Genomic DNA, 54,658 nt, shown 5'->3' on the forward strand with positions numbered 1-54,658 from the left:
CTGCTCACGCGCCTGAACGTAACGCTCACCAGCGGCGAGCGACCGCGTTTGTACGCATTTTCGCGGCGTGTCGATGTACAGACACGGTCGCTCGCGGTGAAGGGCGGAAGGTCAGGTCATACCCTTGGCGCGGCGACCCAGCTCGCGGGTGATCTCACGCTGCGCGTCGCGGCGCGCCAGGTCCTGGCGCTTGTCGCGGGCCTCTTTACCGCGGGCCAACGCCAATTCCACCTTGACCTTGCCCTCGGAGAAATACAGCGACAGCGGCACCAGGGTGAGGTTGCCGTCCCTGATACGACCGATGAGCTGATCGATCTGTTTGCGGTGCAACAACAGCTTCCGGTTGCGCCGCGGCGCGTGGTTCGTCCAGGTGCCGTGGTGATATTCGGGAATGTGCACGTTGCGGAGCCACACCTCGCCGTCGTCGACGGTGGCGAACGCGTCGGCCAGCGAGGCCTGCCCGTCGCGCAGGCTCTTCACCTCGGTGCCGACCAATTGGATGCCCGCCTCGAAGGTCTCCAGGATCGAATAGTTGTGTCGAGCCTTGCGATTCGACGCGACGATCTTGTTGTTGCCGGACTTGGTGGGGTCCGCTTTCTTGCCGCCCTGTTTTGGCATGGCTACCTTCGGATGTAGAGCCGAAGTGTGACGTAGGCGGTGATTCCGGACATCGCCAGACCCAGGAACAGCATCAGCGGGGCGCTGAAGTACAGCACGTCGGCGTAGTCGACCTTGGCGATCAGGTTCGCCTGATAGAACTGGTTCAGCGCGTTCTCCAGGAACAGCGCCCGCACCAAAATCAGCCCGACGATCGCGATGACCACGCCGATCAACGCGGCCAGCATCGCCTCGACCAGGAACGGCAACTGGGTGTACCAGCGGCTGGCGCCGACCAGTCGCATGATGCCGATCTCGGTGCGCCTGGTGTACGCCGCGACTTGAACCATGTTGGCTATCAACAGGACCGCGCCGATGGCCTGCACCAACGCCACCGCGAACGCGGCACTGCTGATCCCGTCGAGCACCGCGAACAACCGGTCGATCAGGTCCTTCTGGTTGAGCACGTTGAGCACGCCGGGTTGGCCCACCATCGCCTCGTCGAATTCCTTGTGCTGCTCGGGATTCTCGAGCTTGACGATGAACGACGCCGGAAACGCCTCGCGCCCCGCCACGTCCTTGTACTGCGGGAACTTCTTGATCGCATCTTCGTAGGCCTCGTCGCGGTTCAGAAAACGGACCGAGCGCACATCGTCGCGGTCCTCGATCTGCTGACGCAGCGCCTTGCACGGGTCGGCGTCGCATGACGGATCGTTGGCCGAGACATCGTCGGTGAGGAAGACCTGGCTTTCCACGCGGTCCAGGTAGATGTTGCGGGACTGGTCGGCGAGCCGGACGACGAGCAGGCCGCCGCCGAACAGGCCGATCGAGATCGCGGTCGTCAGGATCATCGCCACGGTCATGGTGACGTTGCGACGAAAACCCGTGAGGACCTCGTTGATGAGGAAGCCGAAGCGCACTAGCGATCCATTCCGTAGACGCCGCGCTGCTCGTCGCGAATCAGCCGGCCGAGTTCGAGTTCGACGACCCGCTGGCGCATTGAGTCGACGATGTGGTGGTCATGGGTGGCCATCAACACCGTGGTTCCGGTGCGGTTGATCCGCTCGAGCAGATCCATGATGTCCTTGCTGGTTTCAGGGTCCAGGTTGCCGGTGGGCTCGTCGGCGAGCAGCACCAGGGGCCGGTTGACGAAGGCCCGGGCGATCGCGACGCGCTGCTGTTCGCCGCCGGACAGCTCCGCGGGCAGCCGGTTCGCCTTGCCCGACAGGCCGACCATCTCCAGCACATCGGGGACCACGCGATTGATGACGTCGCCGCGCTTGCCGATGACCTCGAGCGCGAACGCAACGTTCTCGAAGACGGACTTCTGCTGCAGCAGCCGGAAGTCCTGGAATACGCAGCCGATCACCTGGCGCAGGCTGGGGATGTGGCGGCCCGGCAGCTTGTTGACATGGAACTTCGACACCTGGATGTCCCCGTGTGTGGGGCTCTCCTCGGCCAGCAGTAGGCGCATGAACGTCGACTTGCCCGAACCCGACGGGCCGATGAGGAAGACGAACTCACCCTTGTCGATTTTGACCGAGACGTTGTCGAGCGCCGGGCGCGCGGACGACTTGTACTGCTTCGTCACGTTGTTGAGGGTGATCATCACGGGTCGCCAGTGTAGCCGGGCGACGGCAATGCCCTAGCTGGGCGGAGTTGTGGTCGCGCCCTGCGGCAGCAGTTGCGGTTGCGGTGGCATCAGTGGTGGCGCCTCGGTCGTCGTTTCCGGTGTGACCGTCTCGGTGGTCGGGGCGCGCGGGCCGATGCCGTCCGGGTCCTGCACCGTCGTCGTCGGCGTCGGACTGGTCGTCGTGGACTCGGTCGGGCTCGTCGTGGTCGTGGTGGTCGTAGTCGGGGCCGTCGTGGTCGTGTACGACGGTTCCGTGGTCCGTCGCACGTTGGTGCGCGGCACCCACGTGTAGTTCGGGTCCGGCACGAAGCCCGGCGGGACCACCGCGGGAGCTTGGGTGGGCGCTTGGGATGGTGGCGGCTCGAACGACTGGTTGACCCAGAACAGCCCGGCGAACGCGACGATGAGCACGATCGTCGACACGCGCATCCGGCCGAAACGGGCCTTAAACCAACTCGTCATTGCTTCTGCTCCGGCGCTCCCCTGGTCTCTTCGCCTGATCCGCCCGCGACCGCCGCGGGGTGCGGAATAGCGGCGACCATCGGGGTCTGTCCGTCGCCGGGTGAGACGATTCCGCCGCGGCGCAACGCGCGGATCACGAGCACCCGAAGCCGCCGGCCGACCTCGAACTGCTTACCGGGCAGGGTCCGGGCCACCATCCGCAGGTTGACGGTGTCGAGTTCGATGCTCTCCACGCCCATCAACTGCGGGGCGTCGAGCAGCAGATCGCGCAGCCCCGGATCCTCGTACGCGTTCTCGGCGACCCCGTGCAACAGATCGTTGACCTCGTTGAGGTCGGCCGACGTCGGCACAGGGATGTCGATGACGGCGCGCGCCCAGTCCTTCGACAGGTTCACCGACTTGACGATCTGACCGTTGGGGATCGTCATCATCTCGCCCTCGCTCGACCGCAGCTTGGTGACGCGCAGCGTGACGTCCTCGACGGTGCCCTCGGCCGGAACGGTCACACCGGTGACGGTCAGCGCGACGAGATCGCCGAAACCGTACTGCTTTTCGGTGATGATGAAGAACCCGGCGAGCAGATCCTGCACCAGGCGCTGCGCACCGAAGCCCAGCGCGGCGCCCAAGACGGCGGCCGGGGCGACGAGCGAACCAACCGGGACGGCGAGTATGTCGGTGATCTCGATGAGCACGATGACGAACAGCAGCGCCACCGACACCCATGAGATCACCGAGGCGACGGCCTGGCGATGCTTGGTGCTCTCCGAACGCACCAGTTGATCGCTGCCCATGTACTCGGCGTCGAGTCGGCGCACGATCCTGACCGCGGCCCAGTTGATGAACCGGGCGGCCAGCACGCCGCCGATCAGAAGCAGCGCGATCCGCACGCCCCGGTCGAGGATCCACACACCGATGTTGCCGGTCCAGAAACCGTGCCAGCCGTCGGCGAAGTTGACTGCGAGTACGACGCTGTTCATCTCGGGCTAAACGTCATTTTGGCTCTTGCGCCAACGGATCCCGGCTTCGAGGAATCCGTCGATGTCGCCATCCAGGACCCCTGCCGGGTTGCCGACCTCGAACTCGGTCCGCAGATCCTTGACCATCTGGTAGGGGTGCAACACGTAGGAGCGCATCTGGTTGCCCCACGAGCTGCCGCCGTCGCCCTTGAGCGCATCCATCTCGGCGCGTTCCTCTGAACGCTTGCGCTCCAACAGCTTTGCCTGCAAAACCCGCATGGCCGACACCTTGTTCTGCAACTGCGACTTCTCGTTCTGGCAGGTCACCACGATACCGGTCGGGATATGGGTGAGGCGGACCGCCGAGTCGGTGGTGTTGACCGACTGGCCGCCTGGACCGCTGGATCGGTACACATCAACGCGCACATCGCTTTCCGGTATTTCGATGTGGTCGGTGGTGTCCACCACTGGCAGCACCTCGACGTCTGCAAACGACGTCTGCCTGCGGCTCTGGTTGTCGAACGGGCTGATGCGCACCAGCCGGTGGGTGCCCTGCTCGACCGACAGCGTGCCGTAGGCGAACGGCGCGTGCACCGCGAACGTCGCGCTCTTGATGCCGGCTTCCTCGGCGTAGGAGGTGTCGAACACCTCGACGGGATAGTCGTGCTTCTCGGCCCATCGGATGTACATGCGCATCAGCATTTCGGCCCAGTCCGCGGCGTCCACTCCGCCGGCGCCGGACCGGATGGTGACGACGGCCTCCCGCTCGTCGTACTCGCCGGAGAGCAGGGTGCGGACCTCCATCGCCTGGATGTCCTCGCGCAGCTTCTTGAGCTCGGCATCGGCTTCCGCGAGTTCATCGGCGCTGCCGTCCTCGGCGGCCAGCTCGTACATCACCGGCAGATCGTCGAGGCGCTGGCGCAGATCTTCGACACGCCGCAACTCACCCTGGGTGTGCGACAGCTCGCTGGTGACCTTCTGCGCGCGCGTCTGGTCGTCCCACAGGTTCGGATCGGAGGCTTCGTGCTCGAGCTTTTCGATGCGACCGCGAAGGCCCTCGACATCGAGCACCCGCTCCACCGTGGTCAGGGTGGAGTCGAGGGCGGCGAGGTCGGCTTGGCGGTCAGGATCCACGGGAGTTCAGGTTACCCGTCAGCAGTTTGGCGCCGGTTCTCACGACTGGCGGCACGGAACCGATCGAGCGTTCTAGCATCGGGTGGGTAACCAGCCCGGTCCAGCGCGACAGCCCCTCTGCGCGAGGCCGGGCAGCGACAGAAAGCTCGGACAAAGGTATTCATGCGCCCATATCACGTGGCGATCGTCGGCTCAGGACCCTCGGGTTACTTTGCCGCGGCGTCGTTGTTGAAGTTCGCCGACTCTACCGACGACACCGACCGGAAAAGAGACGTACGCGTCGACATGCTGGAGATGTTGCCCACCCCGTGGGGGCTGGTGCGCTCCGGCGTTGCCCCCGACCACCCCAAGATCAAGTCGATCAGCGCCCAGTTCGACAAGACCGCGATGGACCCGCGGTTCAGGTTCTTCGGCAACATCGCGGTCGGTGAGCACGTGCAGGCCGCGGAACTGGCCGAGCGCTACGACGCGGTGGTCTACGCCGTCGGCGCGCAGTCCGACCGGTCACTGGGCATCCCCGGCGAGGACCTGCCGGGCAGCGTCGCCGCCGTGGACTTCGTCGGCTGGTACAACGCCCATCCCCACTTCGAGGAGATCACGCCGGACATCTCGAGCGGTCGGGCCGTCGTGATCGGCAACGGCAACGTGGCGCTCGACGTCGCGCGAATTCTGGTCACCGACCCCGATGTGCTGGCTGCGACGGACATCGCCGACCACGCGCTGCGATCACTGCACGACCGAGGCGTGGAGGAAGTGCTCGTCATCGGCAGGCGCGGCCCGCTGCAGGCGCCGTTCACCACGCTTGAACTGCGGGAGCTCGGCCAGCTCGAAGGCCTCGGCGACGTAGACGTGATCGTCGATCCGGCGGACTTCGCCGACATCACCGACGAGGACCTCGAAGCGGCAGGCAAGACCGTGCGCAACAACATCAAGGTGTTGCGGGGTTACGCCGAACAGACGCCGAAGAACGCGAAGCGTCGCATCGTGTTCCGGTTCCGCACGTCCCCGATCGAGATCAAGGGCGACGGCCGCGTGGAATCCATCGTGTTGGGCCGCAACGAGCTGGTCGACGACAACGGCCGCATCGTCGCCAAGGACACCGGTGAGCGCGAGGAGGTGCCCGCCCAGCTCGTGGTTCGCGCCGTCGGGTATCGAGGCGTACCGACGCCGGGGCTTCCGTTCAACGAGCGCAACGGCACGATCCCGCACACCAGAGGCCGTATCGACGGCAGCCGCAACGAGTACGTCGTCGGCTGGATCAAGCGTGGTCCGACCGGTGTCATCGGCAGCAACAAGAGCGACTCGCAGGAGACCGTCGACACGCTGATCGAGGATCTGTCCGGGGCGCAGTTGTCCGACTTCGACGCCGAGCATTCCCAGCGGCTGGCGGAGTGGCTGGTCGAGCGGCAACCGAAGGTCGTCACCGATGACCATTGGAAGCTGATCGACGAGTACGAGCGGTCAGCAGGAGAACCGCACGGCAGGCCACGGGTGAAGTTGACGAGCGTGGCGGAGATGCTGCGGATCGGGCACGGCTGACGACGAAGGCGGCGTAGGTCAACACCCCTCGACGGTCAACGACCCTCGACGCAATCTCAGGAATAGGGCGTGGGCGGCGGGGCCGGTGGCGGGGTTTCGGGCGACGCGAATCGCCAGTTGTCCGGGTTCTTCGGCGAGTAGACCACGGGGAACAGCTGGCCCATCGTCGGCCAGTCGTCGACGTCGACCTCGAGCCGCTGGTACACCACATGTTCGTTGACCGTCGGACCGTTGATGACGCCGGTGATCGTCGCGTACTGCGGTCCGGTGACGTCCGTGGGCCGCGGGCTGACCCCGGTCACCAGCAGTTGCCCCGACGGCCAGTCGGGTGGAGCGCCGCGGCGCCGCATCAGCAGCGGTCGGGCCAGCAGCACCAGTGCACCGACCAGCAGCAGTATCACCGCGAATTCCCACACACCGACATGGTAGGACGGCAGGCATGAGTCCCGAGGATCTGACGCTGGCACTGGCGTTGGCAGACGAAGCGGATGCGCAGACCATCGCCCGCTTCGGCGCGGTGGACCTCGTCGTCGAAACCAAACCGGATCTGACGCCTGCCACCGACGCCGACCTCGAAGTCGAATCGATGATCCGCCGGCGGCTGAGCCAGGCCCGCCCGGACGATTCCGTGTTCGGCGAGGAGTTCGGCGGCGCCGCTCAGTTCGTCGGCAGGCAGTGGGTCGTCGACCCCATCGACGGGACCAAGAACTTCGTCCGCGGAGTGCCGGTATGGGCCACGCTGATCGCGCTGCTGCAGGACGGCGTGCCGATGCTGGGCGTCGTGAGCGCGCCCGCGCTGCAGCGACGTTGGTGGGCGCTGGCAGGGCAGGGCGCGTTTTCCCGAGTGACCGGGCAGCCGGAGCGACGGCTGAGCGTTTCGAAGGTCGACGATCTGGGGTCCGCGAGCCTGACGTTCTCCAGCCTCTCCGGTTGGGCCGAGCGCGGCATCCGGGACCGGTTCATCGCATTGACCGACGACGTGTGGCGGGTGCGCGGTTACGGCGACTTCTACAACTACTGCCTCGTCGCCGAGGGCGCCGTCGACATCGCGGTGGAACCCGAGGTGTCGACGTGGGACCTGGCACCGCTCGACGTCCTGGTGCGCGAGGCCGGCGGCCGGTTCACCAACCTCGCGGGCGAGCCCGGCCCGCACGGCGGCAGCGCGGTGGCGACCAACGGTCTGTTGCACGACACTGTGCTGGATCGCCTGTAGATCCGCAGCACCGTGTGAATTGCACAACAACTTACTCGCCGGTCAGTTCGCATACCTTACTCTGGAGTCAGTTCGACGAGTTCGGACGTCCCAACCCAAAGCGAGGCAGTCGAAATGACCAACACCCTGCCGTCGAAAAACGGATCGAAACCGAAGCGAAGCGGTAAAGAAAGCGCAGTCGGGCTGAAGCGGCACAAGCGCAGCGCGACCGACCTGGGGCTGGCTCTGGTCACGCCGCTGGTCGGCCAGGAGTTTTTGGATCGCTACAACCTGCGCGATCCCCTCAACCGCGGGCTGAAGTATGGCGTCAAGCAGGTGTTCTCGGTCGCCGGCGCCGCCAGCCGCCAATTCAAGCGCGTCTCGGGCAGCCAGGCGGGTCCGACGCGGCTGAAAAAGAGCGGCTCGGACTACTTCGACCTGACCCCCGACGACGAGCAGAAGATGATCGTCGACACGGTCAGCGAGTTCGCCGAGGAGGCCATCCGTCCGGCCGCGCATCAAGCCGACGAAACCGCCGACTACCCCGAGGATCTGGTCGCCAAGGCTTCCGAACTCGGTATCACCGCGATCAACGTGCCCGAGGACTTCGAAGGTATCGCGGCGCACCGGGCGGCGGTGACCAACGTGCTGGTCGCCGAGGCGCTGGCCTACGGCGACATGGGACTGGCGCTGCCGATCCTGGCCCCCGCGGGGGTCGCGTCGGCGCTGACACATTGGGGCAGCGCCGATCAGCAAGCCACATATCTGAAGGAGTTCGCGGGCGAGAACGTGCCGCAGTCCTGTGTGGCGATCGCCGAACCGCGCCCGCTGTTCGATCCGACGGCGTTGAAGACGACGGCCGTGCGCACTCCCAGCGGCTACCGCATCGACGGGGTCAAGTCCCTGGTACCGGCCGCCGCGAACGCTGAATTGTTCATCGTCGCAGCGCAACTCAACGGTAAGCCGGCGCTCTTCATCGTCGAGTCGTCGTCAAAAGGGTTGAGCGTCACACCCGATCCCGGCATGGGCATCCGCGCGGCGGCGATCGGTCAGGTCACGCTCGACGGTGTGACCGTGCCGCTGTCGGCGCGACTGGGCGAAGCGGGCGCCACCGATGAGGATTACTCGGAGGCGGTCGCGCTCTCGCGGCTGGGCTGGGCGGCACTGGCCGTCGGCACCTCGCACGCGGTGCTCGACTATGTCGTGCCATACGTGAAGGAACGGCGCGCTTTCGGCGAGCCGATCGCGCACCGTCAGGCGGTGGCGTTCATGTGCGCCAACATGGCGATCGAATTCGACGGCCTGCGGTTGATTACCTGGCGCGGGGCTTCGCGCGCGGACCAGGGGCTGCCGTTCACCCGCGAAGCGGCGCTGGCCAAACGGCTCGGCACCGACAAAGGCATGCAGATCGGCCTCGACGGTGTGCAACTGCTCGGCGGCCACGGCTACACCAAGGAACACCCCGTCGAACGCTGGTACCGCGATCTGCGCGCGATCGGTATCGCCGAGGGCGTCGTCGTTATCTAGGCCTTACAAGCGAAAGACGAATCATGGCAATCAATTTGGAACTACCGCGCAAACTCGAGGCGGTCATCGAGAAGGCGCATCAGGGCGCCGCGGAGATGCTGCGACCGATATCCCGCAAGTGGGACCTGCGCGAGCACGAGTACCCGGTGGAGCTCGAGACCCTGGCCACGCTGTTCGAAGGGATCTCGGAGGCAAAGGCTTTCGCGTTTGCCGGCGCCGAGGCCTTCGCGGGCGGCGACGAACCCAAAGACGTCAACCACAACGGCGCCAACATGTCCGCGGTGCTCAACGTGATGGAGATCAGCTGGGGCGACGTCGCGTTGATGTTGTCGGTGCCTCGGCAGGGGTTGGGCAACGCCGCGATCTCCAGCGTCGCCACCAAAGAGCAACTGGAGCGGCTCGGCAAAGACGTCTGGGCCGCGATGGCGATCACCGAACCCGACTTCGGGTCCGACTCGGCGGCCGTGTCGACCACGGCCAAGCTCGACGGCGACGAGTACGTCATCAACGGCGAGAAGATCTTCGTCACCGCCGGCTCCCGGGCCACTCACATCGTGGTCTGGGCGACACTCGACAAGTCCCTGGGGCGAGCAGCGATCAAGTCGTTCATCGTGCCGCGCGAACACCCGGGCGTCACCGTCGAGCGTCTCGAGGACAAGCTGGGCATCAAGGCTTCCGACACCGCGGTGATCCGGTTCGACCATGTGCGGATTCCCAAGGAGAACCTGCTCGGCAGTCCGGAGATCCACGTGGACAAGGGTTTTGCCGGGGTCATGGAGACCTTCGACAACACTCGTCCCGTGGTCGCCGCGATGGCCGTCGGTATCGCCCGCGCCGCGCTCGAGGAACTCCGCAAGATCCTCACCGAGGCGGGCATCGAGATCTCCTACGACAAGCCGTCGCACGCGCAGAGCGCACCGGCCGCGGAGTTCCTGCGGATGGAATCCGATTGGGAGGCAGCGTATCTGCTGATGGTGCGCTCGGCGTGGCAGGCCGACAACGACATCCCGAACTCCAAGGAAGCGTCGATGGGCAAGGCGAAGGCCGGCCGGGTGGCCAGCGACATCACGCTCAAGGCGGTCGAATTGGCGGGCACCGTCGGCTATTCCGAAGTCACCCTGCTCGAGAAGTGGGCCCGCGACAGCAAGATCCTCGACATCTTCGAGGGCACCCAGCAGATCCAGCTGCTGGTGGTGGCGCGCCGCCTGCTCGGATTGTCGTCGGCGGAGTTGAAGTAGGACTGGGCGCCGCCGCCGCCGCCACCGCCGCACCGCCGCCACCGCCGCAGCGCCGCCACCGCACTCCCGCCACCGCCGCACCATCGTTTGTGAATCTGACGACGTAAATCGCCGAAAAACGTCGCCAGATTCACAAACGATGGCGGAGCTAGGACGTATGGCGGCGCTACGACGTATGGCGGCGCTAGGACGTAGCGCGTCAGAACCCGTCGTGCACCACCACACGGGTGCGGCCGATGACGCCGCCGCCGATGATGGCGCGCAAAGTGTGCGGCGTCTCGAGCACCGAGATGTCGGTCGTGATATCGGCGAGGTGCTTGGGTTTGAGCTCGCCTTCGAGCTGCTTCCAAATCTCGCGGCGGAGCTCGATCGCGAGCTGCACCGAGTCGATGCCCGCCAGCGTTATGCCGCGCAGGATGAACGGCATGACCGTCGTCGGCAGATCGGCAGATCGGGCCAGCCCCGAAATCGCCGCGATCCCACCGTAATTCAGTGTGCTCAATGCGTACGCGAGGGTGTCGCCGCCGACGCTGTCCAAGACCGCCGCCCACTTGGACTTGCCGAGCGGACGGACCTTCTCCCCCGCCTCGGGTAAGCGTCCGATCACCTCGGTGGCGCCGAGGCCCATGAGATAGTCGTGCGCCTCCTCCTTGCCGGTCGAGGCGACCACCTCGTAGCCGAGGCCGGCCAACAGGTCGACGCTGGTGCTGCCGACGCCGCCGGTACCCCCGGTGACCAGTACCGGCCCGTCCTGTGGGCGTACGCCGTGAGCGCGGATGGCGTTGACGCTCATAGCCGCCGTGAAGCCGGCAGTTCCGATCGCGGCGGCGTCGGCCGTCGTCAGCCCGTCGATCTTGACCAGGTAATCGGCCGGGTACCGGGCGGTGTCGGCGTAGCCGCCGTGCCTGCCGGTCCCGATGTCGTAGCCGTGCGCGAACACCCGGTCCCCGACCGCGAATTCCGGCGACGAGGACGCCGCGACGGTGCCGGCCACGTCGATACCCGGGATCAACGGATACGACCGGGCGACACCGCCTTTCGGTGTGACAGCCAGCGCGTCCTTGTAGTTGACGCCCGAGTACTCGACCGAGATCGTCACGTCTCCCTCGGGTAGGTACCTATCGTCGACGATTTCGTGGCCGAGAGTGATCTCGCCCTCGGCGTCCTGGTGTGCGACCAAGGCGTTGACTGCGCTCATCTGCCTCATTGTTCACCTGGGCCCACGCGCGAGCCGGGGAATGCAAAAGTCCCCGGCCACCCCTGGCGTTCGGGGTGTCCGGGGACCTTGCGACGTGCCTACGAGCCCAGGTGCGAGATCAGGTCGGGCTTCATCTCCTGCAACTGCGCACCCCAGTACTCCCAGCTGTGCGTGCCGTACGGCGGGAAGTTGAACACTCCGTTGTTGCCGCCCGCGGCGATGTAGTTGTCCCGGAACGTGATGTTCGTGCGGATCGTCAGGCCCTCGAGGAACTCGGCGGGCAGGTTCGCGCCGCCGAGTTCGTTCGGCGTGCCGTTACCGCAGTACACCCAGAGCCGGGTGCCGTTCGCCACGATCTGCGGGATCTGGACCATCGGATCGTTGCGCTTCCACGCGCTGTTCGGGTCTTCGGTCCTGCCCCACATGTCGTTGGCCTTGAAACCGCCGGCGTCGCCCATCGCCATGTTGATGAGGAACGGCCACTGGCCCTCAGAGGGGTTGAGGAAGGCCGACAGCGCCCCGGCGTAGATGAACTGGTCGGGGTGGTAAACCGACAGGATGATTGCGGAGTTGCCGGACATCGACAGGCCCACCGCGGCGTTGCCGGTGGTGGACACGCCCCTGTTGGCGGAGAGCCACTGCGGCAGCTCGCTGGTCAGGAACGTTTCCCACTTGTAGGTCTGGCATCCGGCCTTGCCGCAGGCGGGCGCATACCAGTCGGAGTAGAAGCTGGACTGCCCGCCCACGGGCAGAACCAGCGACAGCGGCGTCTCGTAGAACCACTCGAACGCCTGGGTTTCGAGGTCCCAGCCGTTGAAGTCCTCACGGGCGCGCAGGCCGTCGAGCAGGTACACGGCCTTGGAGCCGGTGCCCTTCTGGAACTGCACCTTGATGTCGCGGCCCATCGACGGCGACGGCACCATCAGGTACTCGACCGGCAGGCCGGGCCGGGAGAACGCCCCAGCGGTGGCTGACTGGCCGGTCAGGCTCACCACGCCGGGCAGCAGGGCCGCCGCGATGGCAGCCACCGCGAAGCGCCGCGCCCACGGGCCACGAATCTTGTCAATCAAGCTCATTCTGCAATTCCATCCATCTTCCGGTTGCCGCTTACGAGGCTCTTCCGTCCGCGATCGAGCGATCGCCATCGACACGCAGCAACTGTTTCACTGCGCTGTCATGCCCGCTCGGCTGAGCCCGGGGCCGCCGAACGGACCGAGAAAATTTCAGTTGTCGCGTGTGCAGTAAAACATGATGATCAGCACTGAAGAAAGCCAAGGGGGTGCCGCGCGCCGCTTTGTGGGCGCGATCCGCTATTGACGGAGCCGTCCGCCAGGCGTCCGTTTCGAGGTTCGGCGGCCCGCAGGATGCCCGTAGGCTGCCGGTCATGGCAACGGCCCGCACGCCGCGACTGTCGGCCGAGGATTGGATCCAGGCCGGCTATGCGATCCTCGCCGAGGAAGGGATCAAGGCGCTCAAGCTGGAGTCGCTGTGCTCGCGCGTCGGGGCCACCAAAGGCAGCTTTTACTGGCACTTCACCGATATGGCCGGCTACCGGGCCGCGCTGATCCGGGCGTGGGGCGAGTTGCGCGACGACGATCGCCGACATTTCGCCACGCTGACCGACCTGCCGCCGCGACAGCGGTTGTCGCAAATGATGTCGGCCTTGGTCGACGCCAGGCATTGGACGCTGGAACGCGCGATGCGGGAGTGGGCCCGAACCGACGCCGACGTGGCCGCGGGCGTGCGCGCGTCGGATACGCGAGTGCTCGAGGCCGTGCGACAGGCGTTCATCGATCACGGGTTCGACGTCGAGGAGGCCGACTTGCGCGCCAACGCGACGTTCGCGGCGGGCATCGGCTTCCTGCACCTGTCCGTTTCGATGGTCAGCGCGAAGGTCGCGGCGCGTCGGGAACGCTTCCTGGACATCATGCTCACCGGCTGACCCCGATCCATACAAAAAAGTATGGTAACGTCCGCCGTATGACAGCCGCCTCGGCCACCGCTCTGATCGACGCCGAGTTCGTCGGCCGCCTCGCCGACCGGGCCCCGGAGGCCGAACGACTGCGCATGCTGCCGTCGGCGACGGTCGACGAGCTCGTCGCGTCGGGCCTCACCGATCTGCTGGTGCCGGCGCGCTACGGCGGCCGGCAGGCGCCGCTTCCGGCGATCCTCGATCCGGTCCGTCGGATGGCGCACGGCTGTGCGTCCAGCGCGTGGACCATCGGCTTCTACATCCTGCACAACTGGATGCTGGCGCTGTTCGACGAGCGGGCCCAGGAGGAGGCCTTCGCAAGCCGACCTTTTCTCGCGCCCGCTCCCCTGGCCCCGACGGGCCGAGGGGTGCCCGTCGACGGCGGGATCAGGCTCACGGGCCGGTGGTCGTGGGCCACCGGCGTCATGCACGGGAACTGGATCATCGTCGGCGCGCTGTGCGGCCCCGAGGACGACCTTGCCGCGATCTACCCCGCGCTTGCGCTGCTGCCGATCGAGGACGCCGTCATCGACGACGTCTGGCACACCGACGGCATGCGGGCCACCGGTTCGAACGACGTGGTGATCACCGACGCCTTCGTCCCCGAGCACCGCCTTATGCGGGTCGCCGACATCTACACCGGCACCGCACCCGGTGCCGCCCTGCACGACGACGACACGTATCGCTGGCCGATGGTGCCCGCGCTGGCGCTGCTGGCGGCCATGCCGGCGCTGGGCAGCGCCGAACGCGTCACGCAGGTTTACGCCGAACGCCTCTCGGAGCGCGTCCTGGCGTACGAGGGCATCCCCCAGAAGGACAAGCCGATCGCCCAGGCCCGCCTCGGCGAGGCCGAGGTGCGGCTGCGGGCATTGCGCGGCTTGCTGGCCGACACGGTCGGTGAGCTCGAAACCATTGTCGCGGCGGGCGATTCGGTACCGCGACCGGTGCGGGGCGCGGCGCGTCTGGCGGCGGCACACATCGTGCACGAGTCACGCGAGGTCATCGGGCTGTTGCTCGAGGCGTCGGGGGCCAGCGTCCACTTCGTCGACAACCCGCTTCAGCGGATCAAGCGCGACGTCGACGTGTTGGCCGGCCATGTCGTCTTCGACTACGACACCAGCCGGGAACTCGCCGGAGCACTGAAGTTGGGTATCAAGGTGTCGCGGACCGCGATGGTGTGACCAAGGGGGAATCATGGCCGAAGAGCTACGCGACCGGATCACGAAACTGTTCCAGAAGAACGTCGCGAACCGGTTCACGAAAATGATGCCGTTCCAGACGCTGCTCGAAACGACGGGACGCAAATCGGGCGAACCGCGTCGCACACCGCTGGGCGGGAGCCGGGTGGGCAACGAGTTCTGGTTCGTCTCCGAGTTCGGCGACAGTTCTCAGTACATCCGCAACATCAAGGCGAACCCGAACGTGCGGGTGCGGCTGAACGGGCGCTGGCACAGCGGCGTTGCGCACCTGCTGCCCGACGACGACCCGCACGAGCGCCTGCGCCTGCTGCCGCAGTTCAACAGCTTCGGCGTGCGCACCTTCGGGACGAATCTGCTCACTGTGCGCGTCGACCTGACGGACTGAAGCAATCAAGCGCGCCACCGCCCCCGGCGGGCACGTCATGAACGACAACCTCTGCACGCAGGACGCGATCCGCGACATCTACGACCGGCTGTTCCGCGCGGCAGGGATGGCTATTGCGGACGGCTGGAGATAAAAGTAACGTTAGTTTTACTTCGGCCTCGACCGCACCGGGAGACATCATGGAATCGTTTGTTCACCTGCGCAAAGGCCGCACGCCCAAACGGCTGCACGCCGACCTGGACGGCCTGAAAGACGACGAACTGGGCCGCGGCGGGTTCGTCGGTCGCACCGCGAACATCTACCGCCGCCACGACCCCACGGCGTACCGCGCGTCGGGTCCGCTTCGCCCGGTCGACGTGATGACCAGCGAGCTGAAACCGAGCGACGCCACCGACGCCTGCGGCACGCCGCTGCTGCTCTTCAGCAATCAGGACTGCCGGATCTCGCTGAGTCGGCGCAGCGAGCAGATGCCGTTCTTCGTCCGGCACGTCGACGGTGACCTGCTGTCGTTCGTCCACCGGGGCGCGGGCCTGCTCGAGACGGAGTTCGGACCGTTGCGCTACCGCGAGGGCGACTGGGTGTACGTGCCGAAGGCGACGACGTGGCGGCAGATCCCCGACAGCGAGACGACCCTGGTGATGATCGAGGCCGGCGACGAATTCCGCGTCCCGCCGCCCGGGCCGCTCGGCAGGCATTTTCCGTTCGATCCCGCGCAGGTCACCGTTCCCGAACCGGCGCCGATCGACACCGGCGACGGCCCGCAGCACGATGGCGAGTACGAGGTCCGCCTCGTGCATGAGGGCGGACCGACATCGCTGTTCTACCAACACAATCCGATGGACGTCGAGGGGTGGCGCGGCGACAACTTCCCGTTCACCTTCAACATCGACGACTACAACGTCATCGCCAGCGAGAGCGTGCACCTGCCGCCTACCGTGCACCTGTTCATGCAGGCGACCGGCGTGGCGGTGATGAACTTCCTGCCCCGGCCCGCCGAAACCGTGCCGGGCACCGAGCGTCCGCCGTGGTATCACCGCAACGTCGACTATGACGAGGTCTCGTTCTTCCACGGCGGCGACCTGTTCGGTATTCCCATGCCGCCGGGACTGGTCAGCCACGCCCCGCAGGGGGTGCACCACGGTGCGCCGGAGAAAGCCCGCGAGCGAGCGCGGCGCAAATTCGACGAACAGGACCGCGTCGGTTGGTACGTCATCTCGATCGACACCACCCGGCGACTGACGCCGTCGGCCGAGGTATTGGCAAACGATCTCGGAGCGACATCGAACCGAGGGCAGCACTGAGATGACGCAGACGACCGAGGCGCCGGTGCGCTACGAATACGACCGTATCCCGTATCTCGTTGCCTATCAGAACACTTCGAGTGTGCGCGACGTGTACGGCGGGGTGGCCGAGTTGGTGGTGCTGGAAAGCCACCTGCTTCGACCGAAGGACCCAGAGCCGTCCGCCGCCGGAGCCGCCCCCGCGGCGACATCAGACACCGTGCTGGTGTTCATGCACCCCATCGGTGGCGGCGCGTACCTGCCGATGATGAACGGCCTAGCGCGGGCAGGCCATCACGTCATCTACTGCAACAGCCGCTTCCGCGGGACCGATTCCGCGTTGCTGATGGAGAAGGTGGTCGAGGATCTCGGCGAATGCATCAAGGACGCCAAGAACCGGCTGGGCTACTCGAAGGTGGTGCTGGCCGGGTGGAGCGGCGGCGGTTCGCTGTCGGTGTTCTATCAGCAACAGGCGCAACACCCGACGATCACGGCCAGCCCGTCGGGCGACGGCCCCGACCTGACCAAGTTGGGCCTGATCCCCGCCGACGGCCTGATGCTGCTGGCCGCCCACGTCAGCCGCCACGGCACGATGACCGAGTGGCTGGACGCGTCGATCCTCGACGAGTCCGACCCGTCGAAGCGGGATCCCGAACTCGACCTCTACAACCCGGACAACCCCAACCAACCGCCGTACTCCCCGGAGTTCCTCGACCGCTACCGGCAGGCACAGATCGACCGCAACCGCCGAATCACCAAGTGGGTCAAGGAGAAATTGGCCGAACTGAAGGCGGCGGGCCGACCCGATGACGAGTTCGCGTTCGTCGTGCACGGCACGATGGCCGACCCGCGTTGGCTGGATCCGACCGTCGACCCCAACGAACGCGCCCCGGGAACTTGCTATCTGGGCGATCCTCGAGTGGTGAACAACAGTCCCGTCGGGCTGGCCCGGTTCTGCACGCTGCGCAGTTGGCTGTCGCAATGGAGCTACGACGACGCCAACGGCGACGCGGTGCAATGCGGCCCGGACATCGCGGTGCCGACGCTGGTGATCGGCAACCTCGCCGATGACGCCTGCACGCCGAGCCATACCCGCCGGCTGTTCGAAGCGATCGGGCATCATGACAAGGAGATGCACGAGATTCCGGGCGCGAACCATTACTACGCCGGCGCCAACCAGCGCGACAAGCTGCGCCACGCGGTCGGCGTGGTCACCGACTGGCTGCACAGGCACGGCTTCTCGCTATGACGGTCTCCGGTCCGCTGGACGGCATCCGCGTGATCGAGGTCGGCACGCTGATCTCCGGGCCGTTCGCCGGGCGCCTGCTCGGCGACATGGGCGCCGAGGTGATCAAGGTGGAGCCGCCCGGCGCACCGGACCCGCTGCGCACCTGGGGTCAGGCCGAACTCGACGGGCACCACTTCTTCTGGACGGTGCACGCCCGCAACAAGAAGGCGGTGACGCTGAACCTGCGGACGGATGCCGGCCGGGCGCTGTTCCTCGACCTGGTCGAGCGATCCGACATCATCGTGGAGAACTTCCGGCCCGGCACGCTGGAGAAGTGGAACCTCGGCTATGACGTGCTGCGCGAACACAACCGCGGCATCATCCTGGTGCGCGTCTCCGGCTACGGGCAGACCGGCCCCGAGGCCCACAAGGCGGGCTACGCCTCGGTCGCCGAGGCGGCCAGCGGCCTGCGCCACATGAACGGCTTCCCCGGCGGCCCTCCGCCGCGGCTGGCGCTGTCGCTGGGCGACAGCCTGGCGGGCATGTTCGCCGCCCAGGGCGCGTTGGCTGCGCTCTACCGACGGTCGGTAACCGGCGAGGGCCAGGTCGTCGACGCGGCACTGACCGAATCCTGTTTGGCCGTGCAGGAGTCCACGATCCCGGACTACGACGTCGGCGGTGTGGTGCGCGGCCCGTCGGGCACCCGGCTGGAGGGCATCGCGCCGTCGAACATCTACCGCAGCGCCGACGGCAGTTGGGTGGTGATCGCGGCCAACCAGGACACCGTCTTCCGGCGGTTGTGCGAGGCGATGGGTCGACCGGAGCTGGCCACCGACGACAGGTTCGCCAACCATGTCGCCCGCGGCCGTAACCAGGACGAGCTGGACAAGATCATCGGCGACTGGGCCGCCGACCGCCAGCCCGCCGAGATCATCGAAACGCTCAGCGCCGCAGGCGTGATCGCCGGACCGATCAACACTGTCGCCGAAGTCGTCTCCGACCCGCAGTTCACCTCGCGCGGGATGATCGCCGACCACTTCGACGAGCGGATCGGCCGCAATGTCAAGGGCCCCGGCGTCGTACCGGTACTGTCGGAAACGCCGGGCACCATCCGGTTCGCCGGATCGTCGCGGCCCGGGCAGCACAACGACGAGATCTACCGCGGCCTGCTGGGCAAAAGCGACGCCGAATTCGACGCGCTACGGGCGAAGGGAGTGCTGTGATTCCCGATCATGTCGATATCCGCGACGTCTCGCTGCGCGACGGGCTGCAGATCGAGGAGCCGATTCCGTTGTCGGCCAAGCTCGAACTGCTCGCCGCCGTGGCCGCGACCGGAGTGCGCGAGATGGAGGCGACGGCGTTCGTCTCGCCCTCGAAGGTGCCGGCGCTGGCCGACGCCGCCGAATTGGCGTCGCACCTGCAGCAGTTCCGCGATTCCCACGGCATCGACTTCTCCGCGCTGGTGGCCAGCCCGAACGGCGCCAAACGTGCGATCGCGGCGGGATTGTCGTCGATCGAGTACGTGGTGTCGGCCGCCGACGGCCACAGCCGCGCCAACGTGGGCCGCTCCTCGGCCGAGTCCACCGCGCTGATCGGTGAGATCACCGCGATCGCACACGACAGCGGCGCCACCGTCGAGGTGATCGTCGCGACCGCGTGGGACTGCCCGTTCGACGGGCCGACGCCACATCAGCGGGTGGTCGACGTGATCACCACCGCGCTGGCGAGCGACGTCGACCGGTTGGCGATCGCCGACACGATCGGCACCACCACCCCGCGGCGGGTCACAGAGACTGTCGAGGCTCTGCGCCCGCTCATCGGTGACGTCCCGTTGGGCGCGCACTTCCACAACACCCGCGGCGCCGGGTTGGCCAGCGCATACGCCGCGGTCAACGCCGGCATCACCCGGCTGGACGCCTCGGTGGGCGGCCTCGGCGGATGCCCGTTTGCGCCGGGGGCGAGCGGCAACATCGCCACCGAAGACCTCGTATACCTGTTGCGCGACAGCGGTGTTCACGTTGATGTCGACCTGGCCGCGGCGATCGACGCGGCCGCTGTGGCGCAGCGCCTCGTCGGCCATGACCTACCCAGCTCACTGCTACGCGCGGGCGACCGGATTCTGGGCGATTGAGTTGCCCGCCGAGACGCTCAGCGCCAAGGGCCGCCAGACTCGGGAAGCGATCGAGCAAGCGGCGCGGAAGCTGTTCGCCGAACGCGGATTCCACGGCACGACGCTCAGCGACATCACCTCGGCGGCCGGTAAGTCTCCGGCGGCGTTCTACCGCTACTTCGCCGACAAGGAGGATCTGCTGGCGGCGCTGGCGGAGTCGTTCCTGCACGATATGGTGGCGCCGTCCGGAGCCAGCCTCGAGCTGCCGGGGTCGCCGGACGACGACGCGTTCTTCCGCACGGTGGTCACCGGCTACTGGAACATGTTCAAACAGAACATCGGCATCATGATCGCCGTCGCGCAGCTCGCGGCTACCCAACCTCGATTCGCCGCCGTGCAGAACGAGTTCCGCCGCTTCGGGATGGACATCGTCGCCGCCTCCGTGCGCCGAGCGCAGGAGCAGGGCTACGCGGCCGAACTCAATCCCGAACACACCGCGGCGGCGATCGCTCTGCTGTTCGAGAATTTCACCACGGTCTTCGTCGGGACCTCCGGGCTCGGGCTCGAGATCACCGACGAGGACGCCGTCGTGACGCTGTCGACGATCTGGAAGAAGACGTTGTATGGCTGGTAGTCCGCCCCCGAGCGCACGGTTGGTGTACGCAAAACGCGAGTAGACACGCCGTGCGCTCGGCGAAAGTCTGAAAGGAATCACTGTGGATTTCGCTCTGCCCGACCATCTGCCCGAACTGCTCGCCGAGATGGACGCGTTCATCGAGGCCGAGATCAAGCCGCTCGAACGCGACCACATTCAGTATTTCGACAAGCGCCGCGAACACGCCCGCACCGACTGGGACAACGGCGGCATCCCGCGGCGGGAGTGGGAGGACCTGCTCGGCGAGATGCGTCGACGCGCAGACAAGGCTGGGTGGCTGCGCTACGGTCTGCCGTCACAATTCGGAGGCCGCGACGGCAGCAACATCGACATGGCGGTCATTCGGGAACATTTGGCGCACAAGGGTCTCGGACTGCACAACGATCTGCAGGACGAGTCGTCGATCGTCGGCAACTTCCCGCAGGTCATCATGATGGACCGGTTCGGCACCGACACGCAGAAGGCCGAATGGACCGAGGCGCTGATCACCGGTGACCGGTCGATGGCCTTCGGTCTCACAGAACCCAACCACGGTTCCGACGCCACCTGGCTGGAGACCGTCGCCGTGCGCGACGGTGACGACTGGGTCATCAACGGCGCCAAGCGGTTCAACACCGGCGTGCACCGCGCCACCCACGACTTGGTCTTCGCCCGCACCTCAGGCGAACCCGGGCAGGCCCGCGGCATCACCGCGTTCCTCGTGCCCACCGACGCCCCGGGCTTCACCGTGCCGTACTACTGGTGGACGTTCAACATGCCGACCGACCACGGCGAGGTGGAGCTGAAGGATGTCCGGGTGCCCGCAGACGCGGTGCTCGGCGAGATCGACCGCGGGCTCGAGGTCGGCCAGACCTTCCTGCACGAGAACAGGATCCGCCAGGCCGCCAGCAGCCTCGGCGCGGCACAGTACTGCATCGACCGCGCGGTCGCGTACGCGCGAGAGCGCAGCGTCTTCGGCAAGCCGCTGTCGGTGAACCAGGCCGTTCAGTGGCCGCTGGTCGAACTGCAGACCGAGGCGCAGATGGTCCGGCTGCTGGTGTACTACGCGGCCACCGAGCTGGACCGCAACCACCACATGGAGGTCTCGGACAAGGTGTCGATGGCCAACTACCGCGCCAACCGGTTGGTGTGCGAGGCCGCCGACCGGGCGATGCAGGTGTTCGGCGGGGTGGGCTACAGCCGCCACGAGCCGTTCGAGCACATCTACCGCCACCACCGCCGTTACCGGATCACCGAAGGCGCGGAGGAGATTCAGATCCGGCGGGTCGCGCAGCGGCTGTTCGGGTTCGGGCGCAAGTGAAGGATCGGCTCGAGGCCGTCCTGCGCCCGGTGGTGAGCGACGACGTCGCGATCGAGAACCTGCGGGCACTCACCGGCGGGGCGAGCCGGACGACGTGGGCGTTCGACGCGGTGACGTCGAATGCGGCGCGGGCGTTGATCCTCCGCACCGGCCCGCCCGACGATGTGCACGCGTCGATGGAGCTCGAGGCGCTCGTGCAGCAGCGCGCCGCGGCGGCCGGGGCGCCGGTGCCACACATCCTCGCCGCGGACAACTCCCCTGCCGCGCTGGGCAATCCGTACCTGATCTGCGAGGCCATCGGCGGCGAGACGATCGTCCGCCGAATCCACCGCGCGCTCGACGACACCGGCCGGGAGCGGCTGCTGCACCAGTGCGCGCGGGCGCTGGCCGCCATCCACCGCGCCGACCACGAGGGCGCCGGGCTGTCGGACTCGGATCAGCTCGCCGAGTGGCAAGACCGGCTCGACGAAATGGGCGATACCACCGCCACTTTCGAGTGGGCGTTTCGCTGGCTGGCCGCCCACCGGCCGCCGCCGTCGCGTCAGGTGCTGGTGCACGGCGACTTCCGGATGGGCAACCTGATCGTCGACGATTCCGGCCTCGCGGCCGTCCTCGACTGGGAACTGGTCCATCTCGGCGAGCGGTACGAGGATCTGGCGTGGTTCTGTATCCGGGCATGGCGTTTCGGCGCACCCGAGGAACTCGGCGCCGGCGGGCTCGGCAGCGTCGAAACCTTCCTGTGCGCCTACGAATCCGCGTCGGGTGAGACGCTCGACCGGGACGCGTTCCGATGGTGGCTCACCGTCGCCACGCTGCGCTGGGGCGTGATCTGCCGGTTCCAGGCCGAACGCCACCTGTCCGGGCAGAACGAATCCGTCGAACTCGCCGCGATCGGCCGGCGGGTGAGCGAAACCGAATGGGACGTGCTGGATCTGCTCGAAGGAGGTGGTCCGAGGTGACCTGGTTGTACGGCCGGCCGACCGCGGCGGAGCTCGTCGCCGCCGTAGCCGGCTTCCTCGACAACGATGTGCGCAACGCCACCAGGCCCGACGGCGGGTCCGCCGACGCGGGGCAGGTGAACTTCCACGCCCGGGTGGCCGCCAATGTGCTGCGCATCGTCGAACGCGAGCTACTGGACACCTCGGCCGGTGAAGTCACCGACGCGTTGGCCGGAATCGGTTATCGCGACGAGCCGCAGCTGGCTGCCGCGATTCGCGCCGGCGAACTCGACGGCCGAGCGGCCGACGTGCTGCCCGTCCTGCGCACGATCGTGCGCCACCGGCTCGACGTCAACCACCCCGGCTACTAGCGATTTGTGGAGCCGCAGCGGCGGTGAGCGCCGGTGCGACTCCACAAATCGCGGGTTAGACGCGCCGGACGCGGGCGAGCCAGGCCGGTTCGTCGACCAGCGAGCCGACGGGCATGCCGAACGTCTCGACGTGCGGCTCACCGATGACGCCGCGGTAGGTCGTGCTGTCCACGGCCTCCAGCACCCAGCCGTCGCCGAAGGCGCCGCGGATGTCGGATTCGCTGACCTCCGGGCCGAAACCGTGGCCGCGGTCCGAGAGCGCCAGCACGTGCACCAGTGCATCCGGCCGGCATGCTGCGTGCAGGCTGCGGACGTACCGCGCCCGGTCCGCCTCGTCGAAGATGTGGAACAGCGCGCTGTCGACAATGGTGTCGTAACCCGGGTTTCCGAGGTTCATTGCGTCAGCGACCTCGAAGCGCGCATCGACGCCCTTGGCCGCGGCGTTCCGACGCGCGAAGTCGATCGCCGAGGGCGCGAAGTCCACGCCGACCACGTCGTATCCGAGGCGGGTGAGCATGATCGTGTGCTCGCCGGCGCCGCAGCCGACGTCCAGCACCTTGCCGCGGATCAAGCCCGCCCGTTCCAGTTCGACGACCGCCGGCTGAGGTTCGCCGATCACCCACGGTGCGGTGCCGCTCTTGTAGGCGTCGTCGAATAGCGAGAGAGTAGGTGTCACATCCATGACCGCCAGTGTTCAACCTCAACCAGTCTTGAGGTCAAGGAGGGCCTGTGACCGTTGCCGACGACACCGTCGCCGAGGTGGCGGACCGCCTGTTCGGGGCGATCGAGTCCGGCGACCACGACGCGATCCGCGCGCTGTGGAACGACGACATCGTGGTCTGGAAGGTCGCCGACGGCGACCGCGACAAGGACCGGGCGCTGCGGGTCCTCGACTGGTTCATCGACACCACGACACAGCGCCGCTACGAGATCCTGGACCGTCAACTGTTCGACGGCGGGTTCGTCCAGCAGCACGTCCTGCACGCCACCGGACACAACGGCGGGGTGATCGCGATGCGCGTCGGCATCGTGATCAAGCTGGGCGCCAACGGGCTGATCAGCCGAATCGACGAGTACTTCGACCCGGCGGAGATCGCCCCACTGCTCGAGTCGACCACACAGTGAGGAGATGACATGGCAAGCCTGAGCGAGTTTTTCAGCGATCCGGGCTCGACCGGCACGTGGACCCTCGACCCCGGCCGGTCCACCATCGCGGTCAAGGCCAAGTCGATGTGGGGTCTTGTGCCCGTCAAAGGCAAATTCACCGAATTCAGCGGCGAGGGCCAACTGACCGCTCCGCAAACGGTTTCCGGTCGTATCGACGTCAAGGCCGCGTCGCTGCGCACCGGGATCCGTAGACGCGACACGCACCTGCACTCCGCGGATTTCTTTGAGGCCGAGAAGTTTCCGGTGATCACCGCCGTCATCTCCGGCGCCGACGCGGTCGATGGCGACACCGTCGATCTGCGCGCCGAACTGACCATCAAGGACACGACCAAACCGGTGACGCTGCGAACCAAGGTGACCCCGGTCGGTGACGGCGGGATGCGACTCATCACCAAGGCCGACGTGAACCGGCAGGACTTCGGCGTCGACGGCAATCTGGTGGGCATGATCGGCGACAAGGCGACGATCTCCGGCGACTTGGTGTTCCGCCACGGCGGCTAGCCGTACCATCACCGCATGGTCGAGTCATCGCGTCCGTTGCGGGTCCTCGTCTACAGCGACAACCCCAGGACTCGAGAAGAGGTCCGGCTCGCGCTCGGCAAGCGGGTCCATCCGGATTTGCCCGAGCTGAGCTACTTCGAGGTGGCGACCGGCCCCATGGTCATCCGCCAGATGGACCAGGGTGGGTTCGATCTGGTGATCCTCGACGGCGAAGCCACCCCGACCGGCGGCATGGGAATCGCCAAGCAGCTCAAGGACGAGATCGCGGACTGTCCACCGATCCTGGTGCTGACCGGCCGACCGGATGATGCGTGGCTGGCCCGTTGGTCGCGCGCCGAAGCCGCGGTGCCACACCCGATCGACCCGATCCGACTCGGGGATGCCGTGGCGTCACTTCTGCGCACACCGGTGCAATAGCTAGAAAACACGTAATCGCCTGTCGCACTTGCCTATCGATGGCACGGCGGCATAGCCAGGTGTTGCCTATAGCGATACTAACCAAAAGGTGTGGCACGCATCCCAAAGCCCGCTAGGGTGTGGGTAAGCTCACATCGAACAGCCCACGAGGGAGCGTTTGCTCGGTATGGATTTGTACACGCCAATCCTGGTGCTTGGCGCTATCGCCGCTGCGTTCGCGGTCGGCTCGGTCGCCATTGCTCTGCTGGTCGGCCCGCGACGCTACAACCGGGCCAAGCTCGAGGCCTACGAATGCGGCATCGAGCCGGTGCCGCACGGCGGCCCGGCCGGCCAGCCGACCGGCCAGCGGTTTCCCATCAAGTACTACCTGACCGCGATGTTGTTCATCATCTTCGACATCGAGATCGTGTTCCTCTACCCGTGGGCCGTGGCCTTCGACAATCTGGGGCTGTTTGCGCTGATAGAGATGCTGCTGTTCATGGCAACGGTGTTCGTGGCCTACGCCTATGTGTGGCGGCGGGGAGGTCTGGCATGGGACTAGAGGAGAAACTGCCCGGCGGGATCCTGCTGTCCACCGTGGAGAAGGTGGCGGGCTACATCCGCAAGGGCTCGCTGTGGCCAGCGACATTCGGGCTGGCCTGCTGCGCGATCGAGATGATGGCGACGGCCAGTCCCCGGTTCGACATCTCCCGCTTCGGCATGGAGCGGTTCTCGGCGACACCCCGGCAGGCCGACCTGATGATCGTGGCCGGCCGGGTCAGCCAGAAGATGGCGCCGGTGCTGCGGCAGATCTACGACCAGATGGCCGAGCCGAAATGGGTGCTGGCGATGGGGGTCTGCGCGTCATCGGGCGGCATGTTCAACAACTACGCGATCGTGCAGGGCGTCGATCACGTCGTACCGGTGGACATCTACCTGCCGGGTTGCCCGCCTCGTCCGGAGATGCTGTTGCACGCGATCCTGAAGCTGCACGACAAGATTCAGGAGATGCCGCTCGGCGTGCACCGCGAGGAGGCGATCCGCGAGGCCGAGCAGGCCGCGCTGGCCGTCACCCCGACCATCGAGCTCAAAGGCCTGCTGCGGTGAGCGCGACCAACGGCAACGGCGCTGGTGGCGGTGGAACACCCGAGATCATCGGCGTGCGCCGCGGCATGTTCGGCGCCAAGGGGTCGGGCGACACCTCGGGATACGGCCGGCTGGTGCGGGCGGTGGCGCTGCCAGGCAGTTCGCCGCGGCCCTACGGCGGCTACTTCGACGAGGTCGTCGACCGGCTGGCCGAAGTGCTCGGCGAGGACGGCCCCCACTCCTGGGCGGAGTCGATCGAGCGGGTGGTGGTCTACCGCGACGAACTCACCCTCGAGGTTCAGCGCGAGCAGCTGCCGACGGTGGCTGCGGCGCTGCGCGACGACCCGCAGTTGCGTTTCGAGCTGTGCCTCGGCGTGAGCGGCGTGCACTATCCCGACGACGCCGGACGTGAACTGCACGCGGTCTACCCGCTGATGTCGATCACCCACAACCGGCGGATTCGGGTGGAGGTCGCCGCGCCGGACGCCGACCCGCACATTCCGTCGCTGTTCGCCGTGTATCCCACCACCGACTGGCACGAACGCGAGACCTACGACTTCTTCGGCATCATCTTCGACGGCCATCCCGCGCTGACCCGAATCGAGATGCCGGACGACTGGGTGGGTCACCCCCAGCGCAAGGACTACCCGCTGGGCGGCATCCCGGTGGAGTACCACGGCGCCGAGATTCCTCCGCCCGATCAACGGAGGGCCTACAACTGATGAGCATTTCCCACGTTCCGCCCGCGCAGGGCGGCGCATCGTCGGCGGGTGCGCCCGATGGCGAGACGGTTGTCGTTGTCGGCGGCCAGGATTGGGACCAGGTGGTGCAGGCCGCCAAGGACGCCGCGGCGTCGCACGCCGGCGAACGGATCGTCGTGAACATGGGGCCGCAGCACCCCTCCACTCACGGCGTGCTTCGGCTCATCCTCGAGATCGAGGGCGAGACCATCATTTCGGCCCGCTGTGGAATCGGCTACCTGCACACCGGAATCGAGAAGAACCTCGAGTTCCGCAACTGGACGCAGGGCGTGACGTTCGTTACGCGGATGGACTACCTGTCGCCGTTCTTCAACGAGACGGCCTACTGCCTGGCAGTCGAGAAACTGCTGGGCGTCACCGACGCGATCCCGGAGCGGGCCAGCGTCATCCGCGTGATGATGATGGAACTCAACCGGATCTCCTCGCATCTGGTCGCACTCGCGACCGGCGGCATGGAACTCGGCGCGATGAGCGCGATGTTCTACGGCTTCCGCGAGCGTGAGCTGATCCTGTCGGTGTTCGAAACCGTCACCGGCCTACGGATGAACAGCGCGTACGTCCGGCCGGGCGGCGTCGCCGTCGACCTGCCCGACGAGGCCATCCCGCAGATTCGCGATCTGCTCGAGCTGATGCCGAAGCGGCTCAAGGATCTCGAGGACCTGCTCAACGAGAACTACATCTGGAAGGGCCGCACGGTAGGCATCGGCTACCTCGACCTGACCGGCTGCATGGCGCTGGGGATCACCGGTCCGTGCCTGCGCTCCACCGGGCTGCCGCACGACCTGCGCCGGGCCCAACCTTATTGCGGCTACGAAACATACGACTTCGACGTGATCACCGACGACGGCTGCGACTCCTACGGCCGGTACCTGATCCGGGTGAAGGAGATGCACGAGTCGTTGAAGATCGTCGAGCAGTGCCTGGACCGTCTCAAGCCCGGGCCGGTGATGATCCAGGACAAGAAGCTGGGGTGGCCGGCCGACCTGAAGGTCGGCCCCGATGGGCTGGGCAACTCGAATGAACACATCGCGAAAATCATGGGCCATTCGATGGAGGGGCTGATTCACCACTTCAAACTCGTCACCGAGGGAATCCGCGTGCCTGCCGGTCAGGTGTACGTCGGGATCGAGTCTCCGCGAGGCGAACTCGGCGTGCACATGGTCTCCGACGGCGGCACTCGCCCCTACCGGGTGCACTACCGGGACCCGTCGTTCAACAACCTGCAGGCCGTCGCCGCGATGTGCGAGGGAGGCATGGTCGCCGATGCGATTACCGCAGTGGCCTCGATCGACCCGGTGATGGGGGGCGTGGACCGCTAGTGAGCATTTTTCTCGAGCTCGGCCAGCGACCCGACGAACCCGGCCCGCCCATCCACGGGCCGGCGACGTATCCCGACGACGTCATGGCGCGACTCGCCGCCGACGCGGAGAAGATCATCGCGCGCTACCCGCAGTCCCGTTCGGCGCTGTTGCCGCTGCTGCACCTCGTGCAGTCCGAGGACGGTTGCCTGACCCCGGCCGGAATCGCGTTCTGCGCCAAGCAGTTGGACCTCACCGACGCCGAAGTCACCGCGGTGGCCACCTTTTACTCGATGTACCGGCGCACGCCGACCGGCGACTACCTGGTCGGCGTCTGCACCAACACGCTGTGCGCGATCATGGGCGGCGACGCGATCCTCGAAGCGCTGCAGGACCATCTGGGAGTGCACGCGGGGCAGACGACGCCGTCCGTTGATGGCGGCCCCAGCGTCACGCTCGAGCACGTCGAATGCAACGCGGCATGCGACTACGCGCCGGTGGTGATGGTCAACTGGGAGTTCTTCGACAACCAGACTCCGTCGTCTGCACGCGAACTCGTCGACGGGCTGCGTGCCGGTGACCCTCCGGAACCGACCCGGGGCGCGCCGCTGTGCACCTTCCGCGAAACCGCGCGCACGCTGGCGGGCCTGCCGGATCCGCGCGCGGGCAACGGCAAGCTCGGCGACGCCACCCTCGTGGGTTTGCGGGTGGCCCGCGAACGCGGCATGCAGGCTCCGGAAGCCGCTGCCACGGCGGCGGCGTCGGGCGCACCCGACGACCAGAAGGCAGCGGCGGAAGCCACTCAGAACGCGCCCGCACCCGGCCCGGCAGCTACGGTGCCGCCGAAACCGAATACCACCGAAACCAACCCGGACGCAACGGATTCGCGCGCATGACAGATCTGACCCCTGTGCTCAGCCGGTTCTGGGACGAACCGGAGCCCTGGTCGCTGGACACCTACCGGCGCCACGGCGGATACGGCGCACTCGAGCGGGCACTGAAGATGGATCCCGACGACGTCATCACGCTGGTGAAGGAGTCCGGCCTGCGCGGCCGCGGCGGCGCGGGGTTCCCCACCGGCACGAAGTGGTCGTTCATCCCGCAGGACGACACCGGCGCCGGCGCCAAACCGCACTATTTGGTGATCAACGCCGACGAGTCGGAACCCGGTACGTGCAAAGACATCCCGTTGATGTTGACGACGCCGCACTTCCTCGTGGAGGGCGCGATCATCGCGGCCTACGCGATCCGGGCGCATCACGCCTTCATCTACCTTCGCGGTGAGGTGGTGCCCGTGCTGCGCCGGCTGCACGCCGCGGTCGCCGAGGCCCACGAAGCCGGCTTCCTCGGAAACGACATCCTCGGTTCGGGTTTCGACCTGGAACTGATCGTGCATGCGGGCGCGGGCGCATACATCTGCGGTGAGGAGACTGCGCTGCTGGACTCGTTGGAGGGCCGCCGCGGTCAGCCGCGGCTGCGCCCACCGTTCCCCGCGGTCGCCGGGCTCTACGCCTGCCCCACCGTGGTCAACAATGTCGAGTCGATCGCCAGTGTGCCGCCCATCGTCAGCAACGGCATCGACTGGTTCCGGTCGATGGGCTCGGAGAAGTCGCCGGGCTTCACGCTCTACTCGCTCTCGGGTCACGTCACCAACCCTGGCCAGTATGAGGCGCCGCTCGGCATCACGCTGCGCGAACTGCTGGAGTACGCCGGCGGGGTCCGCGCCGGCCACAAGCTGAAGTTCTGGACGCCGGGCGGTTCGTCCACGCCGCTGCTCACCGACGAACACCTCGACGTGCCATTGGATTACGAGGGTATGGCCGGGGCGGGCACCATGCTGGGCACCAAGGCGCTGCAGATCTTCGACGAGACCACCTGCGTGGTGCGGGCGGTGCGCCGGTGGACGGAGTTCTACGCCCACGAATCGTGCGGGAAGTGCACGCCGTGCCGAGAGGGCACCTACTGGCTGGCGCAGATCTATGAGCGCCTCGAGACCGGGGCCGGCACGGAGGCCGACATCGACAAGTTGCTCGACATCTCCGACAACATCTTCGGAAAGTCGTTCTGCGCGTTGGGCGACGGTGCGGCGTCGCCGATCATTTCGTCGATCAAGTTCTTCCGCGATGAGTACATCGACCATCTTCAAGGCGGGTGCCCGTTCGATCCGCACGCCTCCACGTTGATGGCGACCGAAAAGGCGGGCGTGTGATGACGCTTCATTGCGCGAGCAGACGCGAACTGCCCAGAAACAGGCCGAAAACTGGGCAATTTGCGGCTGCTCGCCAGAGGAGGGGGGTGGCTCGATGACGCAGACGGCCGACACCGGCACCGCGGCCACCGAGGTGGAGATGGTGCAGCTGTCCATCGACGGCGTGGACGTCAGTGTGCCCAAGGGCACTTTGGTGATTCGCGCGGCCGAGCTGATCGGCATCCAGATCCCGCGGTTCTGTGACCATCCACTGCTCGATCCGGTGGGCGCCTGCCGGCAGTGCCTCGTCGAGGTGGAGGGCCAGCGCAAACCGATGGCGTCGTGCACCACGACGTGCACGCCCGACATGGTGGTGCACACGCAGTACACCTCCCCCGCCGCGGACAAGGCGCAACAGGGTGTCATGGAGTTGCTGCTGATCAACCATCCGCTGGACTGCCCGGTGTGCGACAAGGGCGGCGAGTGTCCGCTGCAGAACCAGGCAATGTCCAACGGCCGCGCGGAGACTCGCTTCGAAGACGTCAAGCGCACCTTCCCCAAGCCGATCAACATCTCCTCGCAAGTGCTGCTGGATCGCGAGCGGTGCGTGCTGTGCGCCCGCTGCACCCGGTTCTCCGAACAGATCGCCGGCGACCCGTTCATCGATCTGCTGGAACGCGGCGCACTGCAGCAGGTCGGCATCGCGCCCGGTGAGCCGTTCCAGTCGTACTTTTCCGGCAACACCGTGCAGATCTGTCCGGTCGGCGCGCTGACCGGAGCGGCCTACCGGTTCCGGGCCCGGCCGTTCGACCTGGTGTCGAGTCCCAGCGTGTGTGAGCACTGCGCGTCGGGATGTGCCCAGCGCACCGACCACCGCCGCGGAAAGGTGATGCGCCGCTTGGCCGGTGACGAACCTCAGGTGAACGAGGAGTGGAACTGCGACAAGGGCCGTTGGGCGTTCACCTATACCACCCAGGGCGACCGCATCACCACCCCGCTGATCCGCGACGAGGACGGCAAGCTACGGCCCGCATCCTGGTCCGAGGCGCTCGCGGTGGCTGGTGCGGGCTTGGCCGCGGCAACCGGGAGCGCCGGTGTACTGGTCGGCGGCCGGGTGACCGTCGAGGACGCTTACGCCTATTCGAAATTCGCGCGGATCGTGCTGAGCACCAACGACGTCGACTTCCGCGCCCGGTCGCACAGTTCCGAGGAAGCGGACTTCCTCGCCGCCCACGTCGCGGGGCAACCGATGACGGTCACCTACACCGACCTCGAGAACGCGCCCGCTGTCCTGCTGGCCGGGTTCGAGCCGGAAGAGGAATCGCCGATCGTGTTCCTGCGGCTGCGCAAGGCTGTGCGCAAGAAGGCGCTGCAGGTGATCTCCGTGGCACCGTTCGCCACCCGGAGCCTGACAAAGCTGCGCGGTCGACTGGCCGCAGCGGCACCCGGCGGCGAGGCCGATGCCCTCGACGGACTGACCGACGACCCGCAGTTGAGGCTGCCCGGTGCGGTCATCCTGCTCGGCGAGCGGTTGGCCAACTCGCCCGGGGCGCTGTCTGCGGCAGGCAGATTGGCGGCGGCGACCGGCGCCCGGCTGGCGTGGGTGCCGCGACGCGCCGGTGAGCGGGGCGCGACCGAGGCCGGCGCGTTGCCGAACCTGCTGCCCGGCGGCCGACCGGTCACCGACAGCGCGGCGCGCGAGCAGACGGCGGCCGCGTGGCATGTCGGCGACTTGCCGAGCACACCGGGCCGAGACACCAGCGCGATCCTGGAGGCCGCCCGCAGCGGCGAACTGGGCGCCCTGCTCATCGGTGGCGTGGAACTCGCCGACCTGCCGGACCCGCAGGCCGCGCTGGCGGCGATCGAGTCCGCGCCGTTCGTCGTCAGCCTCGAGCTTCGGGAGAGCGCGGTCACCGCGGTCGCCGACGTCGTCTTCCCCATCGCACCGGTGGTGGAAAAGGCCGGCTCGTTCCTGAACTGGGAAGGCCGCCTTCGCCCGTTCCAGCCGTCGCTCAAGACGAACGCGATCCCGGATCTTCGGGTGCTGAACTTCCTGGCCGACGAGATCGGAGTGGCGCTGAACCTGCCGAACGCGTCGGCGGCCGGCGACGAGATGTCGCGCCTGGGGCTGTGGGCGGGTCGACGACCGGTCCCACCGGACCTTCCGCCGTCGAAGCCGGCTGCACCGGCCGCCGGCCAGGCCGTGCTCGCCGGTTGGCGGATGCTGCTCGACGAAGGCCGCCTGCAGGACGGTGAGCCACACCTGGCAGGCACGGCACGCCCGCCCGTCGCGCGACTCTCTGCGGCGACCGCCGCCGAAATCGGTGCGGCAGAAGGCGATCTGGTCACCGCAAGGACACCGCGCGGCTCGATCACACTGCCGTTGGCCATCACCGACATGGATGACCGGGTGCTCTGGCTACCGCTGAACTCCCCCGGTTCGGCCGTGCACCAGAGCCTGGGCGTCTCGACCGGAGACGTCGTGTCGATCGGGCGGGCCGAGCCGTGATCCATCCCGATCCGACGCTGTTCGGACACGACCCGTGGTGGCTGATCATCGGTAAGTCGGTCGCGATCTTCGCATTCCTGATGCTGTCGGTCCTCGCGGCGATCCTGATCGAGCGCAAACTGCTGGGGCGCATGCAGATGCGGTACGGGCCCAACCGCGTCGGGCCCAGAGGCCTACTGCAATCGCTGGTGGACGGCGTCAAGCTGGCGCTCAAGGAAGGCTTGATTCCCGTCGGGGTCGACAAGTTCGTCTACCTGGCGGCGCCGGTGATCTCGGCCGTTCCCGCGTTCATCGCGTTCGCGGTCATCCCGATGGGCGGCGAGGTTTCGATCTTCGGTCACCGCACGGCATTACAGCTGACCGACATGCCCGTCGCGGTGCTGTACATCCTCGCGGCGACGTCGATCGGCGTGTACGGGATCGTGTTGGCCGGGTGGGCGTCGGGGTCGACGTACCCGCTGCTCGGCGGGATCCGCTCGAGCGCACAGGTGATCTCGTACGAGATCGCGATGGCGTTGTCGTTCGTCGCCGTGTTCATCTACGCCGGCACGATGTCGACCTCCGGCATCGTCGCCGCCCAGGACGGCACCTGGTTCATCTTCCTGCTGCTGCCGTCGTTCCTGGTCTACATCACCTCGATGGTCGGCGAAACCAACCGTGCGCCTTTCGATCTGCCGGAAGCCGAGGGCGAACTCGTCGGCGGGTTCCACACCGAGTACTCCTCGATAAAATTCGCGATGTTCATGCTCGCCGAGTACGTGAACATGACGACCGTGTCGGCGTTGGCGACCACGATGTTCCTCGGCGGCTGGCACGCCCCGTGGCCGATCAACATGTGGGACGGCGCCAACACCGGCTGGTGGCCGCTGCTCTGGTTCGTCGCCAAGGTGTGGGCGTTCATGTTCCTGTTCTTCTGGCTACGCGCCACGCTGCCCCGGATGCGCTACGACCAGTTCATGGCCCTCGGGTGGAAGGCACTGATCCCGTTCTCGTTGGCGTGGATCATGATCGTCGCCACGGCGCGCGCGCTGCGTAACGAAGGCTTCAGCCAGGTGACGACGACGTTGGCGTCTCTCGGCACCATCGTGGCGCTGCTGATCGTCGCCGCGGTGTGGCGCTCGGCGCGCCGCAGAAACGTCCGAGCGATCCCAGCACAGAAGCTGGATCCGGAAGTCTTCCCCACACCGCCGCTGCCGGTCACCGAGAAGCCGACCGCAACCAAGGAGCTTGCTCCAGAGGAGAAGACACATGCCTAAGTTCTTCGACGCGATCGCGGGTTTCGCGGTCACGTTCGGCACCATGTTCAAAAAGCCCATCACCGAGGAGTATCCGGAGAAGCCGGGCCCCGTCGCGAAGCGTTATCACGGCCGCCACCAACTGAACCGGTACCCCGACGGGCTGGAGAAGTGCATCGGCTGCGAACTGTGCGCCTGGGCCTGCCCCGCCGACGCCATCTACGTCGAGGGCGCCGACAACACCGAAGACGACCGCTATTCCCCGGGCGAGCGTTACGGCCGCGTCTACCAGATCAACTACCTTCGCTGCATCGGCTGCGGCTTGTGCATCGAGGCCTGTCCCACCCGCGCGCTGACGATGACCAACGACTACGAGATGGCCGACGACAACCGCGCCGACCTCATCTGGGGCAAGGACAAGCTGCTGGCGCCGTTGCAACCGGGCATGCTGCCGCCGCCGCATCCGATGGCGCCCGGCAGCACCGATGAGGACTACTACCTGGGCAACGTCGAACCCGTCACGCAGGAGGCGGAGAAGATCACCGAGGACGTGCGATGAGGCTGGACCTGATCGCGGCCGTGGCCGCCGACAATCCCGGACACACCACGACCACCGAGGCCGTGCTGTTCTGGGTGCTGGGCGCGATCGCGGTGCTCGGTGCGCTCGGGGTGATTTCGGCGCCGAAAGCGGTGTATTCGGCGATGTTCCTGGCCACGACGATGATCGTGCTGGCGGTGTTCTACATCGCCCAGGGCGCACTGTTTCTCGGTGTCGTGCAGGTGGTGGTGTACACCGGCGCGGTGATGATGCTGTTCCTGTTCGTGCTGATGCTCATCGGCGTCGATTCCTCCGAGTCGTTGGTGGAAGCGATTCGGGGGCAACGGATTGCCGCGACCGTCGTCGGCGTCGGTTTCGGCATCCTGCTGATCGGCGGCATCGGCAACGTCTCGGCCGGCGGGTTCACCGGCCTCGCGCAAGCCAACGCGGGCGGCAACGTGGAAGGGCTGGCCGCGCTGATCTTCGTCCGCCATCTGTGGGCTTTCGAGTTGACCAGCGCGCTGCTGATCACCGCCGCGCTCGGCGCGATGGTGCTCGCGCACCGGGAACGCTTCGAGCGTCGCAAGACCCAGCGTGAACTCGCCGAAGAGCGGTTCCGGCCCGGCGGATATCCGACGACGTTGCCCAATCCCGGTGTGTTCGCTCGCAACAACGCCGTCGACATCGCTGCCCGACTGCCCGACGGGTCCGGCTCAGACCTGTCCGTCAGCCCCATTCTGCAGAAGCGGACGGTGGTGGCGACGAACGGCAAAGGGGACGACCGATGAATCCGGACAACTACCTCTACCTGTCGGCGCTGTTGTTCACAATCGGCGCGGCCGGAGTGCTGCTGCGCCGCAACGCCATCGTGATGTTCATGTGCGTGGAGTTGATGCTCAACGCGGCGAATCTGGCGTTCGTCTCGTTTTCCCGGATGCACGGCCACTTGGACGGCCAGGTCGTGGCGTTCTTCACCATGGTGGTCGCCGCCTGTGAGGTGGTGATCGGGCTCGCGATCATCATGACCATCTTCCGTGCCCGCCAGTCGGCTTCGGTCGACGAGGCCAGCCTGCTGAAACACTAGAGGGGCGATGACGATTCCTGTTTGGCTGACCATCGCGCTGCCGCTGGCCGGGGCGGCGATCCTGCTGCTGGGCGGGCGCCGGACCGACGCCTGGGGCCACCTGCTGGGCTGTGCCGCAGCGCTCGCCTCCTTCATTGTCGGCGTCGTGTTGTTCACCGACATGCTGGGCCGCGACGCCGAGCACCGCACGGTTCACCAGACGCTGTTCTCCTGGGTGCCGGTCGGCGGGCTGCAGGTCGACTTCGGCATGCAACTCGACCAGCTGTCGATGTGTTTCGTGCTGCTGATCACCGGTGTCGGCTCGCTCATCCACATCTACTCGATCGGGTACATGGCCGACGATCCCGGGCGGCGTCGCTTCTTCGGGTACCTCAACCTGTTCCTGTCGGCGATGCTGCTGCTGGTGCTCGCCGACAACTACCTCGGGCTCTACATCGGCTGGGAGGGCGTCGGTTTGGCGTCCTATCTGCTGATCGGCTTCTGGGCTCATAAACCGTCGGCGGCCACGGCGGCCAAGAAGGCGTTCGTCGTCAACCGCGTCGGCGACATGGGCCTGGCCATCGCGATGATGGTGATGTTCGCCTACATCGGGTCGATCTCATACGCGGGCGTGTTCGCTGCCGCCCCCGCAGCCGGCGAAGGTGTGCTCACCGCGATCGGGCTGCTGCTGTTGCTGGCCGCGTGCGGGAAGTCGGCGCAGGTGCCGCTGCAGTCCTGGCTGGGCGACGCCATGGAGGGCCCGACGCCGGTGTCGGCGCTCATCCACGCCGCCACCATGGTGACCGCGGGCGTCTACCTGATCGTGCGCTCCGGGCCGGTGTTCGACCTCGCGCCGAACGCCCAGTTGGGTGTCGTGATCGTCGGAGCGGTCACCCTGCTGTTCGGCGCGATCATCGGTTGCGCGAAAGACGACATCAAGAAAGCCCTTGCGGCGTCGACGATGTCGCAGATCGGTTACATGGTGCTGGCCGCGGGGCTCGGCCCGATCGGCTACGCATTCGCGATCATGCACCTGCTGACCCACGGCTTCTTCAAGGCTGGGCTGTTCCTGGGCGCCGGGTCGGTGATGCACGCGATGAACGACGAGGTCGACATGCGCCGCTACGGCGGCCTGCGCAAGGCGCTGCCGATCACCTTCGCCACGTTCGGCCTCGGCTACCTCGCGATCATCGGAGTGCCGCCGCTGGCCGGCTTCTTCTCCAAGGACGGAATCATCGAAGCGGCGCTCGGCGCCGGCGGCGTCAAAGGATTCATCCTCGGCGGCGCGGCGATCCTGGGCGCCGGCATCACCGCGTTCTACATGACCAGGGTGATGCTGATGACGTTCTTCGGGGAAAAGCGTTGGGCCTCCGAGGCGAGCGATGGGCCCACGCCCGAAGGGCAGGGGACGACGGGGAATCAGCTTGTGGCGCATCCGCACGAGGCCCCGGCGGTGATGACATGGCCGATGATCCTGCTGGCCATCGGGTCCGTCGGCTCCGGCGCGGCCTTCGCGATCGGCGGCACCCTCGAGCATTGGCTCGAGCCGGTGGTCGGTGCGCATGAGGTGCACCACGTCGCGCCGGTGTGGGTGGTGACGACGGTGATCCTGGCGGTGGTGGCGGTGGGCATCGCCATCGCCTACCGGATGTACGCCCGCAAGCCTGTGCCCGAACAAGTCCCGGCCGGATCAGCGCTCACCGTCGCGGCCCGAAGAGACCTGTACGGCGACGCATTCAACGAACAGATGCTGATGCGGCCCGGTCAGGTGCTGACCCGCGGGCTCGTCGAAATCGACGACGAGGCGGTCGACGGCGCCGCCAGCGGGCTCGCCGGTCTGGTCAGCCGCGTGTCGGACAGGTTGCGGCGGTTGCAGACCGGTTACGCCCGCTCCTATGCGCTCTCGATGCTCGGAGGTGCGGTTCTGATGGTCGCGGCGATGCTGGCGGTGCAGCTGTGGTGAACAACTTTCCTTGGCTGACCGTGCTATGGGCGACGCCGACCGTCGGGGCTGCGCTGGTGATCCTGGTGCCGGCCGCGCAGCGGGTGCTGGCCAAATGGTTCGCGTTGGCCGTCTCGATTGCGGTGTTGGCGATCACCGCACTGCTCGCGGTGCGGTTCGAGCCCGGCGGCGAGCAGTATCAGTTCGTCGAATCGCACCGGTGGATACCGTCTTTCGGCACCGGCTACATCCTCGGCGTCGACGGTATTGCGATGGCGATCGTGGTGCTCACCGCCGTGCTGGTGCCGCTGCTGATCATCGCCGGATGGAACGACGCTGACGCCCGCACCGGCCTGCGCGGACGGTCGGTCCAGACCTACCTCGCGCTGACCCTGGCCGTCGAGGGCATGGTCCTGATGTCGCTGGTCTCGCTCGACATCCTGCTGTTCTACGTGTTCTTCGAGGCGATGCTGATCCCGATGTACTTCCTCATCGGTGGGTTCGGTGGTGAGAATCGTTCCAAAGCTGCGGTGAAGTTCCTGCTGTACAACCTGTTCGGCGGTTTGATCATGCTGGCCGCGGTGATCGGGCTGTACGTGGTGACCGGCTCGAGCGACGCCTTCGCTGCCGGCACATTCGACTTCCGCGAGATCGTGACCGCGGTATCCAGCGGCGAGTTCGTCGTCAACCCCGCCGTGATGAACATGCTGTTCCTCGGCTTCATGTTCGCGTTCGCGGTCAAGGCGCCGCTGTGGCCGTTCCACCGCTGGCTGCCCGACGCCGCGGTCGAGGCGACACCGGCCAGCGCGGTGCTGATGATGGCGGTCATGGACAAGGTCGGCACGTTCGGGATGCTGCGCTACTGCCTGCAGTTGTTCCCGGACGCGTCAATGTATTTCCAGCCGCTGGTGGTGACACTGGCGGTGATCGGAATCGTCTACGGCGCGATCCTTGCGATCGGGCAGACCGATGTGATGCGGCTGATCGCCTACACATCGATCTCCCACTTCGGGTTCATCATCCTGGGCATCTTCGTGATGACCAGCCAGGGGCAGTCGGGCTCGACGCTGTACATGGTCAACCACGGCCTGTCGACGGCCGCACTGTTCCTCATCGCCGGATTCCTGGTGTCGCGCAGGGGCACCCGTCTGATCAACGCCTACGGCGGCGTGCAGAAGGTGGCGCCGGTGCTGGCGGGCACCTTCCTCGTCGCCGGACTGGCGACGCTGTCGCTTCCGGGCCTGGCACCGTTCATCAGCGAATTCCTGGTGCTCATCGGCACGTTCACCCGCTTCCCGGCGCTCGCGGTATTCGCCTCGACCGCACTTGTGCTGTCGGCCATCTACATCCTGTGGATGTACCAGCGGATGATGACGGGGCCCGTCACCGACGGCAACGCTCGGGTGCGCGACCTGGTGCCGCGCGAGCTCGTCGTCGTCGCGCCGCTGATCGCCCTGCTGCTCGTGTTGGGGGTGTATCCGAAACCCGCGCTCGATGTCATCAATCCCGCGGTCGACCACACCTTGACCACGATCGACCAGCCTGACCCTGCACCCAGACTCGCGGAAGGGCCGACACCATGACCCTCACCCCGCCGACCGTCGAATACGGCCTGCTGTGCCCGATGTTGATCATCTTAGGGGTCGCGATCGCCGGGGTTCTCGTCGAAGCGTTCCTGCCGCGGCAACGCCGCTACGCCAGCCAACTGGTGCTCTGCTTCGCCGGTCTGGCGGCGGCCCTGGTGGCCGTGGTGGTGCTCGCGCGCGACCTGCACGGCAGCGTCGGTCGTTCGGCGGTGATGGGCGCGGTCGTCGTCGATGCTCCTGCGCTGTTCCTGCAGGGCACGATCCTGCTCGTCGGCGTGCTGGGCGTTCTGCTGATCGCTGAACGGCAGGTCGGCGCGAACATCGACGCCGACAACGGCATTCGCGGCCTGGACGGGTTCACGCCCCAAGCCTCCGCGGTGCCCGGCAGCGTCGCCGAGCAATTGGCGACCAAGGCCGGCGTCATCCAGACCGAGGTCTTCCCGCTGACGATGTTCGCGGTCGGCGGCATGTTGTTGTTCCCCGCCGCCGACGACCTCTTGACGATGTTCATCGCGCTCGAAGTGCTGTCGTTGCCCTTGTACCTGCTATGCGGGCTGGCGCGCAAGCGTCGCCTGCTGTCGCAGGAAGCGGCGATGAAATACTTTCTGCTGGGCGCCTTCTCGTCGGCGTTCTTTCTCTACGGCGTCGCGATGCTGTACGGGTATGCGGGGACGCTGAACCTGGACGGCATCGCCGAGGCCGTCGCCGCGGGGTCGGGTAAGACGTCGCTGGCGCTGATCGGCACCGGCCTGCTGCTGGTCGGTGTGCTGTTCAAGGTCGGCGCGGTACCGTTCCACTCCTGGATCCCCGACGTGTATCAAGGAGCACCTACCCCGATCACGGCGTTCATGGCGGCTGCGACGAAGATCGCCGCGTTCGGCGCGATGCTGCGGGTGTTCTACGTCGCGCTGCCCGGACTTCGCGACGACTGGCGTCCGGTGCTGTGGGCGGTCGCCATCCTCACGATGGTGATCGCCACCGTGGCCGCGGTGACCCAGGCGGACGTCAAGCGGATGCTCGCCTATTCCGCGGTGTCGCATACCGGTTTCATGCTCACCGGGTTGATCGGCGGGAACGAGGCCGGTCTGTCCTCGACGCTGTTCTATCTTTTCGCGTACGGGTTCAGCACCGTCGGGGCGTTCGCGGTCGTCGGCCTGGTGCGCGATGCGGCCGGCGAGGAGGACACCGCGATGGCCCGGTGGGCCGGTCTGGGCCGGCGGTATCCCATTGTCGGCATTGTGTTTTCGCTGTTCTTGCTCGCGTTCGCGGGCATTCCGCTGACCAGCGGCTTCGTCAGCAAGTTCGCGGTCTTCAAAGCCGCGGGCGAGGGCGGTGCGATCGCATTGGTGGTCATCGGCGTCGTCGCGAGCGCGATCGCCGCATACTTCTATGTGCGGGTCATCGTGTTGATGTTCTTCACCGAGCCACCCGATGACGCGCCGACGGTGGTGGTACCGAGCCTGTTGAGCACCACGGTGGTCACCGCCACGGCCGCGGTGACGTTCGCGCTCGGCGCGCTGCCGCAACCACTGCTGGATCTGGCGAACAACGCGAACCAGTTCCTGCGTTAGGTGGCCGGGAGCAGCCCGACCTGACGGTAGGCGGTCTCCAGGTAGCGTCGCATCTGCCTCTCGGTCGGCGGATTGGGTTGCAATACCCGGTATGTCACGGCGCCGGCCAGCATGTCGACGAGAACGTCGAGATCGGCGTCCTCGGGAACCGCGCCGTCTCGCTGAGCGCGTTCGAGCATGGCGATGGTGAGGGTGCGGCGGGGCAGGATGTAGCGGTCCCAATACGTCTGCATCAATTGCGGGTGCGTCACGGCAGAGCCGTAGATCTGCGCCGCCAGGGCCCGGAACCGGGGATCGGTCGCGGTCCGCGCCGCTCCGGCGATGTTGCGTCGGACGAAGACATGAGGCGATGTCGCCGCGATCTCCTCGCGGGTCGGCCATTGCACATCGGCGCTCACGAGTGCCTCGATCGCGTCGGCGACAAGTGGTTCCTTACCTGACCATCGCCGGTAGATGGTCGGCTTGCCGACGCCGGCACGTTTGGCCACCTGCTCGATGCTCATACCGGCGATTCCGTGTTCGATGAACAATTCGAGTGCCGCCCGCATGATCGCGGTGTCGAGCTCCTGGCTTCGCGGCCGGCCGCGGCTCGGCGCAGTCACCGCACGGTTCCCGTCGTGAGCGCACGAGACAGCCACTGGCGCAATGCCTCCTGTCGGCGCCCGCGCCACGCGAGGTGGCCGTCCGGGCGAACGAGCATCGCGTCACCGTCGATGCGTCGATCGATCACCGAAACACGGTCAGCACCGAGGTGTTCGATCGCGATCTTTGCGAGGTCGTCATCGGATCCCAGAAGTCCCCACCGCCCGTTCAATTCGGCGCCAGACAGCCCGGGTACCCGGTCGCCTGGTCGTGGTCCGCGCGACGGCAGCGATCGGCGCGCCAACGGTCCGTGACGGTAGGTCACCCACAACTGCGACGTCCGGTACGTCACCCAACGTTGCACAGCGGGCAGGTTCATCACCGGCACCACGACGCGGTCGCGGATGAAGCGCCCGATCATGCTCTGCGCCACATTCACTTTCGTCACCGCACTGGTGCCTCGCAACACTTCGGTGGCTAGTGGACGACGTTCGGCTTCGTACGTGTTCAGCAGCTTCTCGTCGGCGCGGCCGGCCGTGACGAGCGCGAGCTTGAATGCGAGATTCTCGGCGTCGCCGAGACCGGTCAACATCCCCTGACCGCCGAAAGGGGCGTGAGTGTGCGCGGCGTCGCCGGCGATCAGCACCCGACCACGCCGGTATGTCGCTGCCAGCCGGCGATGCACGCTGAACATCGACAACCACTCGGCGTGTTCTATAGGAGCTCGGCGGCCGGTGCGCTCGGGAATGATGCGCTCCAACCGCGCGAGAATCTCTTGCTGGCTGGGTTTTTGCGTTGGCGCATCCGGGTCGTAGGCGATGATGCGCCACAGCCCGTCGGGCATCGGCATCGCTCCGATCATCCCGTCCTGGTGTATCCAACCGGTGGTGCCCGAGCGGTCGAGGTCCCAACCGATGCGCAGGTCGGCGAGTAGGAAACGTTCGGTGAGCCGGACTCCGGGGAAGTCGATGTCGGCTGCACTCCGCGCGACGCTGGCCGCGCCGTCGCAGCCGATCAACCAGCGGGCCTCGATCGCGTTCCCGTCGTCAGTGACCGCCGTGACCGCATCCGACTCCTGGTGCACGCCGACGAGAGTTGTGTCCCAGTGAATTTCGCCGCCGAGTGCAGCGAGCCGGTCACGCAGCGCGCCCTCGACGGCGGCCTGCGAGATCACCATCGGCGGTGCCGCGGTGTGCATGCCGGGGTCACCGAACCGGATTCGCATGATCGGCTTGTCACCGAGATACGTCAGGATGCTCATCGCCCGCACTGACCGATCGGGCAGATCGCCGAGTGCGCCGAGGCGGTCCAGTACTTCGGACCCACGCGCGTGCAGGAAGTTCGCCCGCGACGTGGTCGCCGGCGCGACCGCCTTGTCGATCACCTGAACGCGGACACCTTGCATCAGCAGGCCGCAGGCCACGGCCAAACCCGTGGGCCCCGCCCCGACCACGAGGACATCGAGATCATTCATCGCCATATTTCCTTTACGAGTCCGTGTCGTAATTGAATATAGTCGCTCAGGCTGCCGAACGCTAGATTCGGCTTATGACCGATGCCCTCGTCCTCGTCGTCGACCACGGCCCGGTGCGGGTCCTGACACTCAACCGGCCCGAGGCGCGAAACGCGTTGAGTCGCGGCCTGATCAAGGCCGCGTACGCCGCGCTGACCGAGGCCGACGCCGATGCGTCCGTCAGCGCCGTGGTGCTCACCGGGACAGACCCGGCGTTCTGCGCCGGCGTGGACCTCAAGGAGGCGCAACGCGACGGCCTGAGCTATTTCGAGGAGTTCCGCTCGCAGAGCTGCATCGCCGCGACCGGCAACATGCGTACCCCGATCATCGGGGCGATCAACGGGGCGACGTTCACGGGAGGCCTCGAGATGGCGCTCGGCTGCGATTTCCTCGTCGCCTCCGAACGGGCCGTGTTCGCCGACACCCACGCCCGGGTCGGCATTCTGCCCGGCGGCGGCATGACCGCCCGCCTCCCCCAGGTGGTCGGGCTCGCGATGGCCCGCCGGCTGTCGATGACCGGCGAGGTGGTCGACGCGGCCCGCGCCGAGCGCATCGGGCTGGTGACCGAGGTCGTCGCGCATGACCGGTTGCTCGACCGCGCGATCGAACTGGCCAAGCAGATCGCCGAGGTGCCCGGACCGGTCATGCTGGGCCTGAAGGAGATCTACACGACCGGTGCGGCCGCGGTGATCGATCCGGCGTTGGCCGCCGAGGAGGCAATCGCGTTCGCACAGCATCGCGATTTCCCCGGCTTCTCGGCTGGGCTGGGTGACCAGTTCCGTGCGGTGACGGAGCGCAACAAGCGCCAGATCGACCGCTGAGAGCTCGCGCTAGCGCTGACGCATCAGGACGAACTCGACCGTGCGGCGCCCGCCGAACTCCCGGCGCGGCGGCGTCGACATCTCCACCTGCTTGCGGGCCTGCGCTGCGACAGGCGTATGCGGGTCGAGCACCGACAGATAGACCTTGTGCTCGGCGAGCGACGCGACCGCACGCTCGAAGCAACCGTCGTCGACGGCCTCGACGTGGGTGCCCCCGGGGCCGTTCTGGAACAGCCTGCGCGGCGGCTCGGGCAGGCTGTCATACGCGTCGAGGACCGCGGTGGCGAACTCGATGTGGTCGCGTTGGTTGGGCGCGTCCGGCGCCCACTCGGGACCGCCGTAGATGCTGATGACGACGTCGGGGTCGAGCTCGGTGATCGTCTCGATGATCTTCGCGCGAAGCTCGGCCGTGTTGCGGATCTCGCTGTCGGGAAAGGCCCAGAACCGGACGTTGTGGACACCGACGATGGCCGCCGATCGCAGCTGCTCCCGCTCGCGCAGCTGACCGGCCTGTTCGGGCGCCATTCCGGCGATGCCGGCTTCGCCGCGGCTGGCGAAGGCGTAGTGGACGGTCTTGCCCGCGGCGGTCCAGTTCGCCACTGCCGCGGCGCACCCGTACTCGGGGTCGTCGGGATGCGGGACCAGCACGAGCGCGGTGCGCCAGTCGGTCGGAAACGCGTCGGGCACGTCTGTCATGTCACCACACCGTGGATCACAATTGCGGCGGTCTGCTCGACCCAGTCGTCGCCGAGCGGCTCGCCGGGCCGCAACAGCATCCGCAGCAAGGTCGCGCCGCCGATGACCTCCACCAGCCGGTCGGGGTCGACATCGGGATGAACCTCGCGTCGCTGCACCGCGTCGGTCAACCGGTTGCGCACCGCCACGAACACCCCGGTGAACCGGTCCATCACCCGGGCGTTGAGATCGGCGTCGGCGGCCATGTCGGAGATCAACCCGGGCAACGCCGCGCGCACCACGGGGCTGGAGAACACGTCGCGGGCGGCCGCGAGCATCGCGCGGATGTCGGCGGCGATGTCACCCGGCGGCGTCTCGATCGCGGTCGGCGCGGCCGGAAAGGCGGCCTCGTGAACGAGTTCGGCCTTGCTGGACCACCGGCGATACAAGGCCGTCTTGGTGGTGCCTGCCCGTTCGGCCACCGCGGCGATCGTGAGGTTCGAATAGCCGATTTCGGCAAGCAGATCCGCGGTGGCGCGCAGTATGGCAGCGTCAATGCGCGGATCCCTGGGCCGCCCGGCGCCCGAGGTCTTGTCAACCGGTGACGCGTCTGATTTCATATCGCTACCCACCGTATCGTAATTCTCGGTCGAAGGAAGAACTTGTGGCTAGTGAACCGGCTGTCGAGGACATCAACCGCCTCGAGCATTCGAGTCGCGATCTGAGCACCCTCCCCGGTGTGATGTCGCGGTGGCTCTCGACGGTGCTGCCCGGCGGGGTGGCACCGGAGATCACCGTGGAAAGCGGCGTCGACGCCAACGGGATGTCGTCGGAAACGATCATCCTGACCGGACGCTGGACCGCCGACGGTCAGGCGCAGGAACAGAAATGGGTGGCTCGGGTGGCGCCCACGGCCGAGGACGTCCCGGTGTTCTCGTCCTACCGGATGGACCACCAGTTCGACGTGATCAGGTTGGTGCAGGAGAAGACCGATGTTCCGGTGCCGCAGGTGCGGTGGCTGGAGAACAGCGGCGAGGTGCTCGGTACGCCGTTCTTCCTGATGGACTATGTCGACGGCCGGGTCCCGCCCGACGTCATGCCGTACACGTTCGGAGGGAACTGGTTCGCCGACTCGCCGGCCGAACGGCGGCGGGAACTACAGGACCACACCGTCGGCGTGATCGCCAAACTGCACTCCATTCCACAACCGGAGACGACCTTCGGGTTCCTCGACGACGGAAGCGACCGCAATGCGTTGCGGCGCAACCTGAACTGGCTCAAGGCCTGGTACCAGTTCGCCGTACCGGACATCGGGCGCTCGTCGCTGATCGAGCGTGCCCTCGAATGGCTGGAGGCGAACTGGCCGGCCGACGTCGCGGCGAGCGACCCGGTCCTGGTGTGGGGCGACTCCCGCGTCGGCAACGTCCTGTACTCGGATTACCGGCCGGTGGCCGTACTCGACTGGGAGATGGCCACACTCGGGCCGCGCGAGATGGATGCGGCATGGATGATCTTCGCGCACAACGTCTTCCAGGAGTTGGCCGGGCTCGCGGGACTGCCCGGGCTACCCGACTTCATGCGCGAGGACGACGTCAAGTCCACCTACGCCGCGTTGACCGGCGTCGAACTCGGCGACCTGCACTGGTTCTACGTCTACTCCGGCGTGATCTGGGCGTGCGTCTTCATGCGCACCAGCGCACGACGGGTGCGTTTCGGCGAGATCGAACGGCCCGACGACGTCGAATCGCTGTTCTACCACGGCTCACTGCTCAAACGACTGATCGGAGAGGATGCCTGATGCTCGGGCCCACCGACGAATTCCCCATCCACCAGATTCCGCAACCGATTGCCTGGCCCGGGTCGTCGGACCGCAACTTCTACGACCGCTCCTACTTCAACGCCCATGACCGCACCGGCGACATCTTTCTGATCACCGGTATCGGCTACTACCCCAACCTGGGTGTCAAGGACGCATTCGTCCTCATACGGCGGGGCGACGAGCAGACCGCGGTGCACCTGTCCGACGGCATCGACTCCGACCGGCTCAACCAGCACGTGCTCGGCTACCGCGTCGAGGTGAACGAACCGCTGCACAAGCTGCGGATCGTCTGTGAGGAGACCGAGGGCATCGCGGTCGACCTCACCTGGGACGGCCTCTTCGACGCGGTGCAGGAACAGCGCCACGTGTTGCGCACCGGCACCCGGATCACGTTGGACGCACAGCGTTTCGCACAGGTCGGATCGTGGAGCGGCGTCATCGCGGTCGACGGCGAGGAGATTGCCGTCGACCCGTCGGTGTGGATCGGCAGCCGCGACCGGTCGTGGGGCATCCGACCGATCGGCGAACCCGAACCCGCCGGCAGGCCGGCGCATCCGCCGTTCGAGGGCATGTGGTGGCTGTACGTGCCGATGGCGTTCGACGACTTCGGGATCGTGTTGATCATCCAGGAGGAGCCGAACGGATTCCGCAGCCTCAACGACTGCACGCGAATCTGGCGCGACGGCCGCGTCGAACAGCTCGGCTGGCCGCGGGTGAAGATCCACTACACCCCGGGCACGCGAATCCCCCACAGCGCCACCATCGAAGCGACCACACCGGACGGCTCGCCCGTGGTGTTCGAGGTCGAGTCGAAGCTACCGGTCCCGATCCACATCGGCGGCGGGTACGGCGGCGACTCGGACTGGCTACACGGCATGTGGAAGGGCGACAAGTTCACCGAACGCCTCACCTACGACATGACCGATCCGGCGGTCAACGGCCGCGCCATGTTCGGGGTCATCGACCATGTCGGTCGCGCGGTGTGCCGGGAGGGCGGTCGGTCCGCCGAAGGGTGGGGTTTGTTCGAGCACGGTGCGCTCGGCCGGCACGACCCGTCGGGATTCAAGGACTGGCTCACCGTCGCCGACTGAGCGGTTTCGGTGCGCTGCTGATCGCTGCGCGATGGCTAGCGCGCCGAAACCACCCATAGCGCTGCCGCCGCGATCGCCTCCACCACGAGGTAGAACCAGTTCGGATAGAACGACGTTCGCTGATCGATGACGGCCGACACCACACGACCGAACGCCATTCCGGCCAACGCGGCGGCGACCGTGAGCAGCACGCCCGTCCGCAGAGCGCCGCCCTCGAGGGCCGCGTACGCCAGCACGCCGGCCATGGCCAAGCCGAAGCCACCGTAGACGGCGCGCACTTCGGATCGCGATGCGGCGCCGCCGAGCGTGGTGCCGAACGGCCGGACGAGCGCGTCCGGGGCGGCCAGCGCATAAACGCCCATACCCGCGAAGAACACGGCGATCACTGCCACCACTGCGGATGCCAAGGTAGCCTCCTGTCGATCGATCAGGAGTCCAGCATGACCGCACGCGTGGCTGACGCGCTTCCACAAACCTGCTGTCCGTCGGTGTGGCTGTGGCCCGGCCAAGCGTTGTACGCCGGCCCGAGCCTCAAGCTCGCGCCGCATTCCGGGTCGGTGTGGTGCCTGGCGGTCGGTATCGGTGGCCCGCTCACCGTCGCGATCCCCGACGCGGACCGGGTCGACGGGCGCAGTGTCCTGATCCCGCCGCGGCTGACTCACCAGTTGATCTGTCACGGCGAGGGTCTGGTCTCGTGCTACCTCGAGCCGACGACCAGCCGCGCCGAAAGCTGCCGCGCCAAGATCGGCGAATGGCATGGCGCACTCGGCAGCGGTCACGTCGACGAGGACCGGCTGCAGTTCACGCCCACTGACGATGCCGAGGCGTCGCACTGGCTGGCGCTGGCCGCACCCGCTGCGGACAGGCGCATCGATCCGCGGGTCATGAACGCTGTCAATCGAATTCGCGCTGACCCCACTGCGTCGATTCCATCGCGGGCATTGGCCGCCGAGGTGGGCCTGTCGGAGTCACGGTTCCTACACCTGTTCCGCGACGAGTTGGGCACCACCGTGCGTCGCTACCGGCTGTGGACGCGTTTGATGGAGGCGGGCAACGCCATTGCCGACGGCATGAGCCTGACCGAAGCGGCGATGTGCACCGGCTTCGCCAGCCCGTCGCATCTGTCGGACCGGTTCAAGTCGACGTTCGGGCTGACCGCTTCACAGCTGCTGTCGTCCGGAGTCGTCGTCCGCGTCCCTGACCAGAGGCCGCGAGCAGACGCAAAGTGACCCGAAATGCCGTGAAATCAGGGCACTTTGCGGCTGCTCGCGCCAGGAAAGTCCGTGCTTATCAGGCGACTGGCGCGGCCGGGACCGGCGCCCGGCCGAACACCATCGACTCCTCGATCCGGTCGAATCGGTGGTCGATCGCGTCGAGCACATAGTTGTGCCGAACGTTCCACGGCCGGTGCGTTCCGGATTTCGGCAACGCGTGCAGGGCGCGTTGTACGTAGCCGGCGTTGATGTTCCACGCCGGCTTCTCCGGCATCGGCTTGTCGCCGAGATGCGGATAGGCGTGCGTGTACCCGTGAGAGTCCATGTAGGACACCAACCGTGCGAAAGCGCGGGCGGTCAGATCCGCTCGCAGGGTCCATGAGGCGTTGATGTAGCCGACACACCAGGCCAGATTCGGCACGTCCTCGAGCATGTGCTCCTTGTAGACGAAGCGATCCTGCGGTTTGATCTCGGCGCCGTCGATGCTGACATGGACACCGCCGAGCGCCTGCAGTTGTATCCCCGTGGCGGTGATGATCACGTCGGCGTCGATCCGCTGCCCGGAACTCAACACGATGCCGGACGCGTCGATGTGGTCGATGTGGTCGGTGACCACGTCCAGGCGGCCGGTGTTGATCGCCTCGTAGAAGTCGTTGTCGAGCATCGCGCACAACCGTTGATCCCACGGGTCGTAACGCGGGTTGAAATGGACGTCGACCGGATAGCCCTCCGGCAGATTGCGTTTGGCGTTCCGGCGGATGAAGCGCCTGCTGAGCTTGGGTGCCGCGCGGGCGAACGCGTAGATGAACACGGTGAAGATCGTGTTGTAGATGCGGGCGCCCCAGTACCCGGCCCGTCCCGGCAGCACTGCGCGAATCGCCTGCACGACGGGATTGACTCTCGGCCCCGAGAGCATGTACGTCGGCGACCGCTGCAGCATCGTCACGTGCCCGGCCGTCTCGGTCAGCGACGGGATCATGCTGACCGCCGTTGCGCCGCTGCCGATCACGACGATGCGCTTGCCGGCGTAGTCGAGCGACTCCGGCCAGTGCTGCGGGTGCACCACCTCGCCGCTGAACTCGTCGAGGCCGGGGAAATCCGGGCGGTAGGGCTCGTCGTAGTTGTAATAGCCGGTGCCGAAGAACAGGAAGCGGCCGCGGTACGTCGTCGGCGTCCCGTCCTGCTCGGTCTGCACCGTCCAGGTGTCGGTCGTCGAGTCCCAATCCACGGACAACACATGGGCGTTGAACCGGATGTGCTTGTCGATGCCGTGCTTGCGGGCGGTCTGGGCCAGGTATTCGCGGATGTCGGGGCCGTCGGCCACGTTCTCCGGGCGCGTCCACGGTTCGAAGGGATAACTCAGCGTGAAGATGTCGCTGTCGGACCGGATGCCCGGATAGCGGTGCAGGTCCCAGGTGCCGCCGATGCGTGCTCGGCGCTCGAGGACCAGGTAGCTCAGGTTCGGGTTCTTCTCCTGCAGGCGATAGGCGGCGCCGATCCCCGAAATGCCCGCGCCGATGATCAGTACGTCGGCGTACTGCACCCGGTTGTCCATCCGCAAACTCCTTTGGTTCCGCTGAGTACCACGATAGGAGTCAGGCGGCCAGCGCGTCGACGATCTCGGCCAACGCGTCGGCGGCGATGGGGCCGGGCTGGTAGAGGCAGATCCGGTCGGACACCCCCCCGACGCGGTCACGGATGTGGGCGGCCACCTCGGCCGGACTGCCGCACGCGGCGATGGTGCGCAGTATCTTGTCGTCGATCAGCGTGCCCATCTCCTGCCAGCGACCCTGCTTGGACAACGCGTTGAGCTCCGGCTGCAGCTCACCCCAGCCGTGCACGTCGAGCACCGGGCGGTAGGCGGGCGTGGAGCCGTAGAAGGCCAGCAGCCGGCGCGCGGCCGCGTGCGCCGTCTCGTCGCTGCCCACGGACACGATGATCTCGGGCACCACCGCGAAGTCGTCGAGGGACCTGCCCGCCTGCGCCAACCCGTTGCGCACAGCCGGCATCGTCACCTCGTGCAGGAACCGTTTGGACCCGAACGGCATCACCAACAGCCCGTCGGCGACCTCGGCGGTGGCGCGGGTCAACCGCGGGCCCAGCGCACCGAGATAGATCGGCGGCATTCCGTAGGGGTTCGGCCCGGGGTTGAATGTCGGGGTCATCAGCGTGTGCCGGAAGTACTCACCGCGGAAATCGAGGCGTTCGCCGGTCTCCCAGGCCGCGAACACCGCGCGCAGCGCGCCGACCATCTCCTTCATCCGCTCGACCGGACGGTCGAATGCCGCGCCGTAACGTTTTTCGATCTGCGCGCGCACCTGCGTGCCGAGGCCCAACGTGAAGCGACCCTTGGCGAGCAGCTGGAGGTCGTAGGCCTGATGGGCAAGCTGAATCGGGTTGCGCGGAAACGCGATGGCCACGTTGGTCATCAGGTCGAGGCCGTCGACGGTGGACGCGAGCGTCAGCGGCGAGAAAACGTCGTGCGGTCCTTCGAAGGTGAACACTCCGCTGGCGCCCGCGTCGCGCAGCAGCTGCGCCCGTTCGATCGCATCGGTTGGACCGAACAACGCTGTCATGACCTTCACGGCGTGAGAGCCTAATCGCGTGCCTAATTCCTCCGTCCCGGCCGACACCGATGTGGTCGTGGTGGGCGCCGGGTTCGCCGGGCTGTCGGCGGCGCGGGCGTTGGTGCGCCTGGGCCACGACGTCGTGGTGCTCGAGGGCCGCGACCGGGTGGGCGGGCGGTCGTCGACGGCGACGATCGCGGGTGTCCCCGTCGACCTCGGCGGCACGTTCGTCGGGCCGACTCAGGACGCCGTCGGCGAATTGGCGGCCGAGCTCGGCTGCCGAACCGTCCCGACGTACTGCCAGGGCAAGAACCTGATCCGCTGGCGGGGCAAGGTCCGGTCCTATCGCAGCACCATCCCACGGCTGTCGATCATCGAACTGCTCGACGTGTCGCGGATCCAGTGGCGCTTCGAACGTGTCTGTCGCAAGGTGCCGGTCGACAAGCCGTGGGAGGCCACCATCGCCGACAGCCTGGACTCCCAAACGCTCGACGGCTGGCTGAAGTCCGTACACGCGAGCGCGGGAACACGGGATCTGATGGCGATCATGTCGAGGGTCACCTGGGGGTGCGAACCCGATGCGGTGTCGATGCTGCACGCGGTGCGCTACGTCAAGGCGGCCGGCGGCTTGGACCGCATGCTCGACGTCGAAGGTGGCGCCCAACAGAGCCGCTTTCCCGATGGCACACAACAGATCGCGGCACGGATAGCCAGAGAATTAGGCCCGCGCGTCGTGCTCGATGCCGCGGTGCGCAGCATCGAACGCCACAACGACGGCACACTCACCGTGACCTCCGATCGCGGGCCCGTGCGCGCCAAGGCCGTCGTCGTCGCAATACCGCCCCAACACCGCAACGCGATCGCGTTCCTGCCCGAGCTGCCCGCCGAGTACGGCAAGCTCGCGCAGCACTGGCCGCAGGGCAATCTCAGCAAGGCCTACGCCGCATACGAGACGCCGTTCTGGCGCGCGAAAGGCCTGTCCGGCGAGGCGCTTTCCGACGAAGGGCCGGTGTTCATCACGTTCGACGTGAGCCCAGGAGACGAGGGCCCCGGCGTCCTGCTCGGGTTCACCGACGCCCGCTCATTCGACTCACTGCCACCGGCGCGGCGCCGCGAACGCGCGCTGTCGGGCTTCGCGACGTTGTTCGGTGACGCCGCGTTGGCACCGATCGACTACCTCGACCACTGTTGGGGCGCAGAACAGTTCGCGCCGGGCGGGCCCACTGCCGCCGTGCCGCCCGGCTCCTGGACCGCATACGGACCGTGGTTGCGCAAGCCCGTCGACGGGATCTATTGGGCCGGTACGGAAACCGCCGACACCTGGACCGGCTTCCTCGACGGCGCGGTGCGCTCTGGCCGGCGCGCCGCAGACGAGGTGCATCGCGCACTGACCGGTTAGGCCGGTGGGCCGAATCAGGAGCTTATGCGGCCCTCGGAGGTCACCGAGTCGATCAGCAGCCGCAAGTGCTTGTTCACCTCGTCCGGGCGTTCCAGGATTGCGCAATGTCCACCGGACAGTTCGACGAACTGGGTCAGATTGGGTGCCTCACGGGCGATCCGGCGCGCCGACGCGATCGGCAGCAGCCGGTCCTTCTCACTGCCGATCACCAGGGTCGGCACCACGAGGTTGGCGAGCCCGATGTGTCGCGGACCGAGGTGGTCGACCAGCGTATGGGCCCAGCCGCCGCGGCCGGCGGGCGCAGTCGCAAGGAACAACTCATGGACGAACGCGGCGATGGCGGGGTCGGCGTCGCGGCCCACCGCGAGCATCGACAGGAAGCGCTGGTTCGGGCCGGCGGCGGCGCGTGGCAGCGGCATCGCGCCGAAGGTCTTCAGGAACGCCCCGGCGGTGAGCACGCGCACGCCGGCCAGTCGCGCCGGCACGGGCAGCAGCTGGACGTTGCGCAACAGGTCGCCGGTCGTGGTGTTGATGAGCGCGACGGCGTCCGCGCGTTCGGTCACCCGCTCGGCGTACCGCTCCGCCCACGACGTGATCGCGATGCCGCCCATCGAATGGCCGGCGATGACCGCCCGCTCACCCGGTGCGAGCGTCGCGTCGAGCACCGAATCGAGGTCGGCCGCCAGATGATCGAGGCTGTACGCGCGACGACGGGCCGGCACCGCGCTGCGACCGTGGCCACGGTGGTCGAACGCGATGACGCGATAGTCGCGCGACAGATCGGTGATCTGATGCGCCCACACCCGGATCGCGCACGTGATTCCGTGCGCCAGCACGATCGGATAGCCGTCCTCGGGCCCGAAGACCTCGGCGTGCAGGCGGATGCCGTCCTTGGAACGCACCGCGACGGCGCGGCTTTCGGGCAGCGACTGGGCGGGGGCAAAGGCGGGGGCCTTCGACCGGCCGCGTGGACCACCACTCATCTTCGCTCCGTTCGACCTCGGCAACGTTGCCGCATAAGTGAGCTTATCTAACAGTGTGCAGTACAGGCGTGACCGCGGCGCGGATATCAGGCATTCGAGGATGTTAAATAAGCGCCATGCGTGCGATTCAAATAGCCAGCCTCGACGGACCTTCGGCGGCGAAGCTCGTCGACGTCGAGGAACCGGACGGTGATGGCGCGGTCGTCATCGAAGTGCACGCGGCCGGCGTCGCGTTTCCCGACGTGCTGCAGTCACGCGGGCTCTATCAGTACAAGCCGGAGCTGCCGTATACGCCTGGCGGCGAGGTCGCGGGCGTGGTGCGCAGCGCACCGGACGGCTCGCACGTCCGTGCGGGTGACCGCGTCGCCGCGCTGACGATGCTGTGCGGCGCGATGGCCGAAGTCGTCGCGCTGCCCGCCGAACGCGTCTTCAAGCTGCCCGACAACGTCTCGTTCGAGGCCGGCGCCGGTCTGCTGTTCAACGACCTGACCATGCACCACGCGCTGCGGACACGGGGCCGGTTGGCCGAGGGCGAAGCGGTGCTCGTGCACGGGGCGGCCGGCGGCATCGGCACGTCGACCCTGCGGTTGGCGCCGGCGTGGGGGGCATCACGGGTGATCGCGGTGGTGAGCACGGAGGACAAAGCCGAGGTGGCCAGGGCCGCCGGGGCGACCGATGTAGTGCTGGCGGACGGTTTCAAGGACGCCGTGAAGGGGTTGACCGACGGCCGCGGCGTAGACATCGTCGTCGACCCGGTCGGCGGCGACCGCTTCACCGACTCGCTGCGCTCGCTGGCCCCGGGCGGACGGCTGCTCGTGATCGGCTTCACCGGTGGCGAGATCCCAACTGTGAAGGTGAACCGGTTGCTGCTCAACAACGTTGACGCGGTCGGCGTGGGCTGGGGCGCATGGACGTTCACCCATCCGAACTATCTTGCCGAGCAGTGGGCCGAGCTGGAGCCGCTGCTGGCCTCGGGCAAGGTGTCGGCGCCGCAACCTCAGGTGTTCCCAATCGAGCGCGCCGCCGATGCGATCGCCGCGCTGGAGGACCGCTCGGCGAAGGGCAAGGTCGTCGTCGCGGTTCGCTGACTTTCCCGGCGACTTGTGCACGTTCAGGAGCGGTGAGCGCTCTGTTCTGTTTCGGGACATCGCTGACAGGTTGATGTCTCGGGACATCGTTGACAGTCATGGTGCTGGTTTGGGTTCGCGTTTGCCGTGTGTTCCGGGTTTTCGGTGACCG

General features: G+C 67.0%; 57 protein-coding genes (1 of these 57 running past the window's edge). 38 read left to right on the plus strand and 19 right to left on the minus strand.

Annotation, left to right across the window (positions count from 1 at the left end; genetic code table 11):
• From AU187_RS21350 to prfB, 7 genes are all read right to left on the minus strand, one after another.
• On the minus strand, nucleotides 1-8 hold the 5' portion of the coding sequence (locus AU187_RS21350) for a maleylpyruvate isomerase family mycothiol-dependent enzyme (protein WP_059101026.1). The gene continues 838 nt to the left of window position 1, outside the view; the window shows 8 of its 846 coding nt (coding positions 1-8); the start codon lies at nucleotides 6-8; the stop codon falls past the left edge of the window.
• A 103-nt stretch (nucleotides 9-111) separates the two neighbouring features.
• The gene (gene smpB, locus AU187_RS21355; protein ID WP_059101027.1) at nucleotides 112-618 is read right to left on the minus strand and encodes an SsrA-binding protein SmpB; all 507 of its coding nucleotides are present in this window, start codon (nucleotides 616-618) and stop codon (nucleotides 112-114) included.
• A gap of 2 nt (nucleotides 619-620) precedes the next feature.
• Entirely contained in the window at nucleotides 621-1,517 is an 897-nt protein-coding gene (ftsX, locus tag AU187_RS21360) for a permease-like cell division protein FtsX (RefSeq protein ID WP_059101028.1), read from the minus strand.
• Nucleotides 1,517-2,206 carry a cell division ATP-binding protein FtsE gene (gene ftsE, locus AU187_RS21365; RefSeq protein ID WP_059101153.1) on the minus strand — a complete coding sequence of 230 codons (690 nt, stop codon included), beginning with the start codon at nucleotides 2,204-2,206 and terminating at the stop codon, nucleotides 1,517-1,519. Before ftsE ends, ftsX begins: the two co-directional genes overlap by 1 nt.
• A 36-nt stretch (nucleotides 2,207-2,242) precedes the next feature.
• Nucleotides 2,243-2,692 (minus strand): Rv3103c family proline-rich protein, encoded by a 450-nt coding sequence (locus AU187_RS25725; protein ID WP_059101029.1) that lies wholly within the window; start codon nucleotides 2,690-2,692, stop codon nucleotides 2,243-2,245.
• Nucleotides 2,689-3,669 carry a mechanosensitive ion channel family protein gene (locus AU187_RS21375; RefSeq protein ID WP_059101030.1) on the minus strand — a complete coding sequence of 327 codons (981 nt, stop codon included), beginning with the start codon at nucleotides 3,667-3,669 and terminating at the stop codon, nucleotides 2,689-2,691. The genes AU187_RS25725 and AU187_RS21375 overlap by 4 nt, the downstream gene beginning before the upstream one ends.
• Before the next feature lie 6 nt (nucleotides 3,670-3,675).
• Nucleotides 3,676-4,782, minus strand: coding sequence for a peptide chain release factor 2 (gene prfB, locus AU187_RS21380; RefSeq protein WP_059101031.1), 1,107 nt, complete (start codon nucleotides 4,780-4,782; stop codon nucleotides 3,676-3,678).
• Nucleotides 4,783-4,944: 162 nt separating this feature from the next.
• Here prfB and AU187_RS21385 point away from each other — a divergent pair, with 162 nt between their 5' ends.
• A complete protein-coding gene (locus AU187_RS21385; RefSeq protein WP_059101032.1) occupies nucleotides 4,945-6,321 on the plus strand; it encodes an FAD-dependent oxidoreductase in 1,377 nt (458 codons plus the stop codon).
• A 56-nt stretch (nucleotides 6,322-6,377) separates the two neighbouring features.
• On the opposite strand, the gene AU187_RS21390 is transcribed toward AU187_RS21385, so the two are convergent.
• Nucleotides 6,378-6,737, minus strand: a complete 360-nt coding sequence (locus AU187_RS21390; protein ID WP_059101033.1) for a hypothetical protein — start codon at nucleotides 6,735-6,737, stop codon at nucleotides 6,378-6,380.
• A gap of 23 nt (nucleotides 6,738-6,760) precedes the next feature.
• Between AU187_RS21390 and hisN the strand changes: the two genes are divergently transcribed.
• The 3 genes from hisN to AU187_RS21405 all read left to right on the plus strand — a co-directional run bounded on the left by hisN (nucleotide 6,761) and on the right by AU187_RS21405 (nucleotide 10,278).
• Nucleotides 6,761-7,534, plus strand: a complete 774-nt coding sequence (hisN, locus tag AU187_RS21395) for a histidinol-phosphatase (RefSeq protein WP_059101034.1) — start codon at nucleotides 6,761-6,763, stop codon at nucleotides 7,532-7,534.
• Nucleotides 7,535-7,648: 114 nt separating this feature from the next.
• The gene (locus AU187_RS21400; protein WP_059101035.1) at nucleotides 7,649-9,040 is read left to right on the plus strand and encodes an acyl-CoA dehydrogenase family protein; all 1,392 of its coding nucleotides are present in this window, start codon (nucleotides 7,649-7,651) and stop codon (nucleotides 9,038-9,040) included.
• Between the two features lie 23 nt (nucleotides 9,041-9,063).
• Entirely contained in the window at nucleotides 9,064-10,278 is a 1,215-nt protein-coding gene (locus tag AU187_RS21405) for an acyl-CoA dehydrogenase family protein (protein WP_059101036.1), read from the plus strand.
• Between the two features lie 199 nt (nucleotides 10,279-10,477).
• On the opposite strand, the gene AU187_RS21410 is transcribed toward AU187_RS21405, so the two are convergent.
• Both AU187_RS21410 and AU187_RS21415 read right to left on the minus strand, forming a co-directional pair.
• Complete coding sequence (locus AU187_RS21410; RefSeq protein ID WP_059101037.1) at nucleotides 10,478-11,476, minus strand: acrylyl-CoA reductase family protein; 999 nt, start codon at nucleotides 11,474-11,476, stop codon at nucleotides 10,478-10,480.
• 98 nt (nucleotides 11,477-11,574) lie between these two features.
• Entirely contained in the window at nucleotides 11,575-12,552 is a 978-nt protein-coding gene (locus AU187_RS21415; protein ID WP_059167245.1) for an esterase family protein, read from the minus strand.
• Between the two features lie 308 nt (nucleotides 12,553-12,860).
• Here AU187_RS21415 and AU187_RS21420 point away from each other — a divergent pair, with 308 nt between their 5' ends.
• From AU187_RS21420 to AU187_RS21470, 11 genes are all read left to right on the plus strand, one after another.
• Nucleotides 12,861-13,418 (plus strand): TetR/AcrR family transcriptional regulator, encoded by a 558-nt coding sequence (locus AU187_RS21420; RefSeq protein WP_059167246.1) that lies wholly within the window; start codon nucleotides 12,861-12,863, stop codon nucleotides 13,416-13,418.
• A gap of 38 nt (nucleotides 13,419-13,456) precedes the next feature.
• Nucleotides 13,457-14,629, plus strand: a complete 1,173-nt coding sequence (locus AU187_RS21425; protein WP_059101040.1) for an acyl-CoA dehydrogenase family protein — start codon at nucleotides 13,457-13,459, stop codon at nucleotides 14,627-14,629.
• 13 nt (nucleotides 14,630-14,642) lie between these two features.
• Nucleotides 14,643-15,032 carry a nitroreductase/quinone reductase family protein gene (locus tag AU187_RS21430; RefSeq protein WP_059101041.1) on the plus strand — a complete coding sequence of 130 codons (390 nt, stop codon included), beginning with the start codon at nucleotides 14,643-14,645 and terminating at the stop codon, nucleotides 15,030-15,032.
• Between the two features lie 179 nt (nucleotides 15,033-15,211).
• Nucleotides 15,212-16,333: a homogentisate 1,2-dioxygenase gene (locus AU187_RS21435; protein ID WP_059101042.1), complete on the plus strand. Its 1,122-nt coding sequence runs from the start codon at nucleotides 15,212-15,214 to the stop codon at nucleotides 16,331-16,333.
• 1 nt (nucleotide 16,334) lies between these two features.
• Nucleotides 16,335-17,561 carry an alpha/beta hydrolase family protein gene (locus AU187_RS21440; RefSeq protein WP_059101043.1) on the plus strand — a complete coding sequence of 409 codons (1,227 nt, stop codon included), beginning with the start codon at nucleotides 16,335-16,337 and terminating at the stop codon, nucleotides 17,559-17,561.
• Nucleotides 17,558-18,763 carry a CaiB/BaiF CoA transferase family protein gene (locus AU187_RS21445; RefSeq protein ID WP_059101044.1) on the plus strand — a complete coding sequence of 402 codons (1,206 nt, stop codon included), beginning with the start codon at nucleotides 17,558-17,560 and terminating at the stop codon, nucleotides 18,761-18,763. The genes AU187_RS21440 and AU187_RS21445 overlap by 4 nt, the downstream gene beginning before the upstream one ends.
• Entirely contained in the window at nucleotides 18,760-19,671 is a 912-nt protein-coding gene (locus AU187_RS21450; RefSeq protein ID WP_156425548.1) for a hydroxymethylglutaryl-CoA lyase, read from the plus strand. The genes AU187_RS21445 and AU187_RS21450 overlap by 4 nt, the downstream gene beginning before the upstream one ends.
• Before the next feature lies 1 nt (nucleotide 19,672).
• The gene (locus tag AU187_RS21455) at nucleotides 19,673-20,284 is read left to right on the plus strand and encodes a TetR/AcrR family transcriptional regulator (RefSeq protein WP_172800333.1); all 612 of its coding nucleotides are present in this window, start codon (nucleotides 19,673-19,675) and stop codon (nucleotides 20,282-20,284) included.
• An 82-nt stretch (nucleotides 20,285-20,366) separates the two neighbouring features.
• The gene (locus AU187_RS21460; protein WP_059101047.1) at nucleotides 20,367-21,605 is read left to right on the plus strand and encodes an acyl-CoA dehydrogenase family protein; all 1,239 of its coding nucleotides are present in this window, start codon (nucleotides 20,367-20,369) and stop codon (nucleotides 21,603-21,605) included.
• A complete protein-coding gene (locus AU187_RS21465; protein WP_059101048.1) occupies nucleotides 21,602-22,564 on the plus strand; it encodes a phosphotransferase family protein in 963 nt (320 codons plus the stop codon). The genes AU187_RS21460 and AU187_RS21465 overlap by 4 nt, the downstream gene beginning before the upstream one ends.
• Nucleotides 22,561-22,914, plus strand: a complete 354-nt coding sequence (locus AU187_RS21470) for a DUF6285 domain-containing protein (RefSeq protein WP_172800329.1) — start codon at nucleotides 22,561-22,563, stop codon at nucleotides 22,912-22,914. The genes AU187_RS21465 and AU187_RS21470 overlap by 4 nt, the downstream gene beginning before the upstream one ends.
• A 55-nt stretch (nucleotides 22,915-22,969) precedes the next feature.
• Here the strand turns inward: AU187_RS21470 and AU187_RS21475 are convergent, their stop codons facing one another.
• Nucleotides 22,970-23,596 carry a class I SAM-dependent methyltransferase gene (locus tag AU187_RS21475; protein WP_059101050.1) on the minus strand — a complete coding sequence of 209 codons (627 nt, stop codon included), beginning with the start codon at nucleotides 23,594-23,596 and terminating at the stop codon, nucleotides 22,970-22,972.
• A gap of 47 nt (nucleotides 23,597-23,643) precedes the next feature.
• Here AU187_RS21475 and AU187_RS21480 point away from each other — a divergent pair, with 47 nt between their 5' ends.
• The 17 genes from AU187_RS21480 (at nucleotide 23,644) to nuoN (ending at nucleotide 40,755) form a co-directional block, all read left to right on the plus strand.
• Nucleotides 23,644-24,039, plus strand: a complete 396-nt coding sequence (locus AU187_RS21480) for a nuclear transport factor 2 family protein (RefSeq protein ID WP_059101051.1) — start codon at nucleotides 23,644-23,646, stop codon at nucleotides 24,037-24,039.
• Between the two features lie 9 nt (nucleotides 24,040-24,048).
• Nucleotides 24,049-24,582 carry a YceI family protein gene (locus AU187_RS21485; RefSeq protein ID WP_059101052.1) on the plus strand — a complete coding sequence of 178 codons (534 nt, stop codon included), beginning with the start codon at nucleotides 24,049-24,051 and terminating at the stop codon, nucleotides 24,580-24,582.
• A gap of 15 nt (nucleotides 24,583-24,597) precedes the next feature.
• Nucleotides 24,598-24,999, plus strand: coding sequence for an Rv3143 family two-component system response regulator (locus tag AU187_RS21490; RefSeq protein ID WP_059101053.1), 402 nt, complete (start codon nucleotides 24,598-24,600; stop codon nucleotides 24,997-24,999).
• 166 nt (nucleotides 25,000-25,165) lie between these two features.
• A complete protein-coding gene (locus AU187_RS21495) occupies nucleotides 25,166-25,540 on the plus strand; it encodes an NADH-quinone oxidoreductase subunit A (protein ID WP_059101054.1) in 375 nt (124 codons plus the stop codon).
• Complete coding sequence (locus tag AU187_RS21500; protein ID WP_059101055.1) at nucleotides 25,531-26,085, plus strand: NuoB/complex I 20 kDa subunit family protein; 555 nt, start codon at nucleotides 25,531-25,533, stop codon at nucleotides 26,083-26,085. The genes AU187_RS21495 and AU187_RS21500 overlap by 10 nt, the downstream gene beginning before the upstream one ends.
• Nucleotides 26,082-26,786, plus strand: a complete 705-nt coding sequence (locus AU187_RS21505) for an NADH-quinone oxidoreductase subunit C (RefSeq protein WP_059101056.1) — start codon at nucleotides 26,082-26,084, stop codon at nucleotides 26,784-26,786. Before AU187_RS21500 ends, AU187_RS21505 begins: the two co-directional genes overlap by 4 nt.
• On the plus strand, nucleotides 26,786-28,144 hold the full coding sequence (gene nuoD, locus AU187_RS21510; RefSeq protein WP_059101057.1) for an NADH dehydrogenase (quinone) subunit D: 1,359 nt from the start codon (nucleotides 26,786-26,788) through the stop codon (nucleotides 28,142-28,144). Before AU187_RS21505 ends, nuoD begins: the two co-directional genes overlap by 1 nt.
• Nucleotides 28,144-29,019, plus strand: a complete 876-nt coding sequence (nuoE, locus tag AU187_RS21515; RefSeq protein WP_059101058.1) for an NADH-quinone oxidoreductase subunit NuoE — start codon at nucleotides 28,144-28,146, stop codon at nucleotides 29,017-29,019. The genes nuoD and nuoE overlap by 1 nt, the downstream gene beginning before the upstream one ends.
• Nucleotides 29,016-30,332 (plus strand): NADH-quinone oxidoreductase subunit NuoF, encoded by a 1,317-nt coding sequence (nuoF, locus tag AU187_RS21520; RefSeq protein WP_059101059.1) that lies wholly within the window; start codon nucleotides 29,016-29,018, stop codon nucleotides 30,330-30,332. Before nuoE ends, nuoF begins: the two co-directional genes overlap by 4 nt.
• 94 nt (nucleotides 30,333-30,426) lie before the next feature.
• Complete coding sequence (locus tag AU187_RS21525) at nucleotides 30,427-32,820, plus strand: NADH-quinone oxidoreductase subunit G (RefSeq protein ID WP_059101060.1); 2,394 nt, start codon at nucleotides 30,427-30,429, stop codon at nucleotides 32,818-32,820.
• Nucleotides 32,817-34,076 carry an NADH-quinone oxidoreductase subunit NuoH gene (gene nuoH / locus AU187_RS21530; RefSeq protein WP_059101061.1) on the plus strand — a complete coding sequence of 420 codons (1,260 nt, stop codon included), beginning with the start codon at nucleotides 32,817-32,819 and terminating at the stop codon, nucleotides 34,074-34,076. Before AU187_RS21525 ends, nuoH begins: the two co-directional genes overlap by 4 nt.
• The gene (nuoI, locus tag AU187_RS21535) at nucleotides 34,069-34,614 is read left to right on the plus strand and encodes an NADH-quinone oxidoreductase subunit NuoI (RefSeq protein WP_059101062.1); all 546 of its coding nucleotides are present in this window, start codon (nucleotides 34,069-34,071) and stop codon (nucleotides 34,612-34,614) included. The genes nuoH and nuoI overlap by 8 nt, the downstream gene beginning before the upstream one ends.
• Entirely contained in the window at nucleotides 34,611-35,381 is a 771-nt protein-coding gene (locus tag AU187_RS21540) for an NADH-quinone oxidoreductase subunit J (RefSeq protein ID WP_059101063.1), read from the plus strand. Before nuoI ends, AU187_RS21540 begins: the two co-directional genes overlap by 4 nt.
• Nucleotides 35,378-35,677 (plus strand): NADH-quinone oxidoreductase subunit NuoK, encoded by a 300-nt coding sequence (nuoK, locus tag AU187_RS21545; protein WP_059101064.1) that lies wholly within the window; start codon nucleotides 35,378-35,380, stop codon nucleotides 35,675-35,677. The genes AU187_RS21540 and nuoK overlap by 4 nt, the downstream gene beginning before the upstream one ends.
• A gap of 7 nt (nucleotides 35,678-35,684) precedes the next feature.
• A complete protein-coding gene (nuoL, locus tag AU187_RS21550) occupies nucleotides 35,685-37,619 on the plus strand; it encodes an NADH-quinone oxidoreductase subunit L (RefSeq protein WP_059101065.1) in 1,935 nt (644 codons plus the stop codon).
• Nucleotides 37,613-39,181, plus strand: a complete 1,569-nt coding sequence (locus AU187_RS21555; protein ID WP_059101066.1) for an NADH-quinone oxidoreductase subunit M — start codon at nucleotides 37,613-37,615, stop codon at nucleotides 39,179-39,181. Before nuoL ends, AU187_RS21555 begins: the two co-directional genes overlap by 7 nt.
• The gene (gene nuoN, locus AU187_RS21560) at nucleotides 39,178-40,755 is read left to right on the plus strand and encodes an NADH-quinone oxidoreductase subunit NuoN (RefSeq protein WP_059101067.1); all 1,578 of its coding nucleotides are present in this window, start codon (nucleotides 39,178-39,180) and stop codon (nucleotides 40,753-40,755) included. The genes AU187_RS21555 and nuoN overlap by 4 nt, the downstream gene beginning before the upstream one ends.
• Here nuoN and AU187_RS21565 read toward each other — a convergent pair.
• Complete coding sequence (locus tag AU187_RS21565; protein ID WP_059101068.1) at nucleotides 40,752-41,357, minus strand: TetR/AcrR family transcriptional regulator; 606 nt, start codon at nucleotides 41,355-41,357, stop codon at nucleotides 40,752-40,754. The two genes, nuoN and AU187_RS21565, sit on opposite strands and share 4 nt — an antisense overlap.
• Nucleotides 41,354-42,811 carry an FAD-dependent monooxygenase gene (locus AU187_RS21570; RefSeq protein ID WP_156425547.1) on the minus strand — a complete coding sequence of 486 codons (1,458 nt, stop codon included), beginning with the start codon at nucleotides 42,809-42,811 and terminating at the stop codon, nucleotides 41,354-41,356. Before AU187_RS21570 ends, AU187_RS21565 begins: the two co-directional genes overlap by 4 nt.
• A gap of 74 nt (nucleotides 42,812-42,885) precedes the next feature.
• On the opposite strand from AU187_RS21570, the gene AU187_RS21575 reads away from it, so the two are divergent.
• Nucleotides 42,886-43,671 carry an enoyl-CoA hydratase gene (locus AU187_RS21575; protein WP_059101070.1) on the plus strand — a complete coding sequence of 262 codons (786 nt, stop codon included), beginning with the start codon at nucleotides 42,886-42,888 and terminating at the stop codon, nucleotides 43,669-43,671.
• Nucleotides 43,672-43,680: 9 nt separating this feature from the next.
• Here AU187_RS21575 and AU187_RS21580 read toward each other — a convergent pair whose 3' ends face one another.
• The gene (locus AU187_RS21580) at nucleotides 43,681-44,367 is read right to left on the minus strand and encodes a PIG-L deacetylase family protein (protein ID WP_059101071.1); all 687 of its coding nucleotides are present in this window, start codon (nucleotides 44,365-44,367) and stop codon (nucleotides 43,681-43,683) included.
• Entirely contained in the window at nucleotides 44,364-44,966 is a 603-nt protein-coding gene (locus AU187_RS21585; RefSeq protein ID WP_059101072.1) for a TetR/AcrR family transcriptional regulator C-terminal ligand-binding domain-containing protein, read from the minus strand. The genes AU187_RS21580 and AU187_RS21585 overlap by 4 nt, the downstream gene beginning before the upstream one ends.
• A gap of 44 nt (nucleotides 44,967-45,010) precedes the next feature.
• Between AU187_RS21585 and AU187_RS21590 the strand changes: the two genes are divergently transcribed.
• Together AU187_RS21590 and AU187_RS21595 are read left to right on the plus strand one after the other, a co-directional pair.
• Nucleotides 45,011-46,144 (plus strand): phosphotransferase family protein, encoded by a 1,134-nt coding sequence (locus AU187_RS21590; RefSeq protein ID WP_059101073.1) that lies wholly within the window; start codon nucleotides 45,011-45,013, stop codon nucleotides 46,142-46,144.
• On the plus strand, nucleotides 46,144-47,256 hold the full coding sequence (locus AU187_RS21595) for an Rv3169 family protein (RefSeq protein WP_059101074.1): 1,113 nt from the start codon (nucleotides 46,144-46,146) through the stop codon (nucleotides 47,254-47,256). The genes AU187_RS21590 and AU187_RS21595 overlap by 1 nt, the downstream gene beginning before the upstream one ends.
• 35 nt (nucleotides 47,257-47,291) lie before the next feature.
• Here AU187_RS21595 and AU187_RS21600 read toward each other — a convergent pair whose 3' ends face one another.
• Entirely contained in the window at nucleotides 47,292-47,663 is a 372-nt protein-coding gene (locus AU187_RS21600; RefSeq protein ID WP_197413452.1) for a DUF4345 family protein, read from the minus strand.
• 33 nt (nucleotides 47,664-47,696) lie between these two features.
• On the opposite strand from AU187_RS21600, the gene AU187_RS21605 reads away from it, so the two are divergent.
• Nucleotides 47,697-48,485 (plus strand): helix-turn-helix transcriptional regulator, encoded by a 789-nt coding sequence (locus AU187_RS21605; RefSeq protein ID WP_059101075.1) that lies wholly within the window; start codon nucleotides 47,697-47,699, stop codon nucleotides 48,483-48,485.
• A gap of 61 nt (nucleotides 48,486-48,546) precedes the next feature.
• On the opposite strand, the gene AU187_RS21610 is transcribed toward AU187_RS21605, so the two are convergent.
• Nucleotides 48,547-50,025: a flavin-containing monooxygenase gene (locus AU187_RS21610; RefSeq protein WP_059101076.1), complete on the minus strand. Its 1,479-nt coding sequence runs from the start codon at nucleotides 50,023-50,025 to the stop codon at nucleotides 48,547-48,549.
• A gap of 40 nt (nucleotides 50,026-50,065) precedes the next feature.
• Nucleotides 50,066-51,055 carry a TIGR03617 family F420-dependent LLM class oxidoreductase gene (locus AU187_RS21615; RefSeq protein WP_059101077.1) on the minus strand — a complete coding sequence of 330 codons (990 nt, stop codon included), beginning with the start codon at nucleotides 51,053-51,055 and terminating at the stop codon, nucleotides 50,066-50,068.
• 19 nt (nucleotides 51,056-51,074) lie between these two features.
• Between AU187_RS21615 and AU187_RS21620 the strand changes: the two genes are divergently transcribed.
• Nucleotides 51,075-52,436: a flavin monoamine oxidase family protein gene (locus AU187_RS21620; protein WP_059101078.1), complete on the plus strand. Its 1,362-nt coding sequence runs from the start codon at nucleotides 51,075-51,077 to the stop codon at nucleotides 52,434-52,436.
• A 14-nt stretch (nucleotides 52,437-52,450) separates the two neighbouring features.
• Here AU187_RS21620 and AU187_RS21625 read toward each other — a convergent pair whose 3' ends face one another.
• Nucleotides 52,451-53,419 (minus strand): alpha/beta fold hydrolase, encoded by a 969-nt coding sequence (locus tag AU187_RS21625; RefSeq protein ID WP_059101079.1) that lies wholly within the window; start codon nucleotides 53,417-53,419, stop codon nucleotides 52,451-52,453.
• 116 nt (nucleotides 53,420-53,535) lie between these two features.
• On the opposite strand from AU187_RS21625, the gene AU187_RS21630 reads away from it, so the two are divergent.
• On the plus strand, nucleotides 53,536-54,507 hold the full coding sequence (locus AU187_RS21630) for an NADPH:quinone oxidoreductase family protein (protein WP_059101080.1): 972 nt from the start codon (nucleotides 53,536-53,538) through the stop codon (nucleotides 54,505-54,507).
• Nucleotides 54,508-54,658: the final 151 nt, after the last annotated feature.

This window comes from Mycobacterium sp. IS-1556 (genome assembly GCF_001499985.1).
Taxonomy (GTDB): Bacteria; Actinomycetota; Actinomycetes; order Mycobacteriales; family Mycobacteriaceae; genus Mycobacterium.

Bases quoted from the DNA above. Each gene is read 5' to 3' on its own strand.
- AU187_RS21585 (WP_059101072.1), bottom strand. From the start codon at position 44,966: ATGAAATCAGACGCGTCACCGGTTGACAAGACCTCGGGCGCCGGGCGG.
- AU187_RS21430 (WP_059101041.1), top strand. From the start codon at position 14,643: ATGGCCGAAGAGCTACGCGACCGGATCACGAAACTGTTCCAGAAGAAC.
- AU187_RS21595 (WP_059101074.1), top strand. From the start codon at position 46,144: ATGCTCGGGCCCACCGACGAATTCCCCATCCACCAGATTCCGCAACCG.
- AU187_RS21485 (WP_059101052.1), top strand. From the start codon at position 24,049: ATGGCAAGCCTGAGCGAGTTTTTCAGCGATCCGGGCTCGACCGGCACG.
- AU187_RS21525 (WP_059101060.1), top strand. From the start codon at position 30,427: ATGACGCAGACGGCCGACACCGGCACCGCGGCCACCGAGGTGGAGATG.
- AU187_RS21435 (WP_059101042.1), top strand. From the start codon at position 15,212: ATGGAATCGTTTGTTCACCTGCGCAAAGGCCGCACGCCCAAACGGCTG.
- AU187_RS21605 (WP_059101075.1), top strand. From the start codon at position 47,697: ATGACCGCACGCGTGGCTGACGCGCTTCCACAAACCTGCTGTCCGTCG.
- nuoI (WP_059101062.1), top strand. From the start codon at position 34,069: ATGCCTAAGTTCTTCGACGCGATCGCGGGTTTCGCGGTCACGTTCGGC.
- AU187_RS21580 (WP_059101071.1), bottom strand. From the start codon at position 44,367: ATGACAGACGTGCCCGACGCGTTTCCGACCGACTGGCGCACCGCGCTC.
- AU187_RS21375 (WP_059101030.1), bottom strand. From the start codon at position 3,669: ATGAACAGCGTCGTACTCGCAGTCAACTTCGCCGACGGCTGGCACGGT.
- nuoN (WP_059101067.1), top strand. From the start codon at position 39,178: ATGACCCTCACCCCGCCGACCGTCGAATACGGCCTGCTGTGCCCGATG.
- nuoF (WP_059101059.1), top strand. From the start codon at position 29,016: ATGACAGATCTGACCCCTGTGCTCAGCCGGTTCTGGGACGAACCGGAG.
- nuoD (WP_059101057.1), top strand. From the start codon at position 26,786: ATGAGCATTTCCCACGTTCCGCCCGCGCAGGGCGGCGCATCGTCGGCG.
- AU187_RS25725 (WP_059101029.1), bottom strand. From the start codon at position 2,692: ATGACGAGTTGGTTTAAGGCCCGTTTCGGCCGGATGCGCGTGTCGACG.
- AU187_RS21570 (WP_156425547.1), bottom strand. From the start codon at position 42,811: ATGAATGATCTCGATGTCCTCGTGGTCGGGGCGGGGCCCACGGGTTTG.
- nuoK (WP_059101064.1), top strand. From the start codon at position 35,378: ATGAATCCGGACAACTACCTCTACCTGTCGGCGCTGTTGTTCACAATC.
- ftsE (WP_059101153.1), bottom strand. From the start codon at position 2,206: ATGATCACCCTCAACAACGTGACGAAGCAGTACAAGTCGTCCGCGCGC.
- AU187_RS21440 (WP_059101043.1), top strand. From the start codon at position 16,335: ATGACGCAGACGACCGAGGCGCCGGTGCGCTACGAATACGACCGTATC.
- AU187_RS21610 (WP_059101076.1), bottom strand. From the start codon at position 50,025: ATGGACAACCGGGTGCAGTACGCCGACGTACTGATCATCGGCGCGGGC.
- hisN (WP_059101034.1), top strand. From the start codon at position 6,761: ATGAGTCCCGAGGATCTGACGCTGGCACTGGCGTTGGCAGACGAAGCG.
- AU187_RS21410 (WP_059101037.1), bottom strand. From the start codon at position 11,476: ATGAGCGCAGTCAACGCCTTGGTCGCACACCAGGACGCCGAGGGCGAG.
- AU187_RS21490 (WP_059101053.1), top strand. From the start codon at position 24,598: ATGGTCGAGTCATCGCGTCCGTTGCGGGTCCTCGTCTACAGCGACAAC.
- AU187_RS21420 (WP_059167246.1), top strand. From the start codon at position 12,861: ATGGCAACGGCCCGCACGCCGCGACTGTCGGCCGAGGATTGGATCCAG.
- AU187_RS21415 (WP_059167245.1), bottom strand. From the start codon at position 12,552: ATGAGCTTGATTGACAAGATTCGTGGCCCGTGGGCGCGGCGCTTCGCG.
- AU187_RS21540 (WP_059101063.1), top strand. From the start codon at position 34,611: ATGAGGCTGGACCTGATCGCGGCCGTGGCCGCCGACAATCCCGGACAC.
- AU187_RS21630 (WP_059101080.1), top strand. From the start codon at position 53,536: ATGCGTGCGATTCAAATAGCCAGCCTCGACGGACCTTCGGCGGCGAAG.
- AU187_RS21495 (WP_059101054.1), top strand. From the start codon at position 25,166: ATGGATTTGTACACGCCAATCCTGGTGCTTGGCGCTATCGCCGCTGCG.
- AU187_RS21625 (WP_059101079.1), bottom strand. From the start codon at position 53,419: ATGAGTGGTGGTCCACGCGGCCGGTCGAAGGCCCCCGCCTTTGCCCCC.
- AU187_RS21575 (WP_059101070.1), top strand. From the start codon at position 42,886: ATGACCGATGCCCTCGTCCTCGTCGTCGACCACGGCCCGGTGCGGGTC.
- AU187_RS21400 (WP_059101035.1), top strand. From the start codon at position 7,649: ATGACCAACACCCTGCCGTCGAAAAACGGATCGAAACCGAAGCGAAGC.
- AU187_RS21445 (WP_059101044.1), top strand. From the start codon at position 17,558: ATGACGGTCTCCGGTCCGCTGGACGGCATCCGCGTGATCGAGGTCGGC.
- smpB (WP_059101027.1), bottom strand. From the start codon at position 618: ATGCCAAAACAGGGCGGCAAGAAAGCGGACCCCACCAAGTCCGGCAAC.
- AU187_RS21425 (WP_059101040.1), top strand. From the start codon at position 13,457: ATGACAGCCGCCTCGGCCACCGCTCTGATCGACGCCGAGTTCGTCGGC.
- AU187_RS21405 (WP_059101036.1), top strand. From the start codon at position 9,064: ATGGCAATCAATTTGGAACTACCGCGCAAACTCGAGGCGGTCATCGAG.
- AU187_RS21385 (WP_059101032.1), top strand. From the start codon at position 4,945: ATGCGCCCATATCACGTGGCGATCGTCGGCTCAGGACCCTCGGGTTAC.
- AU187_RS21500 (WP_059101055.1), top strand. From the start codon at position 25,531: ATGGGACTAGAGGAGAAACTGCCCGGCGGGATCCTGCTGTCCACCGTG.
- AU187_RS21475 (WP_059101050.1), bottom strand. From the start codon at position 23,596: ATGGATGTGACACCTACTCTCTCGCTATTCGACGACGCCTACAAGAGC.
- nuoL (WP_059101065.1), top strand. From the start codon at position 35,685: ATGACGATTCCTGTTTGGCTGACCATCGCGCTGCCGCTGGCCGGGGCG.